Genomic DNA, 57,671 nt, shown 5'->3' with positions numbered 1-57,671 from the left:
TACGCTCACGCTGATTAATCTTAAAAAAATTATTTTATAAACTAACTTAAAATTTCAAAAAAAATAAGAGCCAAAGCTCTTATTAAAAATTTTTTTAAGATTTTTTCTTGTCTTTAGACTTTTTGGAATCCTTACTATCCTTAGACTTCTTTGACTCCTTACTGTCCTTAGACTTTTTTGACTCCTTACTGTCTTTAGACTTCTTGCTAGTCTTACTACTCTTGCTATTATTATCTTCATCATCATCTCTATCATTAGATGAAGTCCCTGTACCAACTACTAGGACCTTACTCTTTGGAACATAGTAAGATTTTGAAATTTCTTTCTTTTCTACTACCTCTCCATTTTTTACAACTTCTTTGTATGTCTTGTAGGAGTACCCATTTTTTCCACTTTCCTTTACCACAGTTTCGCCTTCTGGTAGGGAGTCAGAATATGTTGTCTCTACATCAGGACTTACTACCCCAAGTCTTTCTGGGATTATGTTTATTTTGTAATCTCTGTCAGTGGAATTTCCCAAAACTTTAAAATCAAGTTTTTGCCCGTCAGCTTGAGCCAAGATAATAATTGGATTACTTGTATTATTTTTAAATTTTAAGTCCTTATAGCCCCTTGCCACTGCAGCGTCTGTTCCAAGATCAACATAGTTAATTGGTCTAGAGTGATTGTGCCTTTCAACAATTTCTAAGTCAGATAGGATAAGTGAATTGTACAAGGTTGTTGAAACTTGACAAATTCCTCCACCAATTCCCTTTTCATATTCTCCTCCAACAATAACTGTTGCATTTTTGAAGCCATTAGCTTCACTTATTTCACCCACAATATCATTAAAGGAAATTTCATCTCCTGGTTTTAACTTCATATTGTTGAATTTTTCCGAAGCAAGCTTAATATTTTCTTTCCTATTCTTAATGGAAGAGGAATAATCTGTGCTAAAGTCACCTAAAACTTTATCGATTCCTTGAAAATAATCTGAATGTATTTTTGGTTCTGTATCATAAACAGGAAGATCAATCTTTTCTTTATGCAAGATGTCTGTTTTTAAAAGTCCCTTTGCTTCGTTTAAGTCAAGGTACCTGCCCTTCTCTGATTTTGCTATGCTAATGGTTCCATCTTCATTAAAAATTGGATGGGCATCAAGAGGAATCTTGTGGACTTCTTTAGCTAAGTTATCCAATACAGCATCCTTTTTCCCTTCATCGAAGCTTGACTCTGCTATAATATTTTTCTTAAAGATTAAACTAGATACAATATCAAAATAATTGCCAATAATTCCTTTACTTCTTCCATGATTATAAGCCTGGTTTACTGCATCTTCTAAATTTAATGAGTAACCAAAGTCCCTTAAGGCAATGGGAAGATCTCTATCCCCATAATGGAAATTTATATTTTTACTCTTAATCTTTTCTTCAGTAATTTTTGATACCTTTTTTAGGGCTTCATCCTTAGATAGGTTGGATACATCAACATCTTCAACTTTTACTCCCCTATAAATTCCTGTATTTAGTGATTCACTTGTAAAGTAAATTACTGATACAAAAAACAGCATCAAAAAAATTGCTAGACCTATTAGCGCTTTATTATTTATATTAAAAAACTTATTTCTTAAATTCTTCATTTAAGTCATGTCTCCCCATAATATCTACAAAAATCCTTTATATTGCAAAGATCACATTTAGGACTTCTAGCAGTGCAACATCTTCTTCCATGGAAAATAAATAAGTGATGGGCCTTAGTCCACCTCTTTCTATCAATTTTATTTTCTAAGGCTTTCTCTGTCTTTTCTACATTATTTTCACTAACAAAGCCAATTCTATTCGAAACCCTAAAGACATGAGTATCAACAGCTATAGCAGGGACTCCAAAACAAGTTGATGCTACAACGTTGGCTGTCTTCTTTCCCACTCCAGGAAGCTTCATTAATTCTTTTATAGTTTCAGGTACTTTGCCATTAAATTCTTCCAATATTACATTAGAAGTTGCCTTTATGTTCTTGACCTTGTTTCTGTAAAGACCACATTCTTTTACAAGTCCTTCCAAAGTCTTTATATCCATCTCGGCAAAGTCTTCAGGCTTATTGTATTTTTTAAACATCTCTCCAGTCACCTTATTAACTCTCACATCAGTGCATTGAGCTGATAGGATAGTTGCCACTAAAAGCTCAAAGGGGTTCCTGTGTTCAAGTTCACACTTTGCATCTGGATAAGTCTCTTCTAAGACGTCAAGGCACTTGTCGGCCTCTTCGTGGCTTAAAATTCCCTTCATCTTTATTCCCCTTAATTTTATAATAATTCCCTTTTAATACTTATAATTTCGATTTCACTATAGGAGTCAAAAAAGTTTATCACTTTATCCATAGTTTCTTCAACAACCTTCTGCTCATTAGAGATGGTTGAGAAGGCAATAATAGATTTTTGCCATTTATCATTGTCTCCCACTTCAGCAATTGATATATTAAATCTATTTTTTGATTTTTCAATAATACTTTTAACTACAGACCTCTTGGACTTAAGAGAGTTTGCATTAAAAATAAAAATTTCGCAAGTACAAATTCCTATTATCATAGTAAATATTATAACATGAATATGAAAATATTTTCATATTAAAAAGCCTAAACTGTCTTGAATTCAATCTTCTCTAAAAACATATTAAGCAAATTAAAAGCTGCAAATAACAAAAGTTACTTACAGCTTCATTTTATTTTAAGATTTCTCTTAATTCCTTGTTGTTTTGTTGCCTGATTTTATTTATTTGTTTTCTAGCTTCGTAGCCTTCGATGATTTTTTTCTCTTCAAGACTTTCTCCAATAATTGCTGGAATCTTACCTGGCTCTGCTCCCTTGCACTTAAAAGTTAAGAAACAAAAGGCTGCAAGCTCAGTTTCACCAGTCATAGGAGCTTCTTTAGTAAATTTTGTAAAGACTTCTACAGAAGTGTTTCCCACTCCCGAAATAAAAGTTGTCGCAGTTAAAAAATCTCCTTGGTTAATTGGCTTAAGAAAAGTAAAGTTATCACATGAGATTGTGGCAACTCTTCCCCTTGTGTGTCTTATGACACAAGTACCAGAACTGTGGTCTGCTATCTCGAAAAGTCTTGGTCCATAAAGTGTGCCTCCAGTGTTTAAATCTGTTGGCATGATACCGTAAGTAAAGACTACCTTTGATTCTGAAACTTTTTTTGAATTAGTAGAGATATTTTGCAACTTCAGCACCTAATCTTGCGTTATTTTTTACAAGAGCAATATTTGCTTCAAGAGACTTTCCTTCTGTAACTTCAAGAACCTTGCTTAATAGGAATGGAGTTGTTTCCTTTCCATGAATTCCCTTCTTTTCAGCTTCAACAAGAGCTGTTTCAATTGCCTTATTAATTTTGTCTTCATCCATTGAATCTGATTCTGGAATTGGGTTTGTAAGAAGAATTCCACCAGTTAGACCAAGATCCCATTGAGTGTTTGCGGCTTCTGCTGCTTCCTTTGGAGTCTTAATATTGTAGTCAACTTTAAACTCAGATTTTCTTGTAAAGAAAGCTGGCATGTAGTCAGTTTGGTAACCAAAAACTGGCACACCCTTTGTTTCAAGATATTCAAGAGTAAGTCCAATATCAAGGATTGATTTACAACCTGCACATACTATCATAATGTCATTTGATGCAAGTTCATCAAGGTCTCTTGAAATATCAAATGTTGTTTCAGCGTGTCTGTGAACTCCACCAAGTCCACCTGTAACAAAGATTTTGATTCCAGCAAGCCTTGATGCAATAATTGTTGATGCAACAGTTGTAGCTCCATTAAGTCCACGAGAAACGATGTAAGCAAAGTCTCTTCTTGAAGCCTTGATGATGTCTTTTGAAGTTGCCATAAATTCTAACTCTTCTTCGCTAAGACCGATTTTTATTTTTCCTCCAATTATTGCAGTTGTTGCAGGGACAGCTCCATTTTCCCTAATTATTTCTTCACAAGCCTTAGCTGTTTCAATATTTTGTGGGTAAGGCATTCCGTGAGAAATAATTGTAGATTCAAGAGCAACTACTGGTTTGCCTTCTTCCATAGCTTTTTTTACTTCGTCACTGTACTCAACATATTTTTTTAACATTTCATTAGTAATCATAAATTTCTCCTTTTAAATTATTTTCATTCATATCCTTTGAACATGAGTCTGAACTCATAAGAGCTATCCTAGCCGCAGCTTCTGCTGTAGCCATTCTCTCTTCTATTTCTAGGCCATTGTAGAGTCCATAAGCATAGCCTGCCATAAAGGCATCTCCTGCTCCACTGGCACTTAATACCTTAACTTCTCTTGGCTTTCTCATCATTTTAAAATCTTTTTCAAAATAATACGATCCTTGGCCTCCAGCAGTTATTACAAGACTTTCTAGTCCCTTATTGATTAAGTCTTCTCCAAGCCTATCTATATTATCAGTTTCTAAGCCTGAAAGGGCTTGGGCTTCATAAATATTTACCTTTAAAAAGTAAATCTTATCTAGCAAATCTTTAATCTTAATTACCTTCTTAGTTGAAACCCCATCTATTAAAAACTTGCCCTTTAAGTTTTTTAGGACATAGTCAAGAGTTTCTTCTTCAAGGTTTGTATCCATTACTGTGAACTCAGCGTTCTCAATAATTTTTTTATTTTTCTCTACATAATCCTTGTCTATATTTTTTATAAGTTCCATATCTGATATGGCTACATACATATCTCTAGTTTCATCAAGGATTGCAAGATAGTGTGGAGTGATACCCTCAGTTATTAAAACCCTTGAGCTATCAACATTAATCCTATTGAGCTCAGTCAAAATATTTTTGCCGGCATCGTCTCTTCCCACTACTGATAGGAGACTTGTATTAACTCCAAGCCTTGCTAGGTTCTCACAAATATTTCTTCCAACACCACCACTAGAGTATTCAATTTTACCTGGGTTTGAGTCTCTCTCCTTTAGGTTGTCAAGGGTTGAGCCAGTTATATCCATATTGCAACCGCCAAGTATAGCAACATAGGTGTCCTCTCTTAAGATATAACCCCTGCCCAAGATATAACCCGAAGTCATCAAGTTATTAATATGGGCAGATACACCTGACCTTGTGATCTTTAACTCATCAGCAATTTCTTGCTGAGACATTCCAGGATTTTTTTTCAAAAGATTTATAATTTCTTTCTCTCTTGGAGTCAAAAAAATCACCTCTAATCATTTACTTATATTCTAGTCAAATGATTAGAGGATGTCAATAAATTATAAAAAGTTTTCTTGATTTTTTCTTAGCTTATCTTCTTCTCTTGCTTCCCTGTAGCATCTTCTACAAAGTGGTTCATATTCTTCTACTGCTCCCAGCTCTACCCTCTTGTCACTCTTGATTTTTCTATGAGAAACCCAGGCATCTGTACCGCATTTTTTGCAAACTGCATGGTGCTTGTTAAGGTAGTCAACCTTGGGCATAAGTTCCTTTACTATTTCAAAGGGTTGAGCCATGTAGTCCATATCAAGACCTGCCAAAACAATGGTAATCCCCATATCGAGAATTTTTTCTAAATCTTCTAATACAAGTTCAGGAGTGTCACACAAAAATTGTACTTCATCAATCCCAATAACTTGTGGTGAGTATTTTTCTACATAATCTAATATTTCTTTTATTGATTCTACTTCAACAGCGTCAAGGGAAATCTTGTCATGTGTTACAATTTCACTTTTTGCATACCTCTTATCCATAAGTGGTTTAAAAGCAACCACCCTGTAGTTGGCGATTGAAAACCTCTTTAGATCCTTTTCGAGTGAGCTTGTCTTACCTGAGAACATTGAACCTGTGTGTAAAATCATTCTTCCTCTATATTGATGCATGACCTTATCCCTTATACTCTTCTACTAGTGCTTCTTCTATTACAATGTCATTAATTGGCTTATCCATAAAGCCAACTCTAGTCCTTGCAATGTCATCAACTACATCCATTCCTTCAAAAACTTGTCCAAAGACAGAGTGCTTTCCATCAAGCCAAAAAGCTCCACCCACTTCTTCGTAGGCTTTTACAATTTCTTCAGGATAACCATTTTTTTCTCCAGCTTCTTTCATTTGGGAGATTATATCATCAGATAGCTTGTCCCCTTGAACAATAAAAAATTGAGATCCATTTGTATTAGGACCAGCGTTTGCCATGGAAAGGGCTCCCCTAAAGTTTCTAAAGTTAACATCAAACTCATCCTTAAAAGGTTTATTCCACTTACTTTCTCCTCCACGACCTGTTCCACTTGGGTCTCCACCTTGGATCATAAAGTTTTCTATAACCCTATGAAAAATTATTCCGTCGTAGTACTTGTCTTCTATAAGTGAAATGAAGTTTTCAACAGCAAGGGGTGCTGCTTCTTCAAATAATCTAATCTTAATATCGCCTTTATTAGTCTTTAGCACTGCAACTTTTTCTCCAATTGCAGGTTTTTCAAATTGTTTTAACATTCTATCTCCCTTTCATAAATAACTTTTCATATTAATTCTAAAACCTTTAGTCTTTTTTCGCAAATAATAATACATAAAAGTTAAAGATATTCCTTTTAAAACTGATGATAGGGTCATCGCCGTCCATATTCCATTTACATGTAAAACTTGCATTAATAAAAGAGCCATGGGAATCCTTAACACATTAAATACCATAGAATTTATAGCAGGATACCTCGTGAGGCCAAGTCCATTTAACATACCTGTAGTACCAATTTCTAAAGTCATAAAGTATTGCGAAAAAGCTAGAATTTTTAAATAATCTATACCGGCTACAATTGCATGGGGGTCTTTAGGTATAAAGAGTCTAAATAAATTTTCTGCAAAGAAAAATAAGAGGACTGTAGCAAAAATTCCAATTATGTTTATAATCTTCAAGGCCTCTCTTCTTCCATGATGAAGCCTTTCATAATTTTTTGCTCCAAAGTTTTGACCAAAAAATGCAGAGAAGGCAACTGCAAAACCATCAGCAGTCATCCAGGAAATAGACTCTATTTGTGATCCAATAGAATAAACAGCAATGTAAAGAGCTCCAAAGCTCGCTATATATCTATTTAATATCATACTCACTGAAGCGTGAATTAAAGACTGGAGTGATGCAGGCAATCCAAGATTTAGAATTGATTTAAAGTAAGAGCTTTCAGGCATCTTAAAATAATTTGTCCTCACAAATATTTCTCTATTTACTACTCCAACGTAAAAATACAATAGGCTCGATACCATCTGAGCAAGAACAGTGGCATAGGCTGCTCCCTTTATTCCCATTTCTGGAAATATCCAAATTCCAAAGATGAAAAAGGGATCCAGGATTAAATTTATAATTAAGGAAATAATTGAAATCTTAAAGGGTGTTATTGAATTTCCCTTAGCAAAAAAAGCTGAAGATAAGATTGGATTTAAAAAAGTAAAAATAAGTCCTCCACTGACAATTAATAAATAATCAATTGCCATAGTATGGACAGATTCTTCAAGTCTATAAAAGCCAATAATATTATTTCTCATACTTATGTATAAGGTCATTAAACCTATACAAAAAATTAAATTAATTACAAATCCTGCTATCCAAACTTTTTTTGACGATTCCTCATCATTCCTTCCAAAGGCCTGAGACAGTCCAACAGAAACTCCTGTCTTGGCAACAAGGGTTATGGCCTGAGCCATCCAAACTAAAAAGGAACAGGCCCCTACAGCAGCTACTGCTTCTGTAGAGAGTCGTCCCAACCACATTAAATCTACAAGAGAATATGCCATTTGAACAAAGGCTGTTCCCATTAGCGGCAAAGCCATTTTTAATAGGGCAGAAAAAATATTTCCCCTTAGTAAATTGACTTCCCTCATTTATTAACAATCACCTTGATCTGTAATAATTATTGGACCATCCTTTGTAATTGCAATTTGGTGCTCATATTGGGCTGAAAGAGAGCCGTCCTTTGTCCTTGCTGTCCAACCATTATCGTCAATGGTAAGTTCCTTCTTGCCCATATTTATCATTGGTTCAATAGTAAATACCATTCCCTCTTGGATTCTAAGACCACGTCCAGGCTTTCCATAGTGGAGAACTTGTGGGTCTTCATGCATTTCTTGTCCAATGCCATGACCAACAAATTCTCTTACTACAGAATAGCCATTGTCTTCAGCGTGTTTTTGTACTGCTGCTCCAATATCGCCAAGTCTATTTCCAATTACAGCTTTTTCTATTCCCTTATACATTGCTTCACGAGTTACTCTTAAAAGTTTTTTTGCGTCAGGTGAAACATTGCCCACTTCATAGGACCAAGCTGAATCGGCAAGCCATCCATCCACATTTACAACCATATCAACTGTAATTATATCTCCATCTTTTAATTCATATTCAGTTGGAAATCCATGGCAAATTTCATCATTAACAGAGGCACAAACTGAATAAGGATAGCCTTCGTAACCCTTTTGTTCAGGATAGGCTCCTCTTTCCTTTAAATAATTTTCCACGAATCTGTCGATTTCAATTGTCTTAACACCAGGCTTAATAAAATCTCTAAGCTTGTGGTGAACGTCTGATAAAACCCTACCAGCAACTTGCATTTTCTTAATTTCCTCTTCTGTTTTTATAATTATCATTTTAACTCCTTTACTATTTCGCTTAAATCATCGTCCTTCAATGCCCAGTGATAGGCATCTGGATTTATATCTATAGCTTTAATAATCTCTTCTTTAGCCAAGTCATCTCTCCCAAGCAAGTGGAAGGAGCAGGCCTTGTTATAGTGAAGATTTACCGACTTTGGAAAATCTATAAGTCCCCTGTTTAATATATCAATAGCAGCTTTATAGTCCTTTTCTTCAATGTAAATTGCTGACATATTTAAAAATAAAAAGGGATTTTCAAATTTTCCTATGGCATCATAATAATATTTAAGTGCCAGCTTGTTGTCGCCCTTCTTTTTACTAAGGACACCCATATTATAGATGGCTCTCCCATAATCTTGTTTAATATCTAATGATTTTTTTACATAATTTTCTGCCAGTTCATTTTCATTTAGAACTTCATAGATAGATCCCAAGTCATTGTAGGCTACAAAATCAAATTCATCTATGTCAATAACTTTTTTAAATTCATCTATGGCAAGCCTACTCTCTCCCATTTTGTCATAGGCATGAGCCAAGTAATAGTGAGCCCTGTCATAATTATCATCTAAGTCAATGGCTCTTTTATAATTTTCTATAGAGTAGCCTGTGTCTCCACCCTCGAAGTCATTGGTAATGGCAAGTCCATAATAGGCACCAGGCATTTCCTTTAAGTCCAAAATTTTTTCAAAATAATTTTTTGCCTCATTATAAACTTCTTTTTTTAGATAAATATCAGCTAACTCAAAGTAAACTGAAATTCTTTCATCAATGTCTTTGGTAGATGTAAAGTTAAGCGACCTTAGTAAAAGGTCCTCAGCCTTATCATAATCGCCATCTAATAAAAAGTCTTCTGCTAAAATTAAATAGTTTTTAAATTTTAAGTCCATTAAAAAACCTCAATTCCTATTCTATTATATAGTATTTTTTTCAATTTCACAGAGATAGAAATAATTTTTAATTAAATATATAATGAATGTGGTGATAAGTGTGAGAAGATTTTTATCCTTTAATGACTTTTTTAAAGAATACTTTGGAGGCAAGACTGTCAAGCTTTCTCTTGATGGCGGTTTTTCTTGTCCCAACAGAGATGGCAGACTGTCAAATACTGGTTGTATCTTCTGTTCTGATGAAGGCAGTGGAGAGTTCGCTGGGTCAAAGTATTTAAGTATAGAGGAACAAATTGAAAGTCAAAAAAAGTTTTTAAAAAATAAATGGAAGGCTGAAAACTACATAGCCTACTTTCAAAATTTTACAAACACCTATGGGGACCTTGATGATTTAAAAAGAATTTATGATCAAGTCGTAGCTCGTGACGATATAAGAGGAATTTCTATTGCAACTAGGTGCGACTGTCTTGATGATGAGAAGATTGAGTATTTAAAAGAAATCTCTGAGAAAAAAACACTTTGGCTAGAACTTGGTATGCAAACAGTTAATGAAGATACCATTAAGCTAATTAATCGTGGCTACTCTCATAAGCTTTTTGATGATACTATAAATAAGTTAAAGAACGCTAATATTTTATATTTAATTCATGCTATCTTTGGACTTCCCTATGAAGATCAAAGGGACTTCGAGAAAACAATTAATTATATAAAAGACATTGCACCCTTTGGAGTGAAGTTTCACAATTTATACATCTTAAAGGATTCACCCATCTATAATCTATACAAGAATAAAAATTTTAAAATTCTTTCGAAAGAGGAATATGTTGATCTTATTCTTAGAGCCCTAGATAGGATTGACGAGAATACTGTAGTCCACAGGATAACAGGTGACCCACCAAAGTCAAAACTTTATGAACCTAAGTGGTGTGCTGACAAGTTGTCTGTGATTTCTGAAATCGACAAGGCTTTAAAGGAAAGTAATAAAAAAATAATTTCTCAAGATGAGATAATAAAAATCGTACATTATTGGAAGGATAAGGATAGGGCTTTTTACCAGCCTTCTTAAATTTTATCTTATACTGGTGTATAATGTATAAAGATATAGCGACTAAATAAATTTATGGATAAAAGGAGAAACATGAAAAATATTCCTAGAGATATAATAAAAAAATATAAAGTTAAGTTTGTAATTCTTGGTTCCGATGAAAATGCCTATGGGATTGCTCGTATTTTAAATGACAACTATGGTCTAATCTCCACAGTTTTTTGTCAAAAGGCCCTTCCTGCTACAGACAATTCAAAGATTCTTGATAGAAAGATTATAAAAAACTTTTCTGATAATGAAGTTTTTGTAAATGAAATGATAAAATTTGCAGAAGCTAATAAAGATGCCAGCCTGATTACAATTCCATGCGGTGACGAGTATTCCAAGTTGCTATCAAACAACAAGGAAAAGATAAAACAATATTACAAGTTTAATACGCCATCAACAGACTTAAATGAAAGGCTTGAAAATAAAATTGATTTTTATAATACCTGCGAAGAACTTGGCATACCCTATCCTAAATTTGCGATAATAAATTCTTCTAAGGAAATTAAAGACCTTGATTTGAAATTTCCACTTATACTTAAGCCCAACGATTCTATTTCCTATGTGAAATTATCTTTTCCAAATAAGTATAAGGTCTACACAATATCTGACTATAAAGAACTTGAGTCCGTTGTAAAAACTATTTACGATGACAACCACTATGAAGGTACAATGCTTGTTCAAGAATTTATTCCTGGTCCTGCATCAAACCAAGCCTCCTTTAACGCCTACTGTGACAAGAATGGAAAAGTTAGGATGATGGTTTATGGTCAAATTCTTCTTGCCGATCCACTTCCACTAAGGATTGGAAATAATGATGCGATTTATACAAGATATATGCCAGAACTTTTTAAATTCTATAAAGAAAAGTTAGAGTCAATTCACTACACTGGCTTTTCAAACATAGACTTAAAATACGATCCACGAGACAATAGCTTCAAGGCCTTTGAGATGAACCTAAGACTTCCACAAAGTCACTACTTTATGGCTGCTGGTGGCGTAAATGTTCTTGATTTTTACATTCGTGACCTCTTAGACCTTGGCTTTGAAGAAGAGGTTTATTACCACAAGGATACTTCAAAAATTTGGATAAATGCCCATCCAAAACTTTTAAAAGAATACACAAATAAAAAATACCACAAGACAATTGATAAGCTTTTAAGGAATGGCTATGAATTTACAATTAACAACAAAAAGGACTTTAGCCTTTCTAGAGAAATAACTTATCTAAAGAGAAAATATGGATCAATAAAGCATTACAAAATGTATTATAAATTAGAAAAATAAAAATTTACCAGCTCTTTGATATGGAGCTGGTTTTTCTTTGACCTTAAATGTTAAGTATTAAATTAATATTTAAGAGCTAACTATAATTTACTTTCTAATTCTTATTTAAAATTTTAAATTCACAAGTGTTTTTAATATTATAAAAGAAAAACCCAGGCTTCTTAAAGCTTGGGCTTAATCTTAATCTCTCGACTGAATGATAAAGGCTGAGCCAGAATTGATTTTTATAGTAGCACTATCTCCCACCATTTCATTACTAACTCCCCTGCTAGGATTTTCTGAATTAATTTCGAGGTTTTCTACTTCGTAATAAAGCCCCTTAGTTGTAAAGTTCATCCTATCACCAGCATTTATTAAAGAAAAATATTTTTTATTGTTTTTTATGAAGTCATAAGTTCCTTCTTCTACATAAATAACTTCATTATAATCATCTTCTATTTTTGCCTTTATCTTCTTATTATATAATTTTTTAAGGTTTAATAGGTTAGCAAGTTCGTGGTCAAGTCTTGTTCCCAGTGCACCAAGAATAACAATATCCTTGTAGCCTTCATCAACTAAGTAAGATAAGGCCAGCTCTGTGTCAGTGAAATCTTTTTTAGCAGGAAACTTTTTAACTTCTATCTTGTGTTCCTTAATATAAGTTAGGGCTTCCTCTCCAATAGAATCAAGATCACCTAATAGAAGATTGGCTCCTAAATCATACTTCATAAGAAGTCTCGCGCCACCATCTGCTACAATTATAAACCTATCAAGATGCTTTTCTATTAGTTCTTTAGAAACTTGCCTGCCACCAGAAATTAATAATGCTTTTTTCATAACAATTCCTTAAATGCCTTTATATTTTCCCTAGTCTTATTTTTTTGAAAAATTGCAGAGCCTGCAACAAGTATATCAGCTCCAGCCTTTAGAACTTCTCTTGCGTTGTCTAGCTTAACCCCACCATCAACTTCAATTAGGGTCTTGAGCTTTCTTTCTTCAATCATCTTCTTTACTTCAGATATTTTTCTAAGAGCAGATGGGATAAATTTTTGTCCACCAAAGCCTGGATTAACACTCATAATTAAGACTAAGTCAAGCTTGTCTAAAGTATAATCTAAGACTTCAAGACTGTCTGATGGATTAAGGGCAAGACCTGCCTTTATACCATGAGACTTAATAAGTGAAAGTGTCCTATCAAGGTGCTTGGTTGTACTTGGATGGATTGTTATAATGTCCGAGCCTGCATTTTTAAAATCCTCAATGAAATTTTCTGGTCTTTCAATCATTAGGTGGGTGTCAAAGGGAATATCTGTTAAAGGCCTCAAGGATTTCACTATACCAGGACCATAGGAAATATTTGGCACATAGTTCCCATCCATGATATCAAGGTGAAGAAAGTCAACTTTCTCTTCCTTGAGTATCTCTATTTCTTTTTCTAAATTTGTAAAATCTGCTGAGAGTAGTGATGGTGAAATCATTAGTATTCTCCTTTGCTTTTTAATTCTTCAAAAATGTATAAGTAGTTATCGTATCTTTCTTTTTCAATTTTTCCAGCTTTAAGAGCTTGCTTAACCCCACACTGTGGTTCTCTTATGTGGTTGCAGTTGTTAAACTTACAAGATGAATATTTTTCAAATTCTCTAAAATAATTTTTTAAATCATCACTGTTAATATTTAAGTTTAAGGAAGAAAAGCCTGGTGTGTCAAAGATATATATATCATCCTTAAATAGGATTTCTGTGTGTCTTGTTGTGTGCTTACCTCTTCTCGTCTTGTCAGAGACTTTCCCGACTTCAAGGTCCTTGTCCAATATCCTAGAAGTAATCGTTGACTTGCCTGCACCACTAACTCCACATAGGGCAACTGTCTTTCCCCTTATATAATCTCTTAAGTCTTCTATAGAATCGTCCTTGTCAGATATCATAAAGGTTTTAAATCCAGAGTTCTCATAAAGACTTGCAAGTTTCTTGCTCACTTCCCTATCTAGATCACACTTATTTATTATAATAGCCACATCAATGTCTTGGTACTCTGCCTGTATAATAGTCTTGTCTATTGTCATTAAATTATATTTTGGATCCATAACAGGAACCACAACTAGAGCCATGTCAACATTGGCTACCTTTGGCCTTGTGAGCATATTTTTTCTGGGATATACTTTTTCAATATATCCCAGAGTCTTTTCTTCATATTTAAATTCTACCTTGTCACCAACTATTGGCTCCACCTTGGAATGTCTAAAATTTCCTCTTGCCCTAGTCTCATAAACTTGTCCCTCAGCAAGAATGTAGTAAAAACCACCAGTTAGTTTAATTATCTTTCCAATCATTATCTTATCTTTTCAGTTTTTACAAGGTTGCCATCAACATATATGTTGTAATCACCAGGACCTATAAGTTCAACACTTGCAACGTCCCCAGCTTCAACATTGTAGTTCCATACAGTTTGACCTCCTGTTTTATTTCCATTGCCATCTCTTACCCTGTCAGCAGAAACCTTGTGGCTATCTCCATCATCAGGAACCTTAATCTTTATATGATTTACCTTGTTAAAATTATCATCCTTGTTGTTATCGTCACTATTTTTATCTTCATTCCTATCATCAGAATCTGTTTTAGGTCCCTTTGATACATAAAGTGTGACAGTTGATCCCTTTTCTACACTTGTTTTTGACTTTGGATCCATATCATAAACTTGACCCTCAGAAACCTTGTTACTATATCCGTTTTCTATAACAACAGTTAGTCCAAGACTCTTTAATTGATTTACAACAACATCTTGGTCCATACCCTTGTAGTCGCCTAAAACAACTGGAGTCTTGTCAGCCCCCTTAGATACAATAAGTTTTACAGCTGTTCCTCTTTTTACTGAGTAACCTCCATCAGGGTTTGAATAAATGACCTTACCTTCTTCAACAGTGTCATTAAATTCTTCTTCTACAGAACCTAATTTTAGTGAATTTTCTTCAAGTAATTTTTTTGCTTCATCTTCTGACAATCCCTTAAGTGGTGGGACTGGTACAGAATCTGGGAGTTCATTAATTTCAAGTGTAACTGTGCTTCCTTTTTCAACAGTAGTTCCTTCTTCTGGATTTTGTCCTAATACCACTCCATCAGGCTCATTTTCATTTTCCACGGTATTAACATCTAATACTAAGCCCTGAGCCTCTATAAGTTCCTTGGCTTCTTCACGTGTCTTTCCAATGTAATTTTCAATAGCGATTTTTTCAACTACGTCACCAGACTTCATACCCTTTATTGCCTTTGGAACTACATAAATTAAGAGAGCAATAATTACAATAGCCGAGAATATCCCCAATAGGGCTGGAGCCACAGATTTTTTCTTTTTTAGAACTTTTTTTGGTTTGTTAGGTCTTTTGGCATCCAAATTATTTGAGTGATTCCTATTTGGCCTTCTATTAACAGGTGGAGTGACAACTGTTGCATCCTCATCTTCTTCGTAAACTCTATTTACTGAGAAAGTCTTTGCCCCCATTGTGTAATCTTTAATGTCCTTAATAAGTTCAAAGACATCCTTATATCTATGATCTGGATCTTTTTCAGTCATCTTTAAAACTAAGGCATCAACAGATGGGTCAAGACTCTTAATAAATTCAGAAGGTCTTGGCATCTGAGATTGTACTTGCATCAAAGCAACAGATACAGGGTTATCTGCATCAAAAGGCAACCTACCAGTTAACATTTCAAAAAGAACTATACCCAGAGAATAAATATCAGACCTATTATCTACCTTTGCACCTCTAGCTTGTTCTGGTGAAAAATAGTGAACAGAACCCATAACAGCATTTGTAGCTGTCACAGTTGTGTTGTCTGCTACTCTCGCTATTCCAAAGTCTGTAACCTTTATCCTATCATCCCTTGTGACCATAATATTTTGAGACTTTATATCTCTGTGGACTATATGCTTAGAGTGGGCAACTTTAAGGGCTTCGGCAATTTGTATGCAGTAGTTTAAGGCCCTCTTTTCAGAAAGTCTTCCTTCATCATTAATTAAGTCCTTAAGAGTTTTTCCATCAATATATTCCATAACAATGTAGTGGACTTCCTTATCTTGAATCTTTTCAGTCCCAACATCATAAATGCTAACTATATTTGGGTGAGAGATGCTTGCTGCTGCAAGTGACTCTCTCTTAAATTTTCTTATAAAATTGTTATCTTCATTATATTCTAATTTTAGAACCTTAATGGCAACTATCCTATCAAGTTTGCTGTCATGAGCCTTAAATACATTGCCCATACCACCAGTGCCAATTTTTTCTAATATTTCGTATCTATTTCCTAAAATTTTATTAATCATTGCCCACCTACTCATTAAATACTAAAATAAATGTAATATTATCCATGCCACCATTTTTTAGGGCTAAGTCAAGAAGCATATCCCTAGCTTCTTCAGGGCTGTTCTCTTTTACAATCTTAAATATATCCTCATCAGGAACCATATTTGTTAGCCCGTCTGAACAAAATAAAAATACATCCTTATCCTTAATGTTAAGAGTGTTAACTATAACCTCTATATCAGATGTGGTCCCCATAGCCTTAGTTAAGACATTTTTCTTGGGGTGATTTTTTGCTTCTTCTTCCGTAATTTCTCCAATTTCAATTAGATAATTTACAAAGGAATCATCTTGAGTTATTTGTTCCATGTCTTCATTTATCCTGTAGATTCTAGAATCTCCTATATTAGAATAAATAAGAACATTATCCAAAATAAGTCCACTTGATAAAGTGGTTCCCATTCCCCTATAATCTTCATTTTCTTGGGAGCTTTCATAAATTTTTTTATTGGCATCTCTAATTGAAGAAGAAAGAATCTCTATTGCATCATCAATGCTTACTACCTCTCTTTCACTTGCAAAATCTTCACCAATTATTTCCGTTGCCATCTTAGATGCTCTTTCACCTGCAAGATGGCCTCCCATTCCATCAGCTAATAGATATAAGTTTTTTGACTCATTTACATAAAATGAATCTTCGTTGTTTTTTCTGTAGTTACCTACATTTGTTGCTGATACTACTTTCATTCATTTCACCTCGATCTTACGCCTAAGTTGTCCACATGAGGCACTGATGTCGCTACCTAGTTCTCTTCTTATCGTTACATTAAATCCCTTTTTCTCAAGCTTGTTTTTGAAGTCATTAATTTCGGCCTTAGAAGGCCTCTTCTCATTGAATTCTTCTATGGGATTTAAGGGAATTAAATTTACGTGACACTTTAAATTTTTTGCAAAATTATATAGGTCATCAATATTTTTAAATCCATCATTTTGATTTTTTATCATTGTGTATTCAAAGGTAATCCTATTATTAGTCTTATCTACATAATATTCCAAGGATTTCTTTAGTTCAGCAAGATTAAAACGCCTATTAATTGGCATAAGTGCTGACCTATCTTTGTCATTCGTTTGATGTAGACTTACTGCCAGGTTAATTGGAAGATTTAAGTCTGCAAGATTATAAATCTTATCGGCAACTCCACAAGTTGAAATTGTAATATTCCTATAAGATGTATTATGACCCTTCTCGCTGTGAAGAAGTTTTATAAATCTAATCACTTCATCAAAGTTATCAAGGGGCTCGCCACTTCCCATTAATATAAAATTTGAAATCTTTATATTATATTTATTTTCGATTTCATAAACCTGACCAAGCATTTCACCAGCACTAAGGTTTCTCACAAGTCCCGACTTTGTTGAAGCACAAAAATCGCAACCCATTCTGCAACCAACTTGAGTAGATACACATTGAGAATAACCATGCTTGTACTCCATTAAGACACCCTCAATTAGGTTTCCATCCTTTAGTCTAAAGAGCATCTTTTTTGTTTCATCTAGGTCTGAATCGAAACTTTTAAATATTTCTATTTTATTTACTTCTTCATCTTTTATAAATGAGATGGCCTTTGCCGAAAGATTTGAATTCTCCACATCATATCTTTTTTTATCGTGGAAAAAAGTAAAAAGTTGCGTGCCTCTAAAGGTCTTCTCTTTTCTATCTTCAAAAAATTTGCGCAGTTCATCTTCATACATAGAATTTAATTCCATTAAAACCACCTATTCATCTAATCATTATACCATTAGACATCTACAAATAAAAAGAGATTTAATGAAATTAATCAAATACAAAAAAGACTGCGAAAAATTTTCACAGTCTTGATTAGTTTATGAAGTTTTTTCTAAGAGACAAATGGAAAAACCATCTGAACCTTCAACTGATGGGAAAAGTTTTAAGACATCCTTGTCTCTTAATTTTTTTATTTTAAAGTTCTCGTTCTCTTTTAAAAAGTTATCAATTACATCTTCGTTCTCAGTCTTTGATAGAGAACAAGTCGAGTAGAGTAAGAGTCCTTTTTCTTTTACATATTCTTTAGCCTTGTTTAAAATTTCTAATTGAATTAGTCCAAGTTCCTTTAAGTCCTCAATGCCTTTATTCCATTTTATGTCTGGCTTCTTCCTATAAAGACCAATGCCAGAACAAGGTGCATCAACTAAGACGTAGTCAAATTTATTAATAAACTCTTCCTTCAAGACTCTGGCATCATTAATCATTGGTGATATGTTTTTGCAACCGAGTCTCTCTGCATTTTCTTTTATTAATTTAATTTTTCCCTTGGACTTATCGCAAGCAACAATTTCTCCTGTGTTATCCATAAGCTCTGATAGGTGACTTGTCTTCCCACCAGGTGCTGCACAAAGATCAAGAACCTTTGAATCCTTGCTTGGATTTAAAAATGTAGAAACTAAAATGGAGCCTAAGTCTTGGACATAGAAGTGACCTTTGTCAAAAAATTCTGTGTCTATAATTCCATTGGGATTTAAAACATTTAAGGCATTCTTATAAGTTGTCTCTTCGATGCCAAAGCCAGCCTTGGTTAAGTTTTTAATAAGTTCATCCCTATTAGTTTTTAAAGTGTTAACCCTAATAGTAAAGGGTGGCTTTTCGTTATTAGACTTAAGGAGTTTTTTTGTAAATTCTTCTCCATAGTTTTCATAAAAATACTCTGTATAAAATCTTGGATGAGAATAATAAGTTGAGAGATTATCTATTGAGTTCTTCAAGGTAACTTGAAGAGGTTTCTTTTTTGAAATACTTCTTAGAATTCCATTGGTGAAAGAAATCGAACCCTTGTTGCCATAAATTTTTGCAAGATTTACAGATTCATCAACAATGGAGTAATCAGGAACCTTGTCGAGAAAATACATTTGATAAATAGCCATCTCCAAGATACTAAGTATAATTTTGTGAATCCTATTGAAGCTAACTTTAGAATTTTCTCTTATAACGTAGTCTAAGTAACTTTTATTTCTCACAACCCCCGTACTTATTTCTTTAATGAAGGCAAAGTCTCTTTCATCAATATTTGATTTTTTTAAAATTTCTAAACTTTCCTCTAAAAATGTCCCCTTATAGAGGACATCATTAATTATTTGTAGTGCTTTATCTCTGGCGTTCTTCATTAATCTCTTCTTCCAAATATACTAAGTAATCTCAAAAATTGTCCAATTGCAACTAAAGTAGATGCAACGTATGTTAGTGCCGCTGCACTTAAAACTTCTCTTGTGCCCTTTAAATCTTCTTCAGATATAATTCCCATAGCAAGCTCTTCTTTCGCCCTATTGGATGCGTTAAACTCAACAGGCAAGGTAACTATTTGAAATAAAACTACAAAGAAGAATAGAGCAATGCCTAACTTGGTAAAAAATATAGAGAAGAAAAAGCCTAGTATTATTAAAAAGAAGGAGACCTGTGTGCCAAGATTTGCAAGTGGAACTAGGGCTGCTCTAAACTTTAAAGGAGCATAGTCCACTGAATCTTGAATGGCATGACCAACTTCATGGGCTGCAATAGAAACTGATGCAATTGAATTTTTATAATAAACATCTCTTGATAGGTTTAAAGTTTTATCTCTAGGATCATAGTGATCCGAAAGTTTCCCATCAACCATCCTAATACTTACATTAGAAAGTCCATTTCTATCTAAAATTTCCCTGGCAACTTCTGCGCCACTTAAATTTGTTGACGCTGGAATTTTTTTATATTTTTCATAGGCAGAGCTAATTTTTGCCTGTGCATACATGGCTAGAATTAAGCCTGGTAGTATATAAATTAAATAAGAGAAATCATAAGCATAAAAATATGGTCCAAACATTATTTTCCTCCAATCACATAATTTTCTTGGAATTTATTTCCTCGTAAAAAATCATCTATTCCCATTGCTCTTTTTCCTGGTGCTTGTATTTCTTTAACAGAGATTGCCCCATCACCTGTTTTAATTATTAATTCTTTGTCTGATTTTATAATTGTACCTGCTTCTTTTTCACAATTATCATCAAGTTTTTCTGCCTTGTAAATCTTATAGAACTTATCATCATATTTGAACCTTACTCCATAGTGTGGACTAAGACCCCTTATTTTATTTACGATGTTTAAAGAAGTGGCATTAAAATCTAAGTCTAAATCATTTTTTAATATCTTACTAGCATAAGATTTTTTTGCTTCATCTTGTTCTATAAATTTTACTGGTCCTTTAGAAGCTTCTAGGATAAATTCTTCTAGTAAATCTGCACCCATTTGTGAAAGTTTATCTTCAAGTTCTCCTGCATTCATATCTCCAATTTCAATTTCTTTCGCAGCGGAAACTGGTCCGGCATCAAGACCTTCTTCAACCTTCATTAGGCTGACCCCAGTCTTTGAGTGGCCTTCCATAATGACCCTATTAATTGGTGCTGCCCCTCTTAGATAAGGTAAAAGGGAAGCGTGAACATTTACTATATATTTCTTTGGCAGGTCTATTATAGCTTGGCTTAAAATTTGACCATAAGCAACAACAACAATAATATCAGCTTGAACTTGTCTTAATTTCTCAATTGCTTCAGGAGAATTTACATCTGCTGGTTGGAAAACTTCAAGTCCAAGTTCCTCTGCCTTTTCTTTTACGGGAGTTTTAGTAAACTTTTTTCCCCTGCCCTTTCTCTTATCTTCTTGAGATACTACAAGGGCAACTTCTCCTAACTTATTTAATCTTTCCAAAATGGGAACAGAAAATTCAGGAGTTCCCATAAAGATAAACTTCATTATTCACCACTCTCCACTTCATACATTTCTATTGCCTTGTCTGTATAAAGTATTCCATTAAGGTGGTCTGTCTCGTGTTGAATAATCCTAGCCAAAAAGTTTTCTGCTTCCATAATAATCTCTTGACCTTCTAAGTCATTGTACTTCACCTTAATGTGTTTTGCCCTTTTAACTGTCCCTTGTTTCCCAGGAACTGAAAGGCATCCTTCCATTGAGACTTCTTCTCCATCTTTTTCTATAATTTCAGGATTTATCATATAAAATCTCATGGGCTTTTCGCCTTCTTCTTCCTCGTCTTCCCTATTGTCAACAACAATTAATCTCTTAAGGATTCCTATTTGAGGGGCAGCAAGACCTACTCCATAGGCCATATCCATGGTTTCGTACATATCCTCTATTAAAAGTTTTAATCTATCATTGTAATTAGTAACTATTTTTGATGTTTTCCTAAGAATTGGATCTTCATCTGTTCTAATTTTTCTTATTGCCATTAAATCACCTAAAATTCTATATTTAATATTATTTTTCTTTCATCTTCTATCTTGCTGTTAATTATTACCCTATTAAGACCCTCTATTAACAAAGCCAGGTCCTTAGGCTTTACCTTAAGGGAAAATTTAGTCTTGTTTATATTCTTTATTTTAGGCATCTTGATAAATTTTGTTACCATGATACCCATTCCCTTTAAGTCAATAGACATTTGTTGTAAAAATTTTTCTGCCCAAACTTGAGTTAGATTTTCATCGTAAGATGAAAATTCAAGTTCAATTAATTTTGTGTAAGGAGGATACAAAAAAGTCTTTCTCTCTTCAATTTCATACTCGTAGAAGTCTTCATAATCTCCCTTAGCAGAGTAATTTATAACTTCACTGTCGGGACTGTAGGTTTGAATTATAACTTGTCCCTTCTTTGATGCACGTCCTGCCCTTCCTGCGACTTGAGTTATAAGTTGGAAGGTTCTTTCCCTTGCCTTGTAATCAGAAATGTATAGAGATAAATCTGCTGCGACTATGCCAACAAGAGTTACATCTTCAAAGTCAAAGCCCTTAGATACCATTTGAGTTCCTATAATAACATCAGCTTCCTTATTCTTTATCTTCTCATAAAATTCATTAAAGGAATCTTTCTTGCCAGTTGTGTCCCTATCCATCCTTAAGACCCTAGCTTCTGGAAAATATTTTTTGACTTCTTCCTCTACCCTTTGAGTTCCAACTCCAAATTGTTTTATGAATTTAGACCCGCATGAAGGACATAACTTAGGCAGTGGTTTTGTCTTTCCACAATAGTGACATATTAGTCTATTCTTTGATTTGTGATAAGTCATAGATATGTCACAGTCATCACACTTTATAACTTCCCCGCAAGACCTGCAAGAAATAAAATTAGAAAAGCCCCTCCTATTTAAAAACAATATAACTTGTTCCTTATTCTTTAACTTTTCTTCTATAGCTTTTTTTAAGTCTCTACTAAATATTGAGACGTTTCCCATAATAAGTTCGTCTCTCATGTCAACTATTTCTGTATCTGGGAGGAAGGCTCCTTTCTTGGCCCTGTTTTTTAATTGGCAAAGATTATAAAATCCCTTCTTAGCATAAAAATATGATTCCACAGAAGGAGTTGCAGATCCAAGAACTACCTTACCCCTATCCTTCATCCTATTAATAGCAGCTTCTATAGTATCATACTTTAAATTGTCATGGAATTCATAAGAAGAGTCGTGAGCTTCGTCAACAATAACCATTTTTAAATTTTTAAAAGGTACAAAGACAGCAGATCTCACTCCAACGACAACCTTTACTTGGTCATTTAAAACCTTTCTGTATTCATCATATCTTTCACCTGAAGATAACTTAGAATGAATTATTGCCACATCCTTGCCAAACCAAGATTTAAACCTTTCAATCATTTGTGGTGTCAAACCAATTTCTGGTACAAGGACAATAACTTGTCCACCATCTTCTATGACTCTTGATGTTAGATTCAAATAAACTTCAGTCTTACCGGACCCAGTGAGGCCATGGAGTAGTGATACAACTTTGTCAGTCTCTTCTATACTTTTTAAAGCTTCTTGCTGCTCATCATTTAATGCCAACTTATTTTTCTTATAAGGATTTTCTAGAGGTTCTCTATTAACTTCTTTTTTATATTCTTCTATTAAGTTTCTTTTTATTAAAGTCTTTATTGGAGAATAAGATATATTTAGACCTGTCATAGCATCCACTCGAGAGATATCTTTCTTATCTTTTATAAAATTAAAAACCTGAGCTTGTTTTTCACTAATGCCCTCAAGATTTTTTGAATCAAAATTCTCTGAAACTTTTAAATAATTAACAAGTTTTGGCTTTATAGCTACTAGCGAATCATAAATATATTTTAGATAGCCCTTGGCCCTTAGTCTCTTAATAATAATTTTTTCATCTTCACTTAAGTCTTCAAAATATTTTGACAGGTCAATAGAGTTTAAGTCCTCTAGGTCCTTGCCATGAGGATACTTCTCAACAAGGATTTTCTTTTTAATTTTTTGTAGGTTTCCAGGAGGTAGGATTGGAGAAAAGGCCTTTGAATAACCTACGAGGTATCTTTCCTTCATCCATAATCCAAGTTTAATTATGTCTTCAGAAATTATTGGTTCATCATCAAGGACAGAATGAATTTCTTTTAATTTTTCTAGCTGACTTCCAGAATAATTTTCGTGCAAAAAAAGGACGATACCAACTCGGTAAGATTTACCAAAATTTACGAGAACTCGCATACCAGGTTGAACATCATCTTTTACTATATATGTATAAAGTTTATCTATTTTTTGAAAATTATTTTCTATAAAAATATCTGCAAACATATCTTCACCTACAAAAGAGCTAGATTTCTCTAGCTCATAAGTTTTTTTGCCCTATCTAAAATTTCTCTTGCAAGTTCCGTCTTGCTCATAATTTCTAAATCATCGATCTTGTCTCTTGAAATAATAGAAACTATGTTAGTGTCGCTGCCAAAACCTGCACCTTCTCTTTTAATATTATTAACAACAATAATATCAAAATTCTTTTTAATTAGTTTTTCCTTTGCATACTCGTAGATGTTAGTTGACTCAGCTGCAAAACCAACTATAACTTGATTTTTCTTTAGACTACCATAGTGAGCAGCAATGTCAGGATTCTTTTCCATCTCAATGAGATTCATCTGACTATCACTACCCTTTTTAATCTTTTCTTCACTATAAGTCTTTGGTCTATAATCACTTGGAGCTGCGGCCTTGATTAAGACGTCACAGTCGTCAAAATATTTCCCAACAGCTTCAAACATTTGACGAGTTGAATCTACCCTAACAAAGTTATCAACCTTTGGAACTTCTATTTTAGTTGGACCTGAAATAAGAGTTACCCTTGCTCCTCTTTTTTTTGCATTGTCAGCTATAGCATAGCCCATTTTCCCTGAAGAGTAATTGGAAATAAATCTAACTGGATCAAGTGCCTCTCTTGTAGGGCCAGCAGTTATTACAATGTGCTTGCCTTCAAGATCCTTCTCAGTAAGAGCCCTGTCAATTTCATCAACTATTTCACTTGGCTCTAGCATCTTACCACTACCGTAGTCATTACAAGCAAGAAGGTCTTCTTTAGTGTCTAAGATTATAACTCCCCTATTCCTAAGAGTCTGCATATTTTTTTGATTAGCCTCTGAGTTTAACATCACTGTATTCATACCAGGTGCCAACATTACCTTAGACCTTGAAGCCATTAGGACAGTTGATAGCATATCATCAGCTATGCCATTGGCAAATTTCCCAATAATATTTGCAGTAGCTGGTGCAATAACAATTATATCTGCCCACTTAGCAAGAGATATGTGCTCAACATCCATATTTAAAAGTTGATTAAACATATCAACATGCACAAGATTGTTAGACATAGTCTGAAAAGTAAGAGGTCTTACAAATTCAGTAGCGTTTTTGGTCATTATAACCTTTACTTCTGCTCCTAATTTTCTCAAAAGGCTACAAATACCCGGGGACTTATAAGCTGCAATTCCACCTGTAACTCCAAGTAGAATTTTTTTACCTTTTAACATCTTATTCCTCTTCTGCTTCCTCTTTATTTAAATCTTCAATCTTTTTTTGTTTGATTTCTTGGATAAGATTTTCTTTTTCTTCAGCGATTTTTTCTTCGTATTCAGAGTCGCTTAATCTTTCTCCAAATTTTATTTTTCCAGCCATGATTTCTTCAATTGCTATTGAAACTGGCTTATTGCTATCTGTGTCAACAAGAGATGGGTTCCCATCAATAAGCTTTCTTGCTCTTTTTGACACTAGGATTGCAAGTTCATATCTTGAATCTGTAACTTCTTTTAATTCTTTAAAAGATGGTATAATCATTTGCTTCTCTCCTCTTCTGCTTGAACTTCCTTCTTAATATTCTTATGCCTTTTAACCCTAAGTTTTTCAGCTGCGATAATAGTTTCGATATCCTTTACAGCATTATCTATAACATCATTGATAACAAAGTAGTCATATTCTCCTACGAAGTCAAGTTCTCTAAAGGCATTTCTATATCTTGTTTCAATCTCATCTTCAGTTTCTGTATCTCTCTTAACAAGTCGAGATCTTAATTCATCCATTGTTGGTGGAATTAAGAAGATAAAAACTGCTTCCTTATATTTTTTTTTGATTTGAAGGGCTCCTTGTACATCTATTTCAAGTAGGACGATTTCACCCTTTTCTATTTCATCAAAAACAAATTTCTTTGGTGTACCGTAGTAGTTGGTGTGAACAAAGGCATGTTCCAAAAGTTCATCCTTTTCTACCATTTCTTCAAATTCTTCTCTTGTGGCAAAAAAGTAATTTTCGCCATTAACTTCTCCTGGTCTAGGTGTCCTAGTGGTAACAGAAGTTGAGAAAATTATATCGTCATTATTTTTCATTAAAGCTTCACTTACTGTTCCCTTTCCGGAACCAGAAGGACCTGATAAAACTAATAAAAATCCGCCGTCCAAATAATCACCATCCTAATTTTTATTATTCAACATTTTGCGCTTGTTCACGCAATTTTTCTATTTCTGATTTTAGCATTACAACTGTACTTGTAAGTTCTATATCGTTGGATTTTGAACCTATGGTATTAGCTTCCCTATTCATTTCTTGAATTAGAAAGTCTAATTTTCTTCCAATTGGTCCCTTTTCATTTATTATATCATTAAAATTTTGAATATGGATTTTAAGCCTTGTAATTTCTTCGTCAATTGAAAGTTTATCTAGCATTATAGCAATCTCTGTTAGAATTCTATCTTCATTTATTTCACTTGATTGTAGAAATTCGGCTAACCTATTTCTTAATCTATTTTCATTTTCATTTAAGCTTATAGGGGCTCTCTCTTCAATAAAATAAGTAAGCCTTTCAACTTCATCAAGCTTTACTTTAAAATCTTCCCTAATCTTTTCCCCTTCAAAGGCTCTTGATTTAATAAAATCTTTTGCTGCTTCATCAAGAACTCTTAAAAGTTCTTCCTTAATATAGTCGCCATCAAAATCAGCTTTTTGTGGTTTGACTATATTTGAGTCCTTCATAATTTTGGAGAAGGATAGGTCTGAACTTAATCCAAAATTTTCCTCTAATTCTTTACTTATAATAATATACTTATTTAAAAGCTTATAGTCAATATCTATTTCAACCTGGCTTGAGTCCAAGTATTCAAAGCTTACGAATACATCAACCTTGCCTCTTTTTATTTTTGACTTTATAAAAGATCTTACAGCTTCTTCTGCATACATAATTGAGCTAGGCATTCTTATGTTCATGTCAAGATACCTGTTGTTAACAGACTTCATCTCTACTTTTATATAAAAATCTTCACACTTTTTTTCAAAAAGGCCGTAGCCAGTCATGCTATTCATAAATTACTCCTCATAAAGAACAAAAAGCACTAAAAAGTGCTTTTCATTTTATTTTACTACAATATTAACTATCTTATTTGGAATATAAATTTTCTTAACTATATTTTTACCTTCAGTATTTTTGGCAAAAAGTTCGTCCTCTTCTGCCATTGCAAGTACCTTGTCTTGTGAAGCATCTCTTTCAATCTTAATTGTATATCTTACTTTTCCATTAAATTGTACTGGAATTTCTATTTCATTATCAATAGTTAATTCTTCTTCAAATTCAGGCCAAGCTTGTTCAGATAATACTCCACCTAAGTTGCAAACTTCCCATAATTCTTCTGTGATATGAGGCGCAACTGGATTTAATAAAATTAAGAAAGTTCTAAAGTCCTCTTTAGTAATCTTTCCAAGGTCACCAAACTCGTTGGAAAGAGTCATAAGTTGTGCGATTGCAGTGTTGGCTTTTAAGTTTGCATAATCTTCAGTTACTTTTTTAATAGTCTTATGCATTTCACTAACTAATTCATTACTATATTCATCACCATCAACAACAATTTCTTGTAGATTCCAAACTCTTTCTAAAAATCTTCTACAACCCTTAACACCATTTTCTGACCAAGGTACAGGTTTTTCAAAGTCACCAATAAACATTTCATAACATCTCAATGTATCTGCACCATAATCTCTAACAATATCATCTGGATTTACAACATTTCCCCTAGATTTTGACATTTTTTCATTGTTGCCACCAAGAATCATCCCGTGAGACGTTCTTTTTTGATATGGTTCCTTAGTTGGAACGACACCAATATCATATAGGAACTTGTGCCAGAATCTTGAATATAGTAAGTGAAGAGTTGTATGCTCCATACCACCATTATACCAGTCTACTGGAGTCCAATATTCAAGAGCTTCCTTGCTTGCAAGTGCCTTATCGTTGTGAGGGTCAGTATATCTTAAGAAGTACCAAGATGATCCAGCCCATTGTGGCATTGTATCTGTTTCTCTCTTTGCGGGTCCACCACATTTTGGACAAGTAGTGTTAACCCAATCAGTCATCTTTGCAAGTGGAGATTCACCAGAGTCAGTTGGTTCATAGTTTTCAACTTCTGGTAGTAGAAGTGGAAGTTCTTCTTCAGGAAGAGCTACGTAACCGCATTTTTCACAGTAAACTATTGGAATTGGTTCTCCCCAGTATCTTTGTCTTGAGAATACCCAGTCTCTTAATTTGTAGTTAATTTTTCTATTTCCAAGCTTGTGTTCTTCAAGATAGTTAATCATTTTAGCTATTGCATCTTTAACTTCAAGTCCATCTAGGATACCTGAATTAATCATTTTTCCAGTAGCCGTTTCAGTGTTTGCATGTTCTGACACATCTGACCCTTCGATTACTGGAACAATATTAAGACCAAACTTCTTTGCAAAGTCATAGTCACGGTCATCGTGGGCAGGTACAGCCATGATAGCACCTGTTCCATAAGTCATAAGAACATAGTCAGAAATCCAAATTGGAATTTCTTTATTTGTAAGAGGATTAATTGCCTTAATTCCCTTTATTTCTACACCTGTCTTGTCTTTTTCAAGTTCAGTTCTTTCGAAGTCACTCTTCTTAGCACACTCTGCCTTATAGGCATTTATTTCATCTAGATTTTCAATCTTATCAGCATGATTTTCGATTAATGGGTGTTCTGGTGCTATTACCATATAAGTTGCCCCGTAAATTGTATCTGGTCTTGTTGTGAAAACTTCAAGTTTTTCATCATAGTCCTTAAGTGAGAAGTTAATACTTGCTCCTTCACTTCTACCAATCCAATTCTTTTGTTGTGTTACAACCCTATCAATAAAGTCAAGATCATCTAAGTCCTCGATAAGCCTATCTGCGTATTCAGTAATCTTAAGCATCCATTGGCTCTTAACACGTCTTACAACTTCTTCACCACATCTTTCGCACTTTCCACCAACAACTTCTTCATTGGAAAGTCCAACCTTACAAGAAGGGCACCAGTTTATTGGCATTTCTTTCTTATAAGCAAGTCCTTTTTTGTAAAGTTGTAAGAAAATCCATTGTGTCCACTTATAATATTCAGGGTCAGTTGTGTTAATTTCCCTAGACCAATCAAAGGAAAAACCTATTGACTTTAATTGTTTCTTAAAGTGAGCAATGTTATTTTTTGTAACAAGTGCTGGATGAATTTTATTTTTTATTGCATAGTTTTCTGTTGGAAGTCCAAAGGCATCCCATCCCATTGGATAAAGTACGTTGTAGCCTTGCATTCTCTTCATTCTAGAAACTATATCAAGGGCAGTGTAAGGTCTTGGGTGACCTACGTGAAGTCCTTGTCCTGATGGATATGGGAATTCTACTAGAGCATAGAATTTTTCCTTATCTGAATTGTTTTCGCATACAAAGGATTCATGCTCATCCCAAAAATCTTGCCATTTTTTTTCTATATCATTTGGTGTATATTTATTCATAATAACTCCTAAAATTTCAAATATTAAAATTCAGCATTTCCAACAGTTCTAGGGAATGGAATTACGTCTCTTATATTCTTCATTCCAGTAATGTACATTACTGCCCTTTCAAATCCTAGACCAAATCCAGAGTGAACTACAGATCCGTATCTTCTTAAGTCAAGATACCAATCGTAAGTTTCCATATTCATTCCTATGTTTTTCATTTTTTCTTCTAGAACTTCAAATCTGTGTTCCCTTTGGCTTCCTCCAATTATTTCACCAACACCTGGTACTAGGAGGTCCATAGCTGCAACAGTCTTTTTATCATCATTTTCATACATATAGAAGGCTTTGATTTCCTTTGGATAGTCAGTTACAAAAACTGGCTTTTTATAAATTTCTTCTGTAATGTATCTTTCGTGTTCTGTTTGTAAGTCGATTCCCCAGCTTACAGGATAATTAAATTCCTTGTCAGCCTTTTCTAGAATTTCAATTGCTTCTGTATAAGTTATTCTAGCAAATTCATTTTCCACAACATTGTGTAACCTTTCAAGTAGACCCTTGTCAATGAAGTTGTTGAAAAATTCCATTTCTTGAGGTGCATTTTCTAGGACATAAGAAATGATGTATTTTAACATTTCTTCTGACACGTCCATGTTTACATTTAAGTCTGCAAAGGCCATTTCCGGTTCAATCATCCAGAATTCTGCAGCGTGTCTTTGTGTATTTGAGTTTTCTGCCCTAAAAGTTGGTCCAAATGTATAAATATCTCTGAAGGCTTCAGCAAAAGCTTCTGCTTCTAATTGACCAGATACTGTAAGGTGTGTCTTTTTGTTAAAAAAGTCCTTAGAATAATCAACTTCTGTTGGTTCAGACTTAGCAATCTTATCAATATCAAGAGTTGTCACTTGGAACATTTCTCCTGCTCCTTCAGCATCTGAAGTTGTAATAATTGGAGCATGTACGTAAACAAATCCCTTTTCTTGGAAGAACTTGTGAATTGCATAGGCAATTAGTGATCTAACTCTAAAAACAGCATTAAATGTGTTTGCTCTTGGACGTAGATGAGCTATTGTTCTCAGGTATTCCATTGTGTGTCTTTTCTTTTGAAGTGGATAAGATGTATCTGATGAGCAGATTGCTTCTATCTTATTTGCTTGTAATTCAAAAGATTGATTTTTCCCAGGTGATTTAACAATTTTTCCGCTTATTTCAAGTGAAGAACTTATAGGAAATTTTTCAACTTCGTCAAAGTTTTCTAATTCTTTACCATAAACAACTTGAATAGGTTTGAAAACTGTTCCATCAGTGAGTTCAATAAAACCAAAGTTTTTTGAAGCCCTAGATGTTTTCACCCAACCACTTAATACTATTTCTTTATCTAAAAAATCTTCTGGATTTTTAAATATATCTCTAATGCTAATTGACATAATTCCTCCTAATTTTCAATTTCTTACTTAATTGTTAAGTATATAATTAATTGCTCTGTTTGTCAATTTTACTCATTTCAAACTATCTAAATATTCTTTTATTTTTCTTTCATAGCCAATGTCTTTTGGCTCGTAATATTTTTTCCCCTTAAAATTGTCAGGCATATATTTTTGTTCCACGTAGGCATTTTCATAATCGTGGGGATATAAGTATTTTTCATCTGTTTCATTTTGTGGATTTCTCTTGTCTCTTATATACTTTGGAATATCAATATTATTTGAATTTTTTACATCTTCCATAGCCTTATTTATGCCACGATAGGCTGCGTTAGATTTTTCTGATGTTGCAAGATAAGTAGCTGTCTGTGCCAAAATTATTCTTGCTTCAGGCATTCCCACAGCATTTATGTTATTAAAACAAGCTGCAGCCACTTGAATAGCTTGAGGATTTGCATTACCCACATCTTCTGATGCAAAAATTATAAGTCTCCTTGCAATGAATTTAATATCTTCTCCACCTTCTAGCATCTTTGCAAGATATATTAAGGCAGCGTCAGGATCAGACCCTCTCATAGACTTAATAAAGGCTGAAATTGTGTCGTAGTGCTCATTATTATTCTTATCGTACTTGACGTTTTTTATGAGTAGGGAGTTTTCAATGACATCTCTATCAATTAATATTTTTCCATCAACTTGATTGGTCGAGAGAACTGCAATTTCTAAGCTATTTAATAAATACCTTCCATCTCCATTGGAGTTTTTTATTAAAATATTTTTTGCATCCTCACTGATTTTTATATTTTTCTTGCCAAGTCCACGTTCCTTATCATTTAAGGCCTTATCCACAATAGCTTCAAGGTCTTTATCTTCAAGTGGATGCAAGTTTATTATTTGCATTCTTGATAGAAGGGCCCTATTTACTTCAAAATATGGATTTTCAGTTGTAGCACCTATTAGACTTATAACACCTCTTTCAACAAAGGGCAAAAGAGCATCCTGCTGACTCTTGTTAAATCTGTGGATTTCATCAATAAAAACTATGGTTGATACATTGTCAAACTTCATAGAGTCTTCAGCCTTTGCTAAGACTTCACGCAGTTCTTTTAAATTTGAAGTTACAGCAGAGAGCTTTACAAAATTTTTATTAGTAGTTCTTGCAATAATTTCTGCTAAAGTTGTCTTCCCAACTCCAGGAGGTCCATAAAACAAGACTGAAGTAAGCCTGTCACTTTTTATTAACCGAGAGAGATACTTCCCTTCACCAATAATATGGTCTTGACCAAAAAATTCTTCTAGAGTCCTTGGTCTCATCCTATCAGCAAGTGGTGCCTTGGTCTCCAAATTTTTTTGCATACTAAGCTCAAATAAGTCCATATTAATTCTTCTTTTTTACAAAGTTTTCTAATTCGTCTATAAAGGATTGAAGATCTTTGAACTCTCTATATACAGATGCAAACCTAACATAAGAAACTTCATCAAGGTCCTTTAACTCATCCATTACCATTTCACCAACTTCAAGAGAGCTAACTTCTTTTTTCATAGAGTTTTCAATTTTCTTTTCTATATTATTAACGGCTTCTTCTATATCAGCAGCAGAAACAGGTCTCTTTTCACAAGACTTTATCATCCCTCTAATAATCTTTTCCCTATCAAAGGCCTGCCTATTTCCATCCTTCTTTATTACCATAATTGGTGACTGTTCAATTTTTTCATAAGTCGTAAATCTCTTTTGACACTTTAAACACTCACGTCTTCTTCTAATTGTATTACCTTCATCAGTAGGTCTTGTGTCTAGTACTTTGGAGTCATCGTATCCACAAAAAGGACATTTCATACTTTTCACCTCATTCAAATAAGGTCCAAAAGGACCATTTAACTAAATAATATCACTTAAAAATTTATTAATCAATTGCAAAACAATATAAAAAAGCTGGACACTAATGCCCAGCTAATTAATATTAACTAACTTAATAATTTTATTAAATACCTTGTCCAACATTTAAGGTTTTTTTTAAGTTCTGCATTGACTCTTTGATTAACTACAATGACTTAATGTCATATTAAAAAATTTCACCCAACCAACTTGGAAGATGTTAACTCTTACTTTACTATCCCCCAAGTTGCTAACTTATTCTTGCAATCAAAAAAATGTAAATTCTTTACTAACTTATTTGCAATCAAAAAGGACATTGTCTCCAATGTCCTAAATCTTTGATTAATTTATTTTCTGTTAATTCTTAAGAAAGAAGGGATTTTAAGTTCTCCATTATCTTCTTCATTATCTTCAAGAGATTCAATGGGAGACTTTTGACCAAGTTCTCCTTTATTATCCTTTTTGTCTTTCTTGTCATCTTTGTATTGTTCAAATTCAGTAGCTATAACTGTAATCTTAACTTCATCCTTAAGTGATTCATCAATTCCTGCTCCAAAGATAATATTAGCATCTTCAGATACGCAATCTCTAATAAGATCAGCTGCTTCATTAACTTCAAAAATACCAAGGTCTGAACCTGCTGTAATGTTAAGAAGAACAGATTTTGCTCCTTCTATTGAAGTTTCTAGTAGAGGAGAGTTTATTGCAAGCTTAGCTGCTTCTGTTGCTCTGTCATCTCCAGATGCACGTCCAATACCCATGTGAGCAATGCCCTTGTCAAACATAATTGTCTTAACGTCAGCAAAGTCAAGGTTAATTAGGTTAGGAACAGAAATTAAATCTGAAATACCTTGGATACCTTGTTTTAAAATATCATCTGCCATTTCAAAGGCTTGTGAGAAGCTAGTCTTTTTATCTGCAATACTTAGAAGTCTGTCGTTTGGAATTATAACTAATGTATCAACTTTTCCCTTAAGAGCATTAATACCTAATTCAGCTGATTTTGCTCTTTTTCTTCCTTCAAATGTGAAAGGTTTTGTAACAACACCAACAGTAAGTAGACCTAATTCTTTTGCTACATCTGCAATAACAGGAGCAGCACCAGTACCAGTACCTCCACCCATTCCTGCAGTGATAAATACCATATCAGCACCAGTTAGGGCTTCTCTAATTTCATCTAAAGATTCTTCAGCAGCTTGTTCACCAATTTCAGGATTAGCACCTGCTCCAAGTCCCTTAGTAATTTTTTCTCCAAGTTGAATTTTAGTTTCAGCATTTGAATTTTTAAGTGCTTGTCTATCAGTGTTGAATACCAAAAATTCAACGCCCTTTACACCAGCATCAATCATTCTATTAACAGCGTTATTTCCGCCGCCACCAACGCCAACTACTTTAATTTTGGCAAAATCGTCTTGGTCCATATCGAATTCCAACATAAACATCCTCCTCGTATACTAAATAATTATTTTTATATTCATTACTACCATTTTATAGAAATAGTGTGAAATAGTCAATATATAAAGGTTAAAAGTGTCCTTTAATTTGCATTTTATCTAATCTTGATTTATTTCTCTATAAGATTTATCTTTATTTTCTTCTTTTTTTAAATTTTTATTTTCTTCTTTGTCTGATTTAGAATCTTTTTCTCCATCAGTAATTAAAACTGGGCTGTCTCCCTTTTCCATTTGAATTAAAACTGCATTTTTATTTGTAGTGCTAATGTCCTTCAAAATTAATGAAAGCATCTTAAGCTTGTATTCAATATTAGAATAAGAACCAAATTCAATTTTAATTCCATCAACTGTAGTAAAAGTTGAAATAGAATCTAAGAGCTCAATATCTCTAATATTTCCACGAAGTGAATACTCGTCATTTCTAAGTTCTAGCAAAAGATTCCTCTTTTCTTGATCCTCTTTATTTGTGAGTATATAGTTTCCAGCCTGTGGGTTCTCAACATTAAATCCAGATAAGTTAACTAAGTTGTCTCTTTTCTTATCTGAGTTTTCAAGAATTCTGAAGTTATCATCAACTAATAAGTAATCATTGGCATCTATTTGGTAATAAGGAAGTCTTTCCTTTACCTTTATTTTCACTCTACCCCTTAAGCTGTAAGAAATTTTAGCGTCTTCTATATAAGGAACCCTTTTTAATTTTTTAATTCTATCTTTTTTTGATACCACAAATAATTTACTTCCCTTATGTAAGTCAGTAACCTTTTTTATCTTAGCAGAGCTCACATTTTTATTGCCCTCTATGGTGATACTTGTTACATCAAAAAAATTTGAGTTTTTAAGAGCAAAGATTATCAAAAAAATGAAGGAAAAGAATATAAAAAACCTACTAAAAATTCTGAAATATCTTTTCTTTTTATTCAGTTTTCTTTTTTTCTTTTCCATCTTTTTCATAAAATCACTTTAAAATCATATCAACTATTTTTGAAACTGCTTCTGGGCTGGCGAGTTTTTTTGAATTTTTCGCCATCTCATTTCTTTCTTTATCATCATCAAGAATTTTATTTATTTCTTCCAATAGCACATTTCCATTTAAGTCCTTTTCTTCAATAACCCTAGATGCACCCATATTTTTATAGCTCATGGCATTATAATATTGGTGGTTACCAGCAGTGTAAGCCTTTGGGATTAAAATAGATGCAAGACCTAAGGCAGATATTTCTGCAAGGGTCATAGCAGATGATGATGCTATAACAAGATCTGCGCTTGATAGGTAATCATAAACCTTATGTGTATAATCTAGTATTTCAACATTATCTGGAAGTTCATCCACCTTTTCCATAAAAGCCTTATAATGTTCTCTACCAGTAACATGAGTTAACTTAAAGGGAAGACTCTTATTCTCTTTTAAGATTTCTAAAATTGCATCATTTGTTGATTCTTGTCCACCAGATCCCCCAAAGGAAAATACAAATTTTTCTTTGTCTTTAATGTTTAATTCCCTTCTAGATTTCTCCCTATCCAAATGAGAAAATACATCTCTCACAGGATTGCCTGTGAAGATAATTTTGCCGTTATCCAAATACTTTTTAGCTTCTTCAAAGTTAATAAAGACATAGTCAGCCTTCTTGGCAAGAATTTTATTTGTCTTACCTGGGTAAGCATTTTGTTCTTGTACTACTGTCTTTATTTTTCTTTGTTGAGCTTTAAAAACAATAGGAGCACAAACATAGCCACCCGTTCCAATTACAAAATCTGGTTTAAAATCATGAATTATTTTGCTACATTCCCTTAAGCCCTTCATGAGGTTAAAGAAAGTTATGACTGTATCTTTATTTAATTTTTTTCTTGGAAGACCAGAAATATCTATTCCCCTAAAATCAAAATTATACTTCTTGGCTAATTCTTCTTCTAAAGAATTCTTCTTACCAACGTATAATATATCTGCTTTCTTGTCTTTCTTTTTAATTTCTTCTCCAATTGCTAAAGCTGGATATATATGTCCACCAGTACCGCCACCGGATAAAATATATTTCATAGCGTGCCTTCTTTCGAAATTTTTAATAAAATTGCTGTTGATACAAGTGCCATTACAAGAGCTGTACCCCCATAAGAAATAAAGGGTAAAGTTATACCAGTTACTGGTAGGATCTTTGCACAAACCCCCATATTAAAAAAGGCTTGAATACCAATGTAGGTTGTCATACCAATAGCTGTAAACTTATCAAAGTAATTAGTTGCCTTAAAAGCAATCATGTATCCCCTGTAAATATATATTATAAATAATAATATTACTATAAAAGTTCCAATAAAACCAAATTCTTCTGCAATTACAGAAAAAATAAAGTCAGTATAGGCTTCTGGAAGGTTGGTGTACTTTTGTCTCGACCTAAATAAACCTACCCCAGAATATCCTCCTAGAGCAAAGGCATATAAGGACTGCCTTGATTGATAAAGGGCTGCTGATTGATAATCTGTTGAATCAGACACAAATCCTAGAATTCTCATTATTCTAAATTTATTTTCTGGATCCTTTAAGATTACATAGATTAAACCTATACCAAGTAGGACTAAGAATAAAAATTGTTTTTTTGTAATTCCACTAGCTAATAAAATTGCAAATAGACCAACTCCAATAACAACTGCTGTTGAGAAGTCCTTAATCATAATTGGTCCAACAGATATACCCATTATAGCTACTGCCGTTAAGAAAATTTTTTTATCTCTTAAAGAGTAGATGTGCTTAGCCAAGTACTTGGCTAAATATATTATTGACGATAATTTCAAAATATCCGAAGGTTGAAACCTAATTATTTTTAAATCTAGCCATCTTACTTGACCCTTTGACTTGTCTCCTAGTGGCGACCATAGAAGGAGTATCAAGATAATACTAAAGGGGAATAACCAATCGATATTTTTATAAATTACTGCCCTTGGCATTTTTATTATCATAAATAGGGCAACAATTCCTATTATTAAGAAACCAGATTGTCTAGCTAAGTAATGGAAACTGTTTAGATTATATTTTTTTGCTGTGGGAAAGGAAGCTGATGTAACTGCTACAAGACCAATCACAATAAGAAAAATTGTAGTCAAAAGCAACATCAGGTCTATATCTTTCATTTCCTTTTTTAACTTCATCTACACCAACTCTTTTACAAGGTCTTTAAAGTGTTGACCTCTCACTTCATAGCTCTTATACATATCCCATGAAGCACATGCTGGTGAAAGTAAGACGTCATCACCCTTTACAGCAAGTTTTTTTGCTAGTTCAACTGCTTTTTTTAAGTCTTCTGTAATATAAAATTCTACTCCATACTTCTTACAAGACTCAGAAATTTTTTCTGCTGTTTGTCCAAATAGAATAGCTGTCTTTAATTTATCTTTAGATTTTTCTATTAAGTTGTCAAAGTCTGCACCCTTGTCGTAACCGCCAGCGATTAAAACTACATCACCATCCATGGCAGCTACTGCAACTTCAGTAGAGTCTGGGTTAGTTCCCTTGGAATCGTTATAGTATTTAACTCCATCAACTTCTCTTACGAATTCAATTCTATGTTCAACTCCAGTAAAAGATGCAATTGATTTTTTTATAACATCTAAATCAATATTTAAGAGTTTGCAAGCAATTATTGCAGCCATAATATTTCTTATGTTATGGTCTCCAGGTATTTTTATATCTTTAACATCTAAAATTTCTTCTATCTTAACTCCATCCTTGAAATAAATTTTACCTTGGTCAAGGTAGGCTCCCTTTTCAGAGATTTTTCCCATAGAGAAATAATATCTTTCTGCTTTTAAATTATATTTATCTGCAAGATCCCTATCTTCATAATTTAAAATTGCAAAGTCATTTTCATCTTGGTTTTTGAAAATCTTAAACTTTGCATTCACATAGTTTTGTCTAGTCTTGTGCCAGTCTAGGTGGTCGCTTGTCACATAAGTAAGAACTGCAATATGTGGCTTAAAATCAATGGTATTCTCTAGTTGGAAGGAAGACGCTTCTATAACAACATAATCTTCAGCCTTAGCTTCTTTAGTTATTTCAAGAATTCCTCTACCAATATTTCCCACAACATAAGTCTTTGCTACTCTTCTTAGGATATCCCCAAGAATGGTAGTTGTTGTAGTCTTTCCATTAGTGCCAGTAACTGCAATTACATTATTTGTTTTTAAATTTCTATAGCTAAGCTCAATATCAGAAATAATTTCAATATTCTTTTCTCTAGCTTTTTCTAAGAGTTCATGGAAGGGATAAATCCCCGGACTTTTTACTATCAAATCAATATTATCAAGATCCTCATCTTTGAAAATAATAAAATCTTCTTCAACATTTAATTTTTGGAGGTCTTGATTGCTATCATAGACATAAATTTTACATGGAAATTCTTTTAAAAACTTTAGCGCTGCCTTTCCAGTAACACCAAAGCCCATTATTAATATATTTTTGTTTTCTAACATCTCAAATCACCTAAAATAAAATTAAGTAGGAAATTATACAAAGTATAAGTTCCACTAATGAAAATACTGCAACTATTTTTTTCTCATGCCATCCCTTTTGTTCAAAATGATGGTGAAGTGGTGACATAAGGAAAACTCTCTTTCCCCTAGTTTTAAAACTAACTACTTGAATTATAACTGAAAGTGTTTCAATAAAATAAATTCCACCAGCTATAGGTAAAATTAGAGGCACATTTAAAAGAAGGGCAATTGCAGATATTGCACCTCCTAGGGCAAGAGATCCTGTATCTCCCATAAAGACCTTAGCTGGGAACTTATTGTAGTATAAGAAGCCAATTAGAGCCCCAGCAAGTGCTAAGCAAAATCCTGCAATTTCATATCTTTGAAGTTTAATTGCTACAAAATTGAAAAATAAGAGACAGATAATTGTCACACTAGATGAAAGACCGTCTAACCCGTCAGTTAGGTTTACTGAGTTTACTGTCCCAACAATTACGAAAATTACAAAGGGAATATATAAAAATCCTATTGATCTGTAATCCTTTATAAAAGGAATATAAAGGTCTGTCCCTATTTCTTTTGAATTATATTGATAAATTATTAAAATTACCGCAACCAAAATTTGAAGAAGAAGTTTTTGATAGGCACGTAGACCTAGGTTTCTCTTCATAACAACTTTGATGTAGTCATCAATAAATCCAACTGCTCCAAAGGCAAGTGTTGAGAAAAGTATCATTAAAACTGATAATTTAAAATTTGCCGTAACAAGACTTGTTATAATTACTGATGCTAGAAATATTAAGCCACCAATAGTTGGAGTCCCACTTTTAACTAAGTGAGACTGAGGTCCATCTTCCCTTATACTTTGTCCTGCGTGTAATCTTCTTAATAACGGAATTATAATCCTGCCCAAGATTATGGAGAGAATTAATCCCACTCCTATATTAATTAAATAATTCATTATACTTTATCCTAATCCCTTTTACTTTTATTACTTTCTTTATTATTTTTATCTAAGTTTTCCTTAGACTTCTTACTTTTACTTTTTGATTTCTTACTTTCTTTTTTATTCTCTTTTTTGTTTTCTTTATTCTTATTATTTACTTCAGACCTTTTATCACTGTTAGAATTTTTCCTCTCATTATTAGTCTTATTGTCAGAATTTTCTTCACTAGACTTATCAAAATCCTCATCTCTTTTTGAGTAGTTAAGTGTGACAAGTTCACTGCCACTTAATTTCTGTCCAGGTCTTGGACTTTGTGATATAAAGTCGCCATTTCCTTTGATATTATACTCTAAATTCATAGAATTTAAAATAGATTGGCTTTCTTTTCTAGTCTTCTTGCTAAAGTCAGGCATTATTAATAGACCACTGTCCTTATCATTAACTGCAAGGTCAACTATGGTGCCCTTTAGCACATTGGATCCTGCTGATGGATTTTGGTTTGTGACAACAGAATAAGGTAATACAGTTTCGGAGTTATTGTTAAACTTAAGCCCTGCATCTATTAAAATCTTACCTGCATCCTCAAGAAGAAGTCCTCCAACATTTGGAACAGATACGTACTCATCTTTCTCATCAACTTCTTCAGTTTTTGGTATCTTCAAATAGTTAAGAGACTTAGACAAAACTTCTTGTACAACTGGTGCTGCAACTGCCCCACCAAGAATTCCTTCCTTGGGGTTATTGACAACAACAAGAACTGTAAGCCTTGGATCATTTAGAGGAGCTACACCAACAAAGGATGAGTTATAAGCATCAAGATAGCCAGTTGGTGTTGCAATATTAGCAGTACCTGACTTACCTCCAACTATATATCCTGGAATTTTGGCAAGCTTACCTGTACCCTTTTCTACTACCCTTCTCATCATCATCTTCATTTTGTCAGAAGTTTCTTCGGATATTACCCTTCTCCTAAGCTCAGTTCTTTTTCTCTCAATTACATTTCCATTGGCATCTACTATTTCCTTTATAAGAGTTGGCTTGTTTAAGAAACCTCCATTGGAAATGGCACTTATTGCATTAATAAGTTGTATAGGAGAAACTGCAATTGAGTGACCATAGGACATTGTTGCTAGATTAACCTTACTTATATCCTTGTAGGACCTTGGAACAATACCAATAGATTCACCATAAAGCTCAATTCCAGTTTTTTTACCAAAGCCAAAGGCCTTGATGTACTTTAAAAACTTTTCAGCCCCCAAGCCTTGACCAACTTGAATCATAGTCATGTTACAAGATTCTTCTATTGCCTTGGCAAGAGTCTTTTTCCCTCTAGTATGACTTGTACAAGTTAATCTACTATTTCCAATTACCATTGACCCATTACAAACATATTGCGAATCGGGTTGGGCTGTGTTTTCTTCTATTGCAGCCGCTGCTGTTATAAGTTTAAAAGTTGATCCTGGTTCATACTGGTCGTTGACATTGAAGTCTCTCCAGTTGTCGTAGAGGATATCCATCTTCTCTTCTTCACTTAATTTATCCCACTCTTCTTCTTGTTTTTCATTTATAGGTTCTCTTGGATCATTTAAGTTATAGTCATCCTTAGTTGTCATTGCCAAGATTTCTCCAGTCATTGTATCCTGAACTATTATAGAAACCCTGTCTGCCATATTTTCCTTTTTTGCCTTTGTAGCTGCAGTTTCTGCAAACTGTTGGATATTGGAATCAATAGACAAGACAACGGAATAACCTTCCTTTGGCGCATAAGTCTCCTCATCTGTAAGAGGAATTTTATTTGAAGCATTGTCCTTTAGAGATACATTTTTCCCTGAGATACCCGATAATTCTTCGTCAAAGGATGCCTCAATACCATATTGACCCACATTTTCGTCATTTGTAAAACCAATTATATAAGATGCCAAGTTGTTGAAGGGATAAAGCCTTCTTGTTACATCATCAATTGTCATAGGAATGAGGTTGGATTTTTTATTGTCTTTCTTTTCTTTATTTTCTTTAATTATTTTTGTCCTAATATCCTTTAATTCTTGTGCCTTACCTCTGTCAATATTTGTAGCAAGTCTTACAACCTTATCTCCTTCCATCTTAGACCTAATTTCATCATAGTCTATTCCAGTTACATCAGAAATAATTTTTGCATCTTCGTCATATAATTTTTCTTTCCTATTTTTGAAGTCACTTTCACTTTCGTCCTTCCTCTCCTTCAAATAATCCATGTTATAAAAGACGTTGCACTTTGTTATGTTAATTGCCATTTCCTTTCTATTTCTGTCATAGATTATTCCACGATTAGAGTTTATGACCTCAGTCTTAGTTAATTGGTTTAAGGCTGCGATAGTTAGTTCTTCTGACTGGACAATTTGAATCCAGAGAAGTTTTACGATTAATAATACAAACAAAAAAGCTAGAAAGATAAAAAATACAAATATGAATCTATTGGCATTGTTTGTCTTGGCCTTAAATCCATTTTTCGTTTTTTTATCTCTAGCTTTAATTTTATTAGTTTTCAATTATATCCTCCTAATCTCTTGTAAAAGACCTGAGGACAGAGACAATTGGGCTCAAAAATACGTTGTAGTTAATGTCTCCCACTTTTTTTTCTTCCCCTGAATCAATGTAAACTATTTGGTCTTCAGAAGGATAAACCATTCCAAGTTTATACATCGCTTCTTCTGCAATTTGAGCAGATGACTTTACGGCTTTAATATCGCCTACAAGAGTTGTTTTTGTTTTATTTAATTCTTCAATTTCAGCCTTTTGTTTCAAAATTTCTCTGTCAAGACCTGCAACTTGAGAATAAAGAATAATAACAGCTGCAAATATTATAATAACAATTGCCATTGTAAAAATAAAAGGCCTATTATTTAAAAGTCGATTTCTATATATATTATAACTTTTATTTGAAATTTTAGTTAATCTTTTTGCCATTTTACACCTCTAATTTTTCGGCAATTCTTAGTTTCGCTGAGTGAGATCTCTTGTTTTCTTTTAATTCTTCATCACTTGCAGTTATTGGCTTTCTAGTTAAAATTTTTATTTCTTTTTTCTTATCACAAGTACAAATTGGAGACGATGGAGGACAAATACAATCCTTCTCCAAGTATTTGAAGGCATTTTTCACTATCCTATCCTCTAGGGAGTGAAAAGTTATAATTGCAATCCTGCCTCCTGGATTAAGTCTATGGACAAATCTCTCAATTGAATCTTTAAGAACATCAAGTTCCCTGTTAACTTCAATCCTCAAAGCTTGAAAAGTTCTTTTTGCTGGATGAGGTCCATTTCTTCTTGCAGAAGCTGGAATAGCATTTTTAATTATTTCAACAAGTTCAAAAGTTGTTTCTATATCTTTCTTCTTTCTCTCTTCTACAATGAACTTGGCAATCCTTGATGCCCACTTTTCTTCTCCATAATCTTTTATAATTCTAGTAATTTCGCTTTCACTATAGGTATTTACGATGTCCTTCGCAGAAATTTCAAGGTATTTGTCCATCCTCATATCAAGTGGGGCATCAAACCTATAAGAAAACCCTCGCTCAGGATTGTCAAATTGATAAGATGAAACTCCAATATCAAGAAGAACACCGTCGATTTTATCAATTCCTAGCTCATCAAGAGCTTTTTCAAAATTTATGTAATTTAAGTTAAAAAATTCTACATTTTTATAGTCGGAAAGTCTTTCTTTTGCCACTTCAAGGGCTTCTGTATCTTGATCAATACCAATTAAAAGTCCAGTTCCCTTTAGTTTTTTTAGGATTTCACGGCTGTGACCTGCCCCACCAAGAGTTCCATCGAGATAAATTTTTCCTTCTCTAATGTTTAATCCTTCAATTGTTTCATCTAAAAGAACACTTTTGTGTGCAAATTCCATTATATTCCCAACTCCGACATTTTTTCAGCAAGCTCTTCATAGGATAGAGCTTCTTCTTCATTGTATTTATTCCAGTTTTCTTCTGACCAAATTTCTGCCCTGTTTGAAAGTCCTATGATTACGCACTTGTCAATTAAGTCTGCATATTCTCTTAGGTGTTCTCCAATTAGAACCCTTCCCTGCTTATCTAGTTCGCAGTCTACAGCCCCAGAGAAAAATGTTCTCACAAAGGACCTTACAGCCTTGTTAGTCATTGGGAGTTCCTTTAGTTTGTTTTCAATTTTCTCCCACTGGTCGCTTGGATATAAAAATAGGCAGTCGTCTAAACCCTTCGTCATTACAAAGGACGAAAGGTCTTCTCTAAACTTTGATGGAATTGTTACTCTTCCCTTAGGATCGAGGTTGTGTCTAAATTCACCTATTAACATAAAATTCTCCACTTTATTCCATTTTGACTATTTTTTACTCCACTTTGCTCCACCTAAGTTAATTTTACTACACAAAGTCTCTATTTTCTAGTGTTTTAATAAGTTTTCAAAAAATAGGACTAAGGGCCCGAAATTTTTATCCTGAATAAAAAATGTTTTCATAAAATACAATTTTAACCTTCAATATTGACTTTTAGATCAACAACAAAATTTTATAATTCTTTCTTAATGATTTTTTTGTTATGAATTAATAAATTTCTACAACTTTTTTTTAATCTTCATAAGGCCAATGAAATTTTTTCATAAATAATTAAATAAATTTTTTTATAAATAATTAAATAAATTTTTTCACAAAAAAATCGACTATCTCTAGTCGATTTAATCTCTTATTAAATTATTTCTTTCCTACAAAGTAGAAGTCAGAACCCTGACCTAATTTTGAATTAACTCCATAATCAAAACCATGAAGTTCCATTATTGTCTTTACAATATAAAGTCCCAGTCCAGTTCCTATCTCAGGTCTTGTATGGTTGTTGCGAACTCTATAAAACCTATCCCAAATTCCCTTTATATCTTCTTCACTTATTCCTATTCCCTTGTCAATACAATGAAATTCAGTTTTCTTATCATCACCCTTAATAAGTAATTTTATTTCTTTATTAACTGGCGAATAATTTATAGCGTTGTTAATTAAATTATAAATTACCCTGCTTATCTTAGACCTGTCTGCAAGAATTCTCGTGTCACCAGAAACTTCTATCTCAAACTTGTAGTCTGCAAAATCTTTATTAATCTTAAATCTATCTAAGACTTCCTCCAAGGAGTCCTTAAGGTCGTAGTCTTCCTTCTTTATTTCTTCTAAGTTAGACTCAATCTTTGAAAGGTCTAGTAAATCATTTACAAGTGCCGTTAACTTATCTGCCTCACTAATAATTGTATCCAAGTGCTTGTTTCTCAAAACTTCATTAGGTCCAGATATATCCCTTATCATCTCTCCATAGGATTTTATAACTGTGAGTGGAGTCTTCAAGTCATGGCTGACATTAGCAACAAGGTCCTTCCTCATTTCAATTGTCTTTGTAAGTTCATTTTTCGCATAGTTAAGAGTGTTGGAAAGATCATCTATTTCAGTGTACTCGCCCTTTTTGAACTTAACCTTGTAGTCCCCTTTTGCAAGCTCCTTGGCAGTGTTTGACATCCTAACAAGGGGTCTTGAAAGTCTCTTAGATACAAAGTAGGCTGTAATAGATGCAAAAATAAGTGACAAGAAGGAAATTATTATAAGTATTCTCCTTATTACATCAACAGTTGCATCTACTGGCTTTAAAACTGAATTAATGTAGAGGTAATAATCTTCGCCATTAGTTTTGCCAAGATAACCTGCATAAATAATGGAAGGGTCCTTTAGGTTTTCATACCTAACAGTATAAATTTTATAAGTCCTGTTGTCTCTACTTAAGGATCCAAAAAACTTATCAAAGTTTTCCCATATCATCCTTGGTCTTTCTACAAATTCGTCAAATAGTCTTAGGGGGAATACCCAGGCTCCATTTTCATCAAGAACTTTTATCTCAAGTCCCTTAGTATTTGCATAGTTTGAAAGCTTGCTTTCAAAATCTTGTGACTTGTATTCATTCCTAAGTTCATTCCCAACCTTTGTAACTTCACGAATTTTCATAGTTTCGTAAAAACTCGAAAGGAAAACTGTTTGAAAGAGCCAAATAGAAATTAAGATTAGTCCAGCGAAAAAGACAAAGTACTTCCACAGCTTAAAGAGGATGCTGTTTTTGTCTATTTTTATCCTCCTCACTTCTTTAATTTCTCGTATCAAACTTATATCCCACTCCTCTTACTGTAATAATAAATTTTCTGTATTCTTTAATAGAATTTCTAAGCATCTTAATGTGGGTATCCACTGTCCTGTCTTCTCCATAAAAATCATAACCCCAAACCTGGTTTAGGAGTTTGTCACGAGAAAGGGCAATGTTTTTATTTTTAACCATGTAAACTAAGAGGTCATATTCCTTAGGTGTTAAATCAACCATTTCATCATCAACAAATACAACACGACCATCTAAATCAATCTTAAGTCCTTCAAACTCCATAGTCTTATTTTCTTCAACCTTGTTGTGACGATTTACGATAACATTTAGTCTCGCCATAAGTTCCTTTGGGGAGAAGGGTTTTGTAACATAGTCATCTATACCAATTTCAAATCCAAATAATTTATCGTATTCCTCACTTCTTGCAGACAGCATTAAGACAGGAATATTTTTTATTTTTTTTATTTCCTTGTAGGATGAAAAACCATCAAGCCTTGGCATCATTATATCCATGACAATAACATCAAAGTCTTCTTCTTTTACCTTATCTATTGCATCAAGACCGTCTACTGCTTCAACAACTTCATGACCTTCAAACTCTGCGTAGGTTCTTATAACTTCTCTAATGCTTTTTTCATCATCTACTACTAAAATTTTAAACATTTCATCACCAACTTAATTATAATAAGAATTTGTGAATTTTTTATGAAAGCTTTGTTAAGCCTCTTCTTATAAATTCTCGCAACTTTTGATTTTATTATATCAATAAGATAAATTTTTTGTTAGATTCTTTTACTTGCATAGGTGTATCAGACCACTTACCCTCTCTATACAACTGTACACACTATATTTTAAATTCATAACTATTTTTCATAAAAATACCCTCCTTACTGGTTTGTCCAGTAAAGAGGGTACACATCAAATTCATACAGACTAAAATGTTTTATTAAATTATACTATGAATAATTTTTGATCCTGCAATAATAGTTCCAATAGATGAACCTAAGTTAGCAAGTATTACTACTAAGAGAGCCTTCAAAAACTTGTTGTGAATCCATGACTTAAAGTTAAATATGTCATCAGGTATTTTGTTTACGTCCTCAACTGTTGGCTTCTTTAAACTTGCTTCAACTAAACCTGCAAACCATCCACAAGCAAGTACAGGGTTAATTGATGTAAAAGGTGCAGCCACAAAAGCGGTTAATACACTTAAGGGATGTGGAAGACATAAAGCTGTAAAGGCAGCCGCTAAGACTGAATTGAATATAAACCAGGACTTAATTTGAGATAGCCCTGTATTCATACTTTGTTTAAATCCCAAGGCTATTAAAATTACAATAAGGGCTGGTATTATCCAAGGTAACAACTTGCCCATAAAAGATTTTTCTGGAATCTTTTTAAGCTCTTCAATGTCTTGGTCCTTGAAGACTTCTTCTTCAACCCCTGGTGTGTGAGCTGCTCCAAGAATAGCAATGACTTTTTTACCTGGTGCATTCTTAATGTTATAAGCAAGAAACTTGTCCCTTTCATGCAAAAGCGTTGCAGCAATTTGCGGGTAGTCCTTACCCATATCTTCAATAGCAAGTTCAAGATTATCTCTTTCAATTAGTCTCTGAAGGTCTTCTTCAGATACATCTTCATCCTCATCAAGAAACATTAAAGAAAAAAGCAATTTTATTTTTTCAAAAAATCCCATCTTTCTCCATATCCTCATGAAGGTTGTTTGTATGCTCCTATCAGCTAGGACTAAGTTGATTCCCATTTCTTCAGAAGCTTTAATACCTTCCATCATTTCTTGACCTGGCTTTGTCTTTAGTTTTTTTGCAACATTTTTTTGGTATGATGAAAGAATAAGGTTTGCTATTAAAAGTGTAACCTTCTTCTCCTTTATAATATCTATAATATTTGTGTTTTTCCAAGCCTCAGGATTTTTTATATTTTTATACCTTTGGTCGTCAAGCTCAATGCAAATTGAGTCGGGCTTCTCTTCTTTTATAGTTTCCCTAACTAAATTAACACTTTCTTGAGAAACGTGAGCCGTTGGTATTAAAATAATTTCCTTTCCTTGGTAATCTAATCTAATTAATTGATCCTTCATTTTTCTCCTACGTAGAAGTTTTATTCTTTTTCTTCACTAAGGGTGTAGGCTTTTTCATCTACACCCCTATAATAATTTGTGATTAGCTTCTTATCTTCTATTTTTTCTGTCATAAGTATCTTGTCTTTAGATTTAAACTTATTAAGGCCATCTTCATTTTTTATCTCATAGCCCCTTAAATAATTAATTGAAGAGTTTAAAATATCGAGACAAAGAGCATTTAAGATGTCTTCTTCATCTTCTTCTTTGTCCTTGACGTCCTTACTAGCGTTTAAATTTTTATTTTTGGAATTCTTATTTAATCCATAAATATTTTCAGAAACTTCTAAAAGATTGTTTTCTTTTTCTAAAATTTTCTCTTTTTCATCCTTTAACTTTGTCATCTTAGAGGAATCATTTAAGAGAATAGACTTAAGAAGATAATTATCTCCCTTTAATAAGTATTCAACAAGACCAAGGTTTTCAAATCCCTTGATGTTGTGCTTTCCTATGGACCTATTCAAGTCATAAGTGTAATGAGAATCTACAAAAAATGGCATAAGTCTTAAGTTGTCTTCCATATCTTCTCTATTTAAATTCTTATCAATAAAATTACCTCTTAGTGGTGTAAAAGAATTTATTTTGTCCTTTGAAATTTCAAAAAATTTAAATTCTCTATCATTTTGAAAGGGAATTAAAGAATCTCCTAATTCCTTATTAAGGTCTTCTATTTCTGTTGACTTGTTTTGTAAAACATCAAATTTTTCAATTTCTCTTGTTATTACATCTAACTTGGAATTTTTTAAGTTTATTTCTTGGCTGAGATTTTTAATATTCTCCTGAGTCTTATTCCTCTTCTCTATTAGAGAAGAGTTTTCTCTTGTTAAATTAAAGTAGGAAGACTCCATATACCTTAAGTTGGAAAATCCAAGGTAAGATAGTATAAGGCTAAGAATTATAAAGATGAAAGACAAAAAAGATTTTTTATTTTCATTCATTTTTATCACTCTTTTCCAAAGCCCTTATAATGCCATAGTTTTTATAATATTCTGAAACTTTTTCATCTACAAAGTTTTTTAAATAAGCTAACTTTTCTGATGACAAGTCACCAGTCTTAAAGGATTTATTTTCCATTTCCTTGTAGATATTTAATAAGTTGTTAAGATCAACATAAACTTCAGAGAAAGGCACCTTGTCATCCTCTACGAAGTTATAAATACTTGAAGAATATATTGATGCATAGAATACAAATAAGTTTACTTCCTTTGATGGCTTATTTTCTTTTATCAAATAAGAGGCAAATCCATCTAGGTCTTTAAAAAGGCTTTCAATTTCTAAGTCCTTGTAAATATTCTTATTTTTTTCAAGACTTCCTTCTCCACTTATGCTTAAGAAGTCATCTACTATCCTGTCATAATTTTCTTTTTCATAAATATTTGAATTAAAGAAAGCGCCATAAGCCTTTAGCCTTTTTCTAACTTCAGCTTTTATGACTCTATTTTTCTCTTCATAATCTGCTTTAATTTTTTTAATCTCGTCAGATTTATTGGCTTCAAATTGGTATCCATATTTTTCATAGAATTCTTGAGACTTTAAATTAAATTCAATTTCTAAGTCTTCTATTTCTTTGTCATAGGTCTTAGACTTATCTTCCAACGATTGTATCTCTTGTGCTAAAGCTTTATTTTCTGAAATAAGCTTTGTTGAAAATTTTTTATTTGCAAGAGAATACATATAAAATAAAAAAGACAAGACTAGGATACAAAGGGAAAAAATATAGAGAACCTTGTGCCAGTTTTTACTACTCATCTTTCACCTACATTTTTTCAAGAAGAATACTGGCTCCACTTGTCTTTCCATAGTTTTTATCAATGCTCCTAAGAATGATAAAAGATATTATAAAAGATAAAATCCCTGCTATAAGAGACATTAAGTCCTTGTTAGCAAGACCCATCTTATTAAAAATATAATAAGATAAAGAAATTGCTGACATAAATAGGACTAGTGGCAAGCCATAAACTAAAAATTTATAGGAAAGCACTGACTTGTCATTGGTTTTAATCTTAACTAGATCTCCAACTTTTGCAGAAATTGTATTGTTAAACTCAAAGAGCTCTTGTTCAGATTCAGCACACTTTGCATTACAAGATTCACAAGATTCTCCGCAGGCACTTTCTCTAGTAAATTCTACAAATATTTTGTTGTCCTTTTGAGCTCTTACAATGCCAATACTTTCCATAAAATCACCTATTCTTAATCTTCGATTACCTTAATGTGAACTTCTTCTAATTGTTTTTCTGTAAGTCCTGTTGGTGCTCCTGTCAATAGACAAGTTGCAGCTTGAGTTTTAGGGAAGGCTATTACGTCTCTTATGCTCTTAGCACCTGTAAATAACATTACAAGTCTGTCAAGTCCATAAGCAAGTCCTCCATGTGGTGGAGCTCCATACTTAAAGGCTTCTAGAAGGAATCCGAATTTTTCCTTGGCTTCCTCTTCTGATAAGCCTAGTGCTTCAAACATTTTTTCTTGGACTTCTGGGTCGTTAATTCTAATACTTCCTCCACCCATTTCGTCGCCATTTATAACAATGTCATAGGCCTTTGCTCTCGCATTTTCCTTGTCATTTACTAATTTATCCACATCTTCATCAAGGGGACTTGTGAAAGGATGGTGCATAGCAACATATCTTCCTTCCTCTTCATCATATTCAAATAGTGGGAATTCAGTTATCCAAACAAGTTTATAATCATCTTCATCAATTAAGTCCATGTCCCTTGCAATCTTATTACGAAGGTTACCTAGACCACTAAATACAACAGAATTTTTGTCAGCAAGAATTAAAATTAAATCACCTTTTTTTGCATCAAAAGCAGAGATGATTTCTTGCATTGTTTCTTCAGATATAAATTTAGCAATTGGTGAATCAATTTCTTCATCAACCCTTATCCAAGAAAGTCCCATTGCCTTAAAGTCCTTGACAAAGGATTCTAATTTTTTCAATTGTTTTTTGGAATAGAAGTCGCTTCCACCATCAACCTTGATACCTCTAACGCTTTTACCCTTTTCAGTATTTCCTTCAAATACCTTGAAGCCGCAAGCTTTTACTAAATCAGAAATATCTTTTAATTCCATGCCAAATCTAAGGTCTGGTTTATCTACCCCAAACCTATCCATAGCTTCAGAATACTTCATCCTCTTAATAGGAAGTTCGATGTCTGTATTTATGACTTCTTTAAATAATTTTTGAAGAAATCTTTCATTTATTCCCATTACATCTTCTTCGTCAACAAAGCTAAGTTCCATATCAATTTGAGTAAATTCTGGTTGTCTATTTGCTCTTAAATCTTCGTCTCTAAAGCACTTAGTAATTTGGATGTATCTATCCATCCCTGCAACCATTAATAATTGCTTCATTAATTGTGGTGATTGAGGAAGAGCGTAAAATTCACCTGGGTTAACCCTACTTGGGACTAAGTAGTCTCTCGCTCCTTCAGGAGTTGGCTTAGTTAACATAGGAGTTTCAACTTCTATAAATCCATTTTCATAGAAGAAGTCACGAGTAATTTTATAAATCTTTGAACGAGTCATAAGATTTTTTTGCATACTTGGTTTTCTTAAGTCAAGAGTCCTGTACTTAAGTCTCATATTTTCTGCAACATTGTCATTGTCCTTAACATAAATTGGTGGAACTTCAGATTCACTTAAAATTTTAAGTTCCCTAGCTAGGACTTCAACTCTACCAGTTTCTAGGTCTTCATTGATTGAAGATCTCATACGAACTACACCCTTAACAGCAATGACAAACTCTCCACGAAGGTGTGATGCCTTTTCTAAAAGCTCTTTAGATGATGTATCATCAAAAACAATTTGTGCAATCCCGCTTCTATCTCTTAAGTCAACAAAAACTATGGATCCCAGTGACCTTTGCTTTGCCACCCAACCCATTAGGACAACTTCTTTTGAAATCATTTCTTCTGAAATCTCATTACAATAATTTGTCCTCTTGAGATTTCCCATTTTTTCAGCCATATTTCCTCCTAAAAATTAAACTCCAAGCCTCAAATGGTTTGGAGCTTATTCGTTAACATTTTTTATAATCGATTAGCCATTTATATTGTTTTTATTCCATAAAAATCTATTTTAATTATAAAGCAAGGCCTTTCAAAATTCAACTTTAACAGATTCTCTTGTCTATTCTGTGAGAAAAGCCTTTAATATCTTTCACTTTATTTTCTCTCAAAAGTTTTTCTTTTACAAAGCCTGCTCCCTTATCCATACCTTGACAGCCTGCAAGTAGTAATACATCATCTTTATCAAGTAAATCAATTGTATCGTTAATGGACTCTTCAAGGGTGTCATATACTTTGCAAGCAATCTTATTCTTATCTAAAATACTTTTGAAGACTTTTAATTCTTCATCAGTTACCCTGTCCTTTTCTTTAACAGTATCTCTTGATAAAGTTGCAGTAAGTGATTTTGGTTTTAAAATTTTTATCCACTTTACTAATCGTTCTGTAATTTCACGATTAACTTCAACTCCTCTTTTGCCTCTTATGGCATAGAGAATGTTGAGATTTTTATAATCCATTTCCTTTAGAGTTTCCATTGTTGCATCAATATTCTTTTCATTGGCAAAGTGATCATCTAAAATTTTAAATTCTTCATCAAATATTAATTCAAATCTTCTCTCTACTCCCTTAAAATTCTTTAGGGCTCTCTTTATAATTTCTATATCAATCTTTAGACAGAGGGCAATTATTATTGCAATGACAGAATTCATTACTGATGAGTAACCAACTGATCCAAGTTCAATCTCAAATTGAGATTTTTTTAAGATAAAATCTTTTACTTTTATGTCTCTATTTATCTTAAAAATAAATTTTCCCTTACCACTTGAAAGGTCAAGATTTTGGATTCCAAAGTCAGCTTCATTGTTTTCTAAAGAGAAACTAAGAACTTGTGCCCTTGTCTTATCCCTTAGAGAATAAATTTTTTCATCATCTGCATTTAATATTGCAAGGGCATCTTTTTTTGCGTGTCGAATAAGTCTTGATTTAAACCTAAAATAATTTTCAAAGCTTCCATGTTGGTCAATGTGTTCTCTGCCAAGATTATTAAAAGACACAATGTCAAAATCTATATTCTTGTTCCTATATAATTCTTGAGCAGATGAAGAGACTTCCATAGTCACATCGGTTACTCCCTTGTCCTTCATATCCCTAAAATATGATTGAAGAGTTAGGGACTCTGGAGTTGTAAGTACAGATGGAATCATTACATCGGCATATCTTGTTAAGACAGTGCCAATTATCCCAGTATTTCTTTTGTCTTCTTCTAAAATAGAGTTAACCATAAAAGCAGTAGTTGTCTTGCCATTAGTTGCAGTGATACCTATTACATTCATATCTCTTGAAGGATCTCCATAAAAGTTTCTCGCCATATCTGCAAGGGCAATCCTAGAATTTTCAACTCTAATTTGCTTAATATTCTCTTCAGAGTAGTTTTCAACTACAGCAATTTCTGCTCCCTCTTCTTTTGCTTTCTTTATAAACCTGTGACCATCTGTGACATAGCCTTTTATGGCAACAAAAATACCGCCCTCAACTACATCGTCTGTGTGAAAGGCGATATTTTTTATTTCTATTTCTTTATCTATTTCAAAATTTGCATCAATAATATCTAAATTATTTAAAATTTTTTCTAATTTCAAGATTATCTTCTCCTTAGAAAGTCTTCAAGGTTTTTAGAATTTAAATTCCTCTCAAACTTTCCCTTCTCATTTAAAACCTTTGTGCTTGCACCTAGACCAAAACCAATAATGTTTTCAAGTTCTTCCATCATAACAATATTATAAATTGAGGCATGACCCTTCTTTGCATATCCAATATTCTCTGATGAAATTACAGATTTTTTCTGCCTGTAGAGATAATAGGGCTCATAATTATTTTCCATTAAAAGTTCCTTCGATTCTTCCAGAAGATTTCCAAAGTCTTCATCATTGTGGTAGGAATTTTCAAAAAGCTTTGATCCATTCTTAAGAGCTAGGGTATGAAGAGTTATATTTTCTGGAGAAAAATTAATTGCCTTCTTTATAGAATCAATAATACTTTCTTTATCTTCTCCAGGAAGACCCATAATCAAATCCATATTTATAGTTTCGAAATCAAGCTCCCTTGCCTTATCAAACCAAAATCCAAAATCTTTATTTGAAACCCTATTTAATTTATTTATTACCTCTCCATTAAAAGTTTGCGGATTAAGAGAAATCCTATTAACTCCCTTGTCCTTTAGCATCTTTAAAGTATCAAGGCTCAAGCTATCAATACGCCCACATTCAACAGTAAACTCTCTCGTGTGACCAAACTTATTAATAAGTGCATCAATAATTTTTTCCAAGTTTTCTAAGCCAATTGAAGTTGGAGTTCCCCCTCCAATATAAATTGAATTAGGCTCCTTAGAAAATTCAAGCTCGTAAGAATTTATATCATTGATTAAATTTTTGGTATATAAATCCATCTTTCCCTTGTTCTCTATTGTTGTATCAAAGGAACAATATAGACACCTTGATGGGCAAAAGGGTATGTGAACATAGACATTATAATTACTAAATTTAGAGTTAAGTCTAAGGGCTTCTTGATTTTTATAAATCTTATATAAAAACTTCCCTTCGCCACTTCCTATCCTGTACTTGTCCCATAAAATTTTAAGGGACTCATCATAGGAAGAGCCCTCAAAAACTTTTGAAATAAGTTTTAAGGGCCTCACTCCAGTTAGGATTCCAAAGCTTGAAGCAAAATTTTTTTCCTTAGAAAACAAGTCAAATAAATATCTCTTTATAGTGAAGTGAGCTTTTTCATCATGAAGTCTAAGCCTTTCACTAGCATTTATCTTGTCTCCAAAAATGCTAATAAAAATAATTTGGTCTTCAATTTTTATTTTAATGTTAAAGTTTAAATCTTTGTAATCTTTAGGAAGCTTCATCCTAAAAAATTCAAAAATTGACTTCTTTAAACCTTGACTTTCATTTTCTATCTTAATCATACTTGTCTAAGATAAGGGTTAGTCATTTTCTCATAGGACATTTGTGACTCAGGACCGTGACCTGATAGGACATAAATCTCATCGTCAAGTTTTTTCAGTTTCTTTAAAGACTCAACCATTAGACTATGGTCTGACTCTGGGAAGTCAGTCCTTCCTATTGAACCATTAAAAAGTGTGTCACCTGCAAATAAATAATTTTCAAATAAATAGCAAACTGATCCAAGAGTATGGCCTGGTGTTTCAATAACTTTAATAGTGCCTCCTGAAAAAGGAATTTCATCACCATCTTTTACGAAAACATCTACATCAGCTGCTTCAATTTGCATACCAAAGGCAGAAGCTCTAACTTCCTTTGGGCTTTCTAAGAAGGCCCTATCTTTTTTTGAAAGATAAACTGGAGCCTTGTATTTTTCCACAAGAGCAGCAACAGCACCTACATGATCAAAGTGACCATGAGTTAACAAAATATATTTTATATTTAATGAATTCTTCTCAATGGCTTCAATTATATTTTCACTTGATCCACCTGGGTCAACCACAAAGGCATCCTTGTTTTCATCAAAAAGGATAAAGCAATTTTCTTGTAATTGCCCAACAACTAACTTCATAATTTTATATTCCATTATTTCACCTAAAATTCCTTGTTTGAATCCAATAAAATAGTAACTGGTCCATCATTAATAAGTTCCACATCCATATCTGCACCATATTCACCAACAGAAACCTTAATATCTAACTTTTTCATCTCTTCAATGAATTTTTCATAAAGAACTATTCCGTCGTCAAACTTAGCCGACCTAATGTAAGAAGGTCTATTGCCCTTTCTGGCATCTCCATAAAGGGTAAATTGACTTACAACTAAAATTTCAAGACCATAATCAAGAAGCGACTTATTCATAACCCCTTCTTCGTCATCAAAAATTCTCAGTTTACTTACTTTTTTTATAATATAGTCTAAGTCATTTTCGTCATCATTAACTTCTATACCAAGTAAAAGCATAATTCCCTTGTCAATTTTAGAAATTAATTTTCCATCAACAGATACACTTGCTCTTTTTACTCTTTGAACTACTCCACGCATTTTATCACGCCTTTATCCTGTAAACTTCAAGGACATTGTTTATCCTCTTTAGTTTTTCCATTAGTCTTTCAAGTTCTTCACTGTCAGTTATTTCAACAGTAATATCTATGACAGCATCCCCATTTTTTACAACTTTTGCATTTAAATAGGACATACTAAGCTTTGAGTCATTTACCCTACTTGCAATATCAGCTATAACATTAGGTTTATCAAAGGCCCTAATTTCAATAGAAGCACTGTAACTTGTTGAATTTGAATTTTCCCACTTAACTTCTACAAGTCTTTCTGGGTCAACATTATTTTGTAGGTTTTTGCAGTCCTTTCTGTGAACTGAAATGCCCCTTCCAATAGTTATATAACCAATAATTTCGTCTCCAGGGACTGGTGTACAACATTTTGCAATCCTAACATTTACACCATCAACACCCTTGACTTCAATCCCTTGGTTGTTATATCTCCTCTTAGATTCAACAATTTCTTCAATGGCTTTTTCGTCTTTCTTATAATGCTTATTATAAATATCTTGCAACTTTGCAGTTACTTGGGCAGTAGTTATACTTCCAAAGCCAACTGCTGCATACATTTCATCAAGACTAAGCATATTTAATTTTTCTTTTACTTCTTCTAACCAATCATCACGCAAAATCTTGTGAGTTTCGTAACCAAGCTTCTTTACTTCCCTATCAATGGCATCTCGTCCTCTTTCAATATTCTTTTCCTTGTCTTTAATCTTGAAGTATTGCAAGATTTTTTTACGAGCTTGAGGACTCTTGACAATTTTTAACCAGTCAAGAGATGGGCTTGTATTTGGATTTGTTATGACATCAACTATGTTACCACTTTGTAGGGTGTAATTAAGTGGTACAATCCTACCATTAACCTTAGCACCTACGCAGGTGTTACCAACTTGGGAGTGAATTCTGTAGGCAAAGTCAATTGGAGTTGAACCTTCTGGTAGGTTTATAACATCTCCCCTTGGAGTAAATACAAAGACCTCATCAGCGAAGAAGTCAATCTTTAGGGTATCCATGAAGTCTCCTGGATCATTTAAATCCTTTTGCCATTCCAGCAATTGTCTAAGCCAAGTCAAGTTTTCATCAAAAGCTGTTTCTTTAGAAACTCCTGCCTTGTACTTCCAGTGGGCAGCGATACCATATTCAGCAGTTTGATGCATTTCATAAGTCCTAATTTGAACTTCAAAAGTCTCTCCATTGTTGTCGATAACAGTTGTATGAAGAGATTGGTACTTGTTGGGTTTAGGCATGGCTATATAATCCTTAAACCTGCCTGGTATTGGTTTAAAGAGTGTATGAACAACACCTAAAGCACCATAACAATCTTTTACAGAGTGAGTCAAAATTCTTACTGCAGAAAGGTCATAAATTTCATCAAAAACCTTTCCTTTTTTCTTCATTTTCTTATAAATTGAGTAAAAGTTCTTTGGTCTTCCCTTAATTTCACACTCAATTCCAACATTTTTTAGGTTTTCTTCAAGTTGTTTTATAATATGGTTGATTAAATCTTCTCTTTCATTTCTCCTCTTGTTGACCATATCTACCAATTCATAGTAACCTTTTTCATCAAGATACCTAAGTGAAAGATCTTCAAGTTCCCACTTAATCCTGCTCATACCAAGTCTATCAGCTATTGGTGCATAAATTTCAACAGTTTCTTTTGCCTTTTCAATCTTTTTGGCATCAGTCATATACTCAAGAGTTCTCATATTGTGAAGTCTATCAGCCAATTTAACAATAATAACCCTGATGTCCTTTGCCATGGCAAGAACCATTTTTCTTATATTTTCAGCTTGTTTTTCTTCCTTATTTTTGTAATTTAATTTCTTTAACTTTGTAACCCCATCAACAAGCTCGGCAATTTCCTCCCCAAATTCTTTTTTTACATCTTCGAGAGTTACATCTGTATCTTCTACAACATC

The 57,671-nt window shown here is 33.2% G+C and carries 54 protein-coding genes; 2 read left to right on the top strand and 52 right to left on the bottom strand.

Going from position 1 to position 57,671, the window contains the following annotated elements; all coding sequences use genetic code 11:
• Positions 1–94: 94 nt before the first annotated feature.
• The 11 genes from HMPREF1864_RS01985 to HMPREF1864_RS01935 all read right to left on the bottom strand — a co-directional run bounded on the left by HMPREF1864_RS01985 (position 95) and on the right by HMPREF1864_RS01935 (position 9,467).
• Positions 95–1,618 (bottom strand): VanW family protein, encoded by a 1,524-nt coding sequence (locus tag HMPREF1864_RS01985; protein WP_062571168.1) that lies wholly within the window; start codon positions 1,616–1,618, stop codon positions 95–97.
• A 5-nt stretch (positions 1,619–1,623) separates the two neighbouring features.
• Positions 1,624–2,265 carry an endonuclease III gene (gene nth, locus HMPREF1864_RS01980; RefSeq protein ID WP_062571167.1) on the bottom strand — a complete coding sequence of 214 codons (642 nt, stop codon included), beginning with the start codon at positions 2,263–2,265 and terminating at the stop codon, positions 1,624–1,626.
• A 17-nt stretch (positions 2,266–2,282) separates the two neighbouring features.
• The gene (locus HMPREF1864_RS01975; protein WP_062571166.1) at positions 2,283–2,564 is read right to left on the bottom strand and encodes a DUF503 domain-containing protein; all 282 of its coding nucleotides are present in this window, start codon (positions 2,562–2,564) and stop codon (positions 2,283–2,285) included.
• A 133-nt stretch (positions 2,565–2,697) separates the two neighbouring features.
• Positions 2,698–3,210 (bottom strand): acyl-CoA thioesterase, encoded by a 513-nt coding sequence (locus tag HMPREF1864_RS01970; protein ID WP_231723491.1) that lies wholly within the window; start codon positions 3,208–3,210, stop codon positions 2,698–2,700.
• The gene (locus tag HMPREF1864_RS01965) at positions 3,182–4,105 is read right to left on the bottom strand and encodes a pseudouridine-5'-phosphate glycosidase (RefSeq protein WP_062571165.1); all 924 of its coding nucleotides are present in this window, start codon (positions 4,103–4,105) and stop codon (positions 3,182–3,184) included. The genes HMPREF1864_RS01970 and HMPREF1864_RS01965 overlap by 29 nt, the downstream gene beginning before the upstream one ends.
• Positions 4,095–5,174, bottom strand: coding sequence for a carbohydrate kinase (locus HMPREF1864_RS01960; protein WP_231723490.1), 1,080 nt, complete (start codon positions 5,172–5,174; stop codon positions 4,095–4,097). The genes HMPREF1864_RS01965 and HMPREF1864_RS01960 overlap by 11 nt, the downstream gene beginning before the upstream one ends.
• A 51-nt stretch (positions 5,175–5,225) precedes the next feature.
• Positions 5,226–5,828 carry a thymidine kinase gene (locus tag HMPREF1864_RS01955; protein ID WP_062571163.1) on the bottom strand — a complete coding sequence of 201 codons (603 nt, stop codon included), beginning with the start codon at positions 5,826–5,828 and terminating at the stop codon, positions 5,226–5,228.
• A gap of 4 nt (positions 5,829–5,832) precedes the next feature.
• Positions 5,833–6,438, bottom strand: a complete 606-nt coding sequence (locus HMPREF1864_RS01950) for a peptidylprolyl isomerase (RefSeq protein WP_062571162.1) — start codon at positions 6,436–6,438, stop codon at positions 5,833–5,835.
• Positions 6,439–6,450: 12 nt separating this feature from the next.
• Positions 6,451–7,815 carry an MATE family efflux transporter gene (locus HMPREF1864_RS01945; RefSeq protein WP_062571161.1) on the bottom strand — a complete coding sequence of 455 codons (1,365 nt, stop codon included), beginning with the start codon at positions 7,813–7,815 and terminating at the stop codon, positions 6,451–6,453.
• A gap of 3 nt (positions 7,816–7,818) precedes the next feature.
• Complete coding sequence (map, locus tag HMPREF1864_RS01940; protein WP_062571160.1) at positions 7,819–8,574, bottom strand: type I methionyl aminopeptidase; 756 nt, start codon at positions 8,572–8,574, stop codon at positions 7,819–7,821.
• Positions 8,571–9,467 carry a tetratricopeptide repeat protein gene (locus tag HMPREF1864_RS01935; protein WP_062571159.1) on the bottom strand — a complete coding sequence of 299 codons (897 nt, stop codon included), beginning with the start codon at positions 9,465–9,467 and terminating at the stop codon, positions 8,571–8,573. Before HMPREF1864_RS01935 ends, map begins: the two co-directional genes overlap by 4 nt.
• A gap of 100 nt (positions 9,468–9,567) precedes the next feature.
• Between HMPREF1864_RS01935 and HMPREF1864_RS01930 the strand changes: the two genes are divergently transcribed.
• Together HMPREF1864_RS01930 and HMPREF1864_RS01925 are read left to right on the top strand one after the other, a co-directional pair.
• The gene (locus HMPREF1864_RS01930; protein ID WP_062571158.1) at positions 9,568–10,533 is read left to right on the top strand and encodes a tRNA modification radical SAM protein MnmL/YtqA; all 966 of its coding nucleotides are present in this window, start codon (positions 9,568–9,570) and stop codon (positions 10,531–10,533) included.
• A 72-nt stretch (positions 10,534–10,605) separates the two neighbouring features.
• Positions 10,606–11,844, top strand: coding sequence for a carboxylate--amine ligase (locus HMPREF1864_RS01925; RefSeq protein WP_062571157.1), 1,239 nt, complete (start codon positions 10,606–10,608; stop codon positions 11,842–11,844).
• 180 nt (positions 11,845–12,024) lie between these two features.
• On the opposite strand, the gene HMPREF1864_RS01920 is transcribed toward HMPREF1864_RS01925, so the two are convergent.
• From HMPREF1864_RS01920 to HMPREF1864_RS01720, 41 genes are all read right to left on the bottom strand, one after another.
• Positions 12,025–12,660 carry a thiamine diphosphokinase gene (locus tag HMPREF1864_RS01920; RefSeq protein ID WP_062571156.1) on the bottom strand — a complete coding sequence of 212 codons (636 nt, stop codon included), beginning with the start codon at positions 12,658–12,660 and terminating at the stop codon, positions 12,025–12,027.
• Positions 12,657–13,301, bottom strand: coding sequence for a ribulose-phosphate 3-epimerase (rpe, locus tag HMPREF1864_RS01915; RefSeq protein ID WP_062571155.1), 645 nt, complete (start codon positions 13,299–13,301; stop codon positions 12,657–12,659). Before rpe ends, HMPREF1864_RS01920 begins: the two co-directional genes overlap by 4 nt.
• Entirely contained in the window at positions 13,301–14,152 is an 852-nt protein-coding gene (gene rsgA, locus HMPREF1864_RS01910) for a ribosome small subunit-dependent GTPase A (RefSeq protein ID WP_062571154.1), read from the bottom strand. The genes rpe and rsgA overlap by 1 nt, the downstream gene beginning before the upstream one ends.
• The gene (gene pknB / locus HMPREF1864_RS01905; protein ID WP_062571153.1) at positions 14,152–16,140 is read right to left on the bottom strand and encodes a Stk1 family PASTA domain-containing Ser/Thr kinase; all 1,989 of its coding nucleotides are present in this window, start codon (positions 16,138–16,140) and stop codon (positions 14,152–14,154) included. Before pknB ends, rsgA begins: the two co-directional genes overlap by 1 nt.
• A 7-nt stretch (positions 16,141–16,147) precedes the next feature.
• Complete coding sequence (locus HMPREF1864_RS01900; RefSeq protein ID WP_062571152.1) at positions 16,148–16,864, bottom strand: Stp1/IreP family PP2C-type Ser/Thr phosphatase; 717 nt, start codon at positions 16,862–16,864, stop codon at positions 16,148–16,150.
• Complete coding sequence (gene rlmN / locus HMPREF1864_RS01895) at positions 16,865–17,884, bottom strand: dual-specificity RNA methyltransferase RlmN (RefSeq protein ID WP_062571151.1); 1,020 nt, start codon at positions 17,882–17,884, stop codon at positions 16,865–16,867.
• Positions 17,885–18,001: 117 nt separating this feature from the next.
• Positions 18,002–19,297, bottom strand: a complete 1,296-nt coding sequence (rsmB, locus tag HMPREF1864_RS01890) for a 16S rRNA (cytosine(967)-C(5))-methyltransferase RsmB (RefSeq protein ID WP_062571150.1) — start codon at positions 19,295–19,297, stop codon at positions 18,002–18,004.
• Complete coding sequence (locus HMPREF1864_RS01885) at positions 19,297–19,989, bottom strand: zinc metallopeptidase (RefSeq protein ID WP_062571149.1); 693 nt, start codon at positions 19,987–19,989, stop codon at positions 19,297–19,299. Before HMPREF1864_RS01885 ends, rsmB begins: the two co-directional genes overlap by 1 nt.
• Positions 19,989–20,915, bottom strand: coding sequence for a methionyl-tRNA formyltransferase (fmt, locus tag HMPREF1864_RS01880; RefSeq protein WP_062571148.1), 927 nt, complete (start codon positions 20,913–20,915; stop codon positions 19,989–19,991). Before fmt ends, HMPREF1864_RS01885 begins: the two co-directional genes overlap by 1 nt.
• Entirely contained in the window at positions 20,915–21,406 is a 492-nt protein-coding gene (gene def / locus HMPREF1864_RS01875; protein ID WP_062571147.1) for a peptide deformylase, read from the bottom strand. The genes fmt and def overlap by 1 nt, the downstream gene beginning before the upstream one ends.
• An 8-nt stretch (positions 21,407–21,414) precedes the next feature.
• A complete protein-coding gene (gene priA / locus HMPREF1864_RS01870; RefSeq protein ID WP_062571146.1) occupies positions 21,415–23,754 on the bottom strand; it encodes a primosomal protein N' in 2,340 nt (779 codons plus the stop codon).
• A 29-nt stretch (positions 23,755–23,783) separates the two neighbouring features.
• The gene (gene coaBC, locus HMPREF1864_RS01865) at positions 23,784–24,977 is read right to left on the bottom strand and encodes a bifunctional phosphopantothenoylcysteine decarboxylase/phosphopantothenate--cysteine ligase CoaBC (RefSeq protein WP_062571145.1); all 1,194 of its coding nucleotides are present in this window, start codon (positions 24,975–24,977) and stop codon (positions 23,784–23,786) included.
• A 1-nt stretch (position 24,978) separates the two neighbouring features.
• Positions 24,979–25,281, bottom strand: a complete 303-nt coding sequence (rpoZ, locus tag HMPREF1864_RS01860) for a DNA-directed RNA polymerase subunit omega (protein WP_062571144.1) — start codon at positions 25,279–25,281, stop codon at positions 24,979–24,981.
• Positions 25,278–25,898 (bottom strand): guanylate kinase, encoded by a 621-nt coding sequence (gene gmk, locus HMPREF1864_RS01855; protein WP_062571143.1) that lies wholly within the window; start codon positions 25,896–25,898, stop codon positions 25,278–25,280. The genes rpoZ and gmk overlap by 4 nt, the downstream gene beginning before the upstream one ends.
• Before the next feature lie 22 nt (positions 25,899–25,920).
• Positions 25,921–26,796 carry a YicC/YloC family endoribonuclease gene (locus HMPREF1864_RS01850; RefSeq protein ID WP_062571142.1) on the bottom strand — a complete coding sequence of 292 codons (876 nt, stop codon included), beginning with the start codon at positions 26,794–26,796 and terminating at the stop codon, positions 25,921–25,923.
• Positions 26,797–26,844: 48 nt separating this feature from the next.
• Positions 26,845–29,256, bottom strand: a complete 2,412-nt coding sequence (gene leuS / locus HMPREF1864_RS01845) for a leucine--tRNA ligase (RefSeq protein WP_062571141.1) — start codon at positions 29,254–29,256, stop codon at positions 26,845–26,847.
• A gap of 23 nt (positions 29,257–29,279) precedes the next feature.
• The gene (gene asnS, locus HMPREF1864_RS01840; RefSeq protein WP_062571140.1) at positions 29,280–30,668 is read right to left on the bottom strand and encodes an asparagine--tRNA ligase; all 1,389 of its coding nucleotides are present in this window, start codon (positions 30,666–30,668) and stop codon (positions 29,280–29,282) included.
• A gap of 72 nt (positions 30,669–30,740) precedes the next feature.
• Entirely contained in the window at positions 30,741–32,042 is a 1,302-nt protein-coding gene (locus HMPREF1864_RS01835) for a replication-associated recombination protein A (RefSeq protein WP_062571139.1), read from the bottom strand.
• A gap of 1 nt (position 32,043) precedes the next feature.
• On the bottom strand, positions 32,044–32,502 hold the full coding sequence (nrdR, locus tag HMPREF1864_RS01830; protein ID WP_062571138.1) for a transcriptional regulator NrdR: 459 nt from the start codon (positions 32,500–32,502) through the stop codon (positions 32,044–32,046).
• A 386-nt stretch (positions 32,503–32,888) separates the two neighbouring features.
• Complete coding sequence (ftsZ, locus tag HMPREF1864_RS01825) at positions 32,889–33,977, bottom strand: cell division protein FtsZ (RefSeq protein ID WP_062571137.1); 1,089 nt, start codon at positions 33,975–33,977, stop codon at positions 32,889–32,891.
• A 117-nt stretch (positions 33,978–34,094) separates the two neighbouring features.
• On the bottom strand, positions 34,095–34,946 hold the full coding sequence (locus tag HMPREF1864_RS01820) for a cell division protein FtsQ/DivIB (protein WP_062571136.1): 852 nt from the start codon (positions 34,944–34,946) through the stop codon (positions 34,095–34,097).
• Positions 34,947–34,950: 4 nt separating this feature from the next.
• Positions 34,951–36,030, bottom strand: a complete 1,080-nt coding sequence (murG, locus tag HMPREF1864_RS01815; protein ID WP_062571135.1) for an undecaprenyldiphospho-muramoylpentapeptide beta-N-acetylglucosaminyltransferase — start codon at positions 36,028–36,030, stop codon at positions 34,951–34,953.
• Complete coding sequence (locus HMPREF1864_RS01810) at positions 36,027–37,133, bottom strand: FtsW/RodA/SpoVE family cell cycle protein (protein WP_062571134.1); 1,107 nt, start codon at positions 37,131–37,133, stop codon at positions 36,027–36,029. The genes murG and HMPREF1864_RS01810 overlap by 4 nt, the downstream gene beginning before the upstream one ends.
• On the bottom strand, positions 37,134–38,453 hold the full coding sequence (murD, locus tag HMPREF1864_RS01805) for a UDP-N-acetylmuramoyl-L-alanine--D-glutamate ligase (protein WP_062571133.1): 1,320 nt from the start codon (positions 38,451–38,453) through the stop codon (positions 37,134–37,136). It lies immediately after the preceding gene.
• 10 nt (positions 38,454–38,463) lie between these two features.
• Positions 38,464–39,414 (bottom strand): phospho-N-acetylmuramoyl-pentapeptide-transferase, encoded by a 951-nt coding sequence (mraY, locus tag HMPREF1864_RS01800; RefSeq protein WP_062571132.1) that lies wholly within the window; start codon positions 39,412–39,414, stop codon positions 38,464–38,466.
• A gap of 11 nt (positions 39,415–39,425) precedes the next feature.
• On the bottom strand, positions 39,426–41,927 hold the full coding sequence (locus tag HMPREF1864_RS01795) for a penicillin-binding transpeptidase domain-containing protein (RefSeq protein ID WP_062571131.1): 2,502 nt from the start codon (positions 41,925–41,927) through the stop codon (positions 39,426–39,428).
• A gap of 10 nt (positions 41,928–41,937) precedes the next feature.
• Positions 41,938–42,345, bottom strand: a complete 408-nt coding sequence (locus HMPREF1864_RS01790; protein WP_062571130.1) for a septum formation initiator family protein — start codon at positions 42,343–42,345, stop codon at positions 41,938–41,940.
• Position 42,346: 1 nt separating this feature from the next.
• Complete coding sequence (rsmH, locus tag HMPREF1864_RS01785) at positions 42,347–43,285, bottom strand: 16S rRNA (cytosine(1402)-N(4))-methyltransferase RsmH (protein ID WP_062571129.1); 939 nt, start codon at positions 43,283–43,285, stop codon at positions 42,347–42,349.
• On the bottom strand, positions 43,285–43,713 hold the full coding sequence (gene mraZ / locus HMPREF1864_RS01780) for a division/cell wall cluster transcriptional repressor MraZ (protein WP_005956849.1): 429 nt from the start codon (positions 43,711–43,713) through the stop codon (positions 43,285–43,287). The genes rsmH and mraZ overlap by 1 nt, the downstream gene beginning before the upstream one ends.
• Positions 43,714–44,107: 394 nt before the next feature.
• On the bottom strand, positions 44,108–45,544 hold the full coding sequence (locus tag HMPREF1864_RS01775; protein WP_062571128.1) for a sensor histidine kinase: 1,437 nt from the start codon (positions 45,542–45,544) through the stop codon (positions 44,108–44,110).
• On the bottom strand, positions 45,528–46,199 hold the full coding sequence (locus tag HMPREF1864_RS01770; protein WP_062571127.1) for a response regulator transcription factor: 672 nt from the start codon (positions 46,197–46,199) through the stop codon (positions 45,528–45,530). Before HMPREF1864_RS01770 ends, HMPREF1864_RS01775 begins: the two co-directional genes overlap by 17 nt.
• Before the next feature lie 283 nt (positions 46,200–46,482).
• Positions 46,483–47,634, bottom strand: a complete 1,152-nt coding sequence (locus tag HMPREF1864_RS01765) for a TraB/GumN family protein (RefSeq protein WP_062571126.1) — start codon at positions 47,632–47,634, stop codon at positions 46,483–46,485.
• 20 nt (positions 47,635–47,654) lie between these two features.
• Positions 47,655–48,611, bottom strand: coding sequence for a hypothetical protein (locus tag HMPREF1864_RS01760; protein ID WP_062571125.1), 957 nt, complete (start codon positions 48,609–48,611; stop codon positions 47,655–47,657).
• Positions 48,604–49,422, bottom strand: coding sequence for an OmpH family outer membrane protein (locus tag HMPREF1864_RS01755; RefSeq protein WP_062571124.1), 819 nt, complete (start codon positions 49,420–49,422; stop codon positions 48,604–48,606). Before HMPREF1864_RS01755 ends, HMPREF1864_RS01760 begins: the two co-directional genes overlap by 8 nt.
• 7 nt (positions 49,423–49,429) lie before the next feature.
• Complete coding sequence (locus HMPREF1864_RS01750) at positions 49,430–49,852, bottom strand: SoxR reducing system RseC family protein (RefSeq protein ID WP_062571123.1); 423 nt, start codon at positions 49,850–49,852, stop codon at positions 49,430–49,432.
• 14 nt (positions 49,853–49,866) lie between these two features.
• Positions 49,867–51,642 (bottom strand): aspartate--tRNA ligase, encoded by a 1,776-nt coding sequence (gene aspS / locus HMPREF1864_RS01745; protein ID WP_062571122.1) that lies wholly within the window; start codon positions 51,640–51,642, stop codon positions 49,867–49,869.
• A 145-nt stretch (positions 51,643–51,787) separates the two neighbouring features.
• Positions 51,788–53,323, bottom strand: a complete 1,536-nt coding sequence (locus tag HMPREF1864_RS01740; protein WP_062571121.1) for a Mur ligase family protein — start codon at positions 53,321–53,323, stop codon at positions 51,788–51,790.
• 2 nt (positions 53,324–53,325) lie between these two features.
• Complete coding sequence (hemZ, locus tag HMPREF1864_RS01735; RefSeq protein ID WP_062571120.1) at positions 53,326–54,654, bottom strand: coproporphyrinogen dehydrogenase HemZ; 1,329 nt, start codon at positions 54,652–54,654, stop codon at positions 53,326–53,328.
• Positions 54,651–55,277 (bottom strand): MBL fold metallo-hydrolase, encoded by a 627-nt coding sequence (locus HMPREF1864_RS01730; protein ID WP_062571119.1) that lies wholly within the window; start codon positions 55,275–55,277, stop codon positions 54,651–54,653. Before HMPREF1864_RS01730 ends, hemZ begins: the two co-directional genes overlap by 4 nt.
• 8 nt (positions 55,278–55,285) lie before the next feature.
• A complete protein-coding gene (gene dtd, locus HMPREF1864_RS01725; RefSeq protein ID WP_062571118.1) occupies positions 55,286–55,735 on the bottom strand; it encodes a D-aminoacyl-tRNA deacylase in 450 nt (149 codons plus the stop codon).
• Positions 55,736–55,739: 4 nt separating this feature from the next.
• Positions 55,740–57,671, bottom strand: a 1,932-nt coding sequence (locus HMPREF1864_RS01720; RefSeq protein WP_062571117.1) for a RelA/SpoT family protein, incomplete at its 5' end; no start/stop codon positions are given.

Source organism: Peptoniphilus sp. DNF00840, from assembly GCF_001553125.1.
Lineage (GTDB): Bacteria > Bacillota > Clostridia > Tissierellales > Peptoniphilaceae > Peptoniphilus_A > Peptoniphilus_A vaginalis.
Note: the sequence above shows the minus strand (reverse complement) of the source record. Positions and strands in the feature narration are given on the sequence as shown.

Bases quoted from the DNA above. Each gene is read 5' to 3' on its own strand.
- HMPREF1864_RS01985 (WP_062571168.1), bottom strand. From the start codon at position 1,618: ATGAAGAATTTAAGAAATAAGTTTTTTAATATAAATAATAAAGCGCTA.
- nth (WP_062571167.1), bottom strand. From the start codon at position 2,265: ATGAAGGGAATTTTAAGCCACGAAGAGGCCGACAAGTGCCTTGACGTC.
- HMPREF1864_RS01975 (WP_062571166.1), bottom strand. From the start codon at position 2,564: ATGATAATAGGAATTTGTACTTGCGAAATTTTTATTTTTAATGCAAAC.
- HMPREF1864_RS01965 (WP_062571165.1), bottom strand. From the start codon at position 4,105: ATGATTACTAATGAAATGTTAAAAAAATATGTTGAGTACAGTGACGAA.
- HMPREF1864_RS01955 (WP_062571163.1), bottom strand. From the start codon at position 5,828: ATGCATCAATATAGAGGAAGAATGATTTTACACACAGGTTCAATGTTC.
- HMPREF1864_RS01950 (WP_062571162.1), bottom strand. From the start codon at position 6,438: ATGTTAAAACAATTTGAAAAACCTGCAATTGGAGAAAAAGTTGCAGTG.
- HMPREF1864_RS01945 (WP_062571161.1), bottom strand. From the start codon at position 7,815: ATGAGGGAAGTCAATTTACTAAGGGGAAATATTTTTTCTGCCCTATTA.
- map (WP_062571160.1), bottom strand. From the start codon at position 8,574: ATGATAATTATAAAAACAGAAGAGGAAATTAAGAAAATGCAAGTTGCT.
- HMPREF1864_RS01935 (WP_062571159.1), bottom strand. From the start codon at position 9,467: ATGGACTTAAAATTTAAAAACTATTTAATTTTAGCAGAAGACTTTTTA.
- HMPREF1864_RS01925 (WP_062571157.1), top strand. From the start codon at position 10,606: ATGAAAAATATTCCTAGAGATATAATAAAAAAATATAAAGTTAAGTTT.
- HMPREF1864_RS01920 (WP_062571156.1), bottom strand. From the start codon at position 12,660: ATGAAAAAAGCATTATTAATTTCTGGTGGCAGGCAAGTTTCTAAAGAA.
- rpe (WP_062571155.1), bottom strand. From the start codon at position 13,301: ATGATTTCACCATCACTACTCTCAGCAGATTTTACAAATTTAGAAAAA.
- rsgA (WP_062571154.1), bottom strand. From the start codon at position 14,152: ATGATTGGAAAGATAATTAAACTAACTGGTGGTTTTTACTACATTCTT.
- pknB (WP_062571153.1), bottom strand. From the start codon at position 16,140: ATGATTAATAAAATTTTAGGAAATAGATACGAAATATTAGAAAAAATT.
- HMPREF1864_RS01900 (WP_062571152.1), bottom strand. From the start codon at position 16,864: ATGAAAGTAGTATCAGCAACAAATGTAGGTAACTACAGAAAAAACAAC.
- rlmN (WP_062571151.1), bottom strand. From the start codon at position 17,884: ATGGAATTAAATTCTATGTATGAAGATGAACTGCGCAAATTTTTTGAA.
- rsmB (WP_062571150.1), bottom strand. From the start codon at position 19,297: ATGAAGAACGCCAGAGATAAAGCACTACAAATAATTAATGATGTCCTC.
- HMPREF1864_RS01885 (WP_062571149.1), bottom strand. From the start codon at position 19,989: ATGTTTGGACCATATTTTTATGCTTATGATTTCTCTTATTTAATTTAT.
- fmt (WP_062571148.1), bottom strand. From the start codon at position 20,915: ATGAAGTTTATCTTTATGGGAACTCCTGAATTTTCTGTTCCCATTTTG.
- def (WP_062571147.1), bottom strand. From the start codon at position 21,406: ATGGCAATAAGAAAAATTAGAACAGATGAAGATCCAATTCTTAGGAAA.
- priA (WP_062571146.1), bottom strand. From the start codon at position 23,754: ATGTTTGCAGATATTTTTATAGAAAATAATTTTCAAAAAATAGATAAA.
- coaBC (WP_062571145.1), bottom strand. From the start codon at position 24,977: ATGTTAAAAGGTAAAAAAATTCTACTTGGAGTTACAGGTGGAATTGCA.
- rpoZ (WP_062571144.1), bottom strand. From the start codon at position 25,281: ATGATTATACCATCTTTTAAAGAATTAAAAGAAGTTACAGATTCAAGA.
- HMPREF1864_RS01850 (WP_062571142.1), bottom strand. From the start codon at position 26,796: ATGAATAGCATGACTGGCTACGGCCTTTTTGAAAAAAAGTGTGAAGAT.
- leuS (WP_062571141.1), bottom strand. From the start codon at position 29,256: ATGAATAAATATACACCAAATGATATAGAAAAAAAATGGCAAGATTTT.
- asnS (WP_062571140.1), bottom strand. From the start codon at position 30,668: ATGTCAATTAGCATTAGAGATATATTTAAAAATCCAGAAGATTTTTTA.
- HMPREF1864_RS01835 (WP_062571139.1), bottom strand. From the start codon at position 32,042: ATGGACTTATTTGAGCTTAGTATGCAAAAAAATTTGGAGACCAAGGCA.
- nrdR (WP_062571138.1), bottom strand. From the start codon at position 32,502: ATGAAATGTCCTTTTTGTGGATACGATGACTCCAAAGTACTAGACACA.
- ftsZ (WP_062571137.1), bottom strand. From the start codon at position 33,977: ATGTTGGAATTCGATATGGACCAAGACGATTTTGCCAAAATTAAAGTA.
- HMPREF1864_RS01820 (WP_062571136.1), bottom strand. From the start codon at position 34,946: ATGAAAAAGATGGAAAAGAAAAAAAGAAAACTGAATAAAAAGAAAAGA.
- murG (WP_062571135.1), bottom strand. From the start codon at position 36,030: ATGAAATATATTTTATCCGGTGGCGGTACTGGTGGACATATATATCCA.
- HMPREF1864_RS01810 (WP_062571134.1), bottom strand. From the start codon at position 37,133: ATGAAGTTAAAAAAGGAAATGAAAGATATAGACCTGATGTTGCTTTTG.
- murD (WP_062571133.1), bottom strand. From the start codon at position 38,453: ATGTTAGAAAACAAAAATATATTAATAATGGGCTTTGGTGTTACTGGA.
- mraY (WP_062571132.1), bottom strand. From the start codon at position 39,414: ATGAATTATTTAATTAATATAGGAGTGGGATTAATTCTCTCCATAATC.
- HMPREF1864_RS01790 (WP_062571130.1), bottom strand. From the start codon at position 42,345: ATGGCAAAAAGATTAACTAAAATTTCAAATAAAAGTTATAATATATAT.
- rsmH (WP_062571129.1), bottom strand. From the start codon at position 43,285: ATGGAATTTGCACACAAAAGTGTTCTTTTAGATGAAACAATTGAAGGA.
- mraZ (WP_005956849.1), bottom strand. From the start codon at position 43,713: ATGTTAATAGGTGAATTTAGACACAACCTCGATCCTAAGGGAAGAGTA.
- HMPREF1864_RS01770 (WP_062571127.1), bottom strand. From the start codon at position 46,199: ATGTTTAAAATTTTAGTAGTAGATGATGAAAAAAGCATTAGAGAAGTT.
- HMPREF1864_RS01765 (WP_062571126.1), bottom strand. From the start codon at position 47,634: ATGAAGGATCAATTAATTAGATTAGATTACCAAGGAAAGGAAATTATT.
- HMPREF1864_RS01760 (WP_062571125.1), bottom strand. From the start codon at position 48,611: ATGAATGAAAATAAAAAATCTTTTTTGTCTTTCATCTTTATAATTCTT.
- HMPREF1864_RS01755 (WP_062571124.1), bottom strand. From the start codon at position 49,422: ATGAGTAGTAAAAACTGGCACAAGGTTCTCTATATTTTTTCCCTTTGT.
- HMPREF1864_RS01750 (WP_062571123.1), bottom strand. From the start codon at position 49,852: ATGGAAAGTATTGGCATTGTAAGAGCTCAAAAGGACAACAAAATATTT.
- aspS (WP_062571122.1), bottom strand. From the start codon at position 51,642: ATGGCTGAAAAAATGGGAAATCTCAAGAGGACAAATTATTGTAATGAG.
- hemZ (WP_062571120.1), bottom strand. From the start codon at position 54,654: ATGATTAAGATAGAAAATGAAAGTCAAGGTTTAAAGAAGTCAATTTTT.
- HMPREF1864_RS01730 (WP_062571119.1), bottom strand. From the start codon at position 55,277: ATGGAATATAAAATTATGAAGTTAGTTGTTGGGCAATTACAAGAAAAT.
- dtd (WP_062571118.1), bottom strand. From the start codon at position 55,735: ATGCGTGGAGTAGTTCAAAGAGTAAAAAGAGCAAGTGTATCTGTTGAT.